General features: G+C 54.5%; 47 protein-coding genes and 1 tRNA gene (2 of these 48 running past the window's edge). 19 read left to right on the plus strand and 29 right to left on the minus strand.

The window, feature by feature from the left end; genetic code table 11:
* The 6 genes from ACR0BU_RS12960 to ACR0BU_RS12985 form a co-directional block, all read left to right on the plus strand.
* On the plus strand, window positions 1–89 hold the end of the coding sequence (locus ACR0BU_RS12960; protein WP_480737728.1) for an NAD-dependent epimerase/dehydratase family protein. 874 nt of this gene lie to the left of the window's left edge; the window shows 89 of its 963 coding nt (coding positions 875–963); the start codon falls outside the window, past its left edge; its stop codon occupies window positions 87–89.
* Window positions 86–1084 carry a glycosyltransferase family 2 protein gene (locus ACR0BU_RS12965; protein WP_480737729.1) on the plus strand — a complete coding sequence of 333 codons (999 nt, stop codon included), beginning with the start codon at window positions 86–88 and terminating at the stop codon, window positions 1082–1084. The genes ACR0BU_RS12960 and ACR0BU_RS12965 overlap by 4 nt, the downstream gene beginning before the upstream one ends.
* Window positions 1085–1090: 6 nt before the next feature.
* Window positions 1091–2149, plus strand: coding sequence for a glycosyltransferase family 4 protein (locus ACR0BU_RS12970; RefSeq protein WP_480737730.1), 1059 nt, complete (start codon window positions 1091–1093; stop codon window positions 2147–2149).
* A 78-nt stretch (window positions 2150–2227) separates the two neighbouring features.
* The gene (locus tag ACR0BU_RS12975; protein ID WP_480737732.1) at window positions 2228–4009 is read left to right on the plus strand and encodes a GumC family protein; all 1782 of its coding nucleotides are present in this window, start codon (window positions 2228–2230) and stop codon (window positions 4007–4009) included.
* Between the two features lie 13 nt (window positions 4010–4022).
* Window positions 4023–5282, plus strand: coding sequence for an O-antigen ligase family protein (locus ACR0BU_RS12980; RefSeq protein ID WP_298935021.1), 1260 nt, complete (start codon window positions 4023–4025; stop codon window positions 5280–5282).
* A 109-nt stretch (window positions 5283–5391) separates the two neighbouring features.
* Window positions 5392–6594, plus strand: a complete 1203-nt coding sequence (locus tag ACR0BU_RS12985; RefSeq protein ID WP_480737733.1) for a glycosyltransferase family 4 protein — start codon at window positions 5392–5394, stop codon at window positions 6592–6594.
* Between the two features lie 284 nt (window positions 6595–6878).
* Here ACR0BU_RS12985 and ACR0BU_RS12990 read toward each other — a convergent pair whose 3' ends face one another.
* A complete protein-coding gene (locus ACR0BU_RS12990) occupies window positions 6879–7826 on the minus strand; it encodes a sulfotransferase (RefSeq protein WP_480737734.1) in 948 nt (315 codons plus the stop codon).
* 348 nt (window positions 7827–8174) lie between these two features.
* Here ACR0BU_RS12990 and ACR0BU_RS12995 point away from each other — a divergent pair, with 348 nt between their 5' ends.
* Window positions 8175–9482: a lipopolysaccharide biosynthesis protein gene (locus ACR0BU_RS12995; RefSeq protein ID WP_298935018.1), complete on the plus strand. Its 1308-nt coding sequence runs from the start codon at window positions 8175–8177 to the stop codon at window positions 9480–9482.
* Window positions 9483–9558: 76 nt separating this feature from the next.
* Complete coding sequence (locus ACR0BU_RS13000; RefSeq protein ID WP_299080172.1) at window positions 9559–10719, plus strand: glycosyltransferase family 4 protein; 1161 nt, start codon at window positions 9559–9561, stop codon at window positions 10717–10719.
* A 17-nt stretch (window positions 10720–10736) separates the two neighbouring features.
* Here ACR0BU_RS13000 and ACR0BU_RS13005 read toward each other — a convergent pair whose 3' ends face one another.
* The 3 genes from ACR0BU_RS13005 to ACR0BU_RS13015 form a co-directional block, all read right to left on the minus strand.
* Window positions 10737–11726 carry a glycosyltransferase family 2 protein gene (locus ACR0BU_RS13005; protein ID WP_300070157.1) on the minus strand — a complete coding sequence of 330 codons (990 nt, stop codon included), beginning with the start codon at window positions 11724–11726 and terminating at the stop codon, window positions 10737–10739.
* Window positions 11727–11796: 70 nt separating this feature from the next.
* A complete protein-coding gene (locus ACR0BU_RS13010) occupies window positions 11797–13332 on the minus strand; it encodes an ArnT family glycosyltransferase (protein WP_480737736.1) in 1536 nt (511 codons plus the stop codon).
* Between the two features lie 97 nt (window positions 13333–13429).
* The gene (locus tag ACR0BU_RS13015) at window positions 13430–15001 is read right to left on the minus strand and encodes a carbamoyltransferase C-terminal domain-containing protein (protein WP_480737737.1); all 1572 of its coding nucleotides are present in this window, start codon (window positions 14999–15001) and stop codon (window positions 13430–13432) included.
* A 536-nt stretch (window positions 15002–15537) separates the two neighbouring features.
* Here ACR0BU_RS13015 and ACR0BU_RS13020 point away from each other — a divergent pair.
* Together ACR0BU_RS13020 and ACR0BU_RS13025 are read left to right on the plus strand one after the other, a co-directional pair.
* Complete coding sequence (locus ACR0BU_RS13020; protein ID WP_299080161.1) at window positions 15538–17310, plus strand: carbamoyltransferase family protein; 1773 nt, start codon at window positions 15538–15540, stop codon at window positions 17308–17310.
* 4 nt (window positions 17311–17314) lie between these two features.
* Window positions 17315–18172 carry a polysaccharide deacetylase family protein gene (locus ACR0BU_RS13025; RefSeq protein WP_298935011.1) on the plus strand — a complete coding sequence of 286 codons (858 nt, stop codon included), beginning with the start codon at window positions 17315–17317 and terminating at the stop codon, window positions 18170–18172.
* A 50-nt stretch (window positions 18173–18222) separates the two neighbouring features.
* Here the strand turns inward: ACR0BU_RS13025 and ACR0BU_RS13030 are convergent, their stop codons facing one another.
* From ACR0BU_RS13030 to ACR0BU_RS13085, 12 genes are all read right to left on the minus strand, one after another.
* Entirely contained in the window at window positions 18223–19329 is a 1107-nt protein-coding gene (locus tag ACR0BU_RS13030; RefSeq protein WP_299080155.1) for a transporter substrate-binding domain-containing protein, read from the minus strand.
* A gap of 44 nt (window positions 19330–19373) precedes the next feature.
* Entirely contained in the window at window positions 19374–20636 is a 1263-nt protein-coding gene (locus ACR0BU_RS13035; protein ID WP_480737738.1) for a type 2 periplasmic-binding domain-containing protein, read from the minus strand.
* Between the two features lie 21 nt (window positions 20637–20657).
* The gene (locus ACR0BU_RS13040; protein ID WP_480737739.1) at window positions 20658–21443 is read right to left on the minus strand and encodes a PP2C family protein-serine/threonine phosphatase; all 786 of its coding nucleotides are present in this window, start codon (window positions 21441–21443) and stop codon (window positions 20658–20660) included.
* A gap of 3 nt (window positions 21444–21446) precedes the next feature.
* Window positions 21447–22454, minus strand: a complete 1008-nt coding sequence (locus tag ACR0BU_RS13045) for an FHA domain-containing protein (RefSeq protein ID WP_480737741.1) — start codon at window positions 22452–22454, stop codon at window positions 21447–21449.
* A 207-nt stretch (window positions 22455–22661) separates the two neighbouring features.
* Entirely contained in the window at window positions 22662–24854 is a 2193-nt protein-coding gene (locus ACR0BU_RS13050; protein ID WP_480737742.1) for a protein kinase domain-containing protein, read from the minus strand.
* A 339-nt stretch (window positions 24855–25193) separates the two neighbouring features.
* Window positions 25194–26480 (minus strand): dynamin family protein, encoded by a 1287-nt coding sequence (locus tag ACR0BU_RS13055; protein ID WP_480737743.1) that lies wholly within the window; start codon window positions 26478–26480, stop codon window positions 25194–25196.
* Entirely contained in the window at window positions 26477–28519 is a 2043-nt protein-coding gene (locus ACR0BU_RS13060; RefSeq protein ID WP_298935004.1) for a dynamin family protein, read from the minus strand. Before ACR0BU_RS13060 ends, ACR0BU_RS13055 begins: the two co-directional genes overlap by 4 nt.
* A gap of 67 nt (window positions 28520–28586) precedes the next feature.
* Window positions 28587–29459 carry a hypothetical protein gene (locus ACR0BU_RS13065; RefSeq protein WP_480737744.1) on the minus strand — a complete coding sequence of 291 codons (873 nt, stop codon included), beginning with the start codon at window positions 29457–29459 and terminating at the stop codon, window positions 28587–28589.
* Window positions 29460–29482: 23 nt separating this feature from the next.
* Window positions 29483–29884: a hypothetical protein gene (locus ACR0BU_RS13070; RefSeq protein WP_298935001.1), complete on the minus strand. Its 402-nt coding sequence runs from the start codon at window positions 29882–29884 to the stop codon at window positions 29483–29485.
* 52 nt (window positions 29885–29936) lie between these two features.
* Window positions 29937–31688, minus strand: a complete 1752-nt coding sequence (locus tag ACR0BU_RS13075; RefSeq protein ID WP_480737746.1) for a dynamin family protein — start codon at window positions 31686–31688, stop codon at window positions 29937–29939.
* 8 nt (window positions 31689–31696) lie between these two features.
* Window positions 31697–33709: a dynamin family protein gene (locus tag ACR0BU_RS13080; RefSeq protein ID WP_298934999.1), complete on the minus strand. Its 2013-nt coding sequence runs from the start codon at window positions 33707–33709 to the stop codon at window positions 31697–31699.
* A 2-nt stretch (window positions 33710–33711) separates the two neighbouring features.
* Entirely contained in the window at window positions 33712–34134 is a 423-nt protein-coding gene (locus ACR0BU_RS13085) for a hypothetical protein (RefSeq protein ID WP_298934998.1), read from the minus strand.
* An 866-nt stretch (window positions 34135–35000) separates the two neighbouring features.
* Between ACR0BU_RS13085 and ACR0BU_RS13090 the strand changes: the two genes are divergently transcribed.
* Window positions 35001–35085: transfer RNA gene (locus ACR0BU_RS13090), tRNA-Leu, on the plus strand.
* Window positions 35086–35272: 187 nt separating this feature from the next.
* Here the strand turns inward: ACR0BU_RS13090 and ACR0BU_RS13095 are convergent.
* The 4 genes from ACR0BU_RS13095 to ACR0BU_RS13110 form a co-directional block, all read right to left on the minus strand.
* Window positions 35273–35350, minus strand: coding sequence for a hypothetical protein (locus ACR0BU_RS13095; RefSeq protein WP_480737788.1), 78 nt, complete (start codon window positions 35348–35350; stop codon window positions 35273–35275).
* Window positions 35351–35437: 87 nt separating this feature from the next.
* Complete coding sequence (locus tag ACR0BU_RS13100; protein ID WP_480737748.1) at window positions 35438–35713, minus strand: recombinase family protein; 276 nt, start codon at window positions 35711–35713, stop codon at window positions 35438–35440.
* Between the two features lie 199 nt (window positions 35714–35912).
* Window positions 35913–36872, minus strand: coding sequence for an IS5 family transposase (locus ACR0BU_RS13105; protein WP_480737749.1), 960 nt, complete (start codon window positions 36870–36872; stop codon window positions 35913–35915).
* Window positions 36873–36944: 72 nt separating this feature from the next.
* Window positions 36945–37802, minus strand: coding sequence for a LysR substrate-binding domain-containing protein (locus ACR0BU_RS13110; RefSeq protein WP_480737750.1), 858 nt, complete (start codon window positions 37800–37802; stop codon window positions 36945–36947).
* Window positions 37803–37887: 85 nt separating this feature from the next.
* Between ACR0BU_RS13110 and ACR0BU_RS13115 the strand changes: the two genes are divergently transcribed.
* From ACR0BU_RS13115 to ACR0BU_RS13135, 5 genes are all read left to right on the plus strand, one after another.
* Window positions 37888–38910 carry a permease gene (locus tag ACR0BU_RS13115; protein ID WP_480737751.1) on the plus strand — a complete coding sequence of 341 codons (1023 nt, stop codon included), beginning with the start codon at window positions 37888–37890 and terminating at the stop codon, window positions 38908–38910.
* Between the two features lie 787 nt (window positions 38911–39697).
* The gene (locus tag ACR0BU_RS13120) at window positions 39698–40567 is read left to right on the plus strand and encodes a hypothetical protein (protein ID WP_480737752.1); all 870 of its coding nucleotides are present in this window, start codon (window positions 39698–39700) and stop codon (window positions 40565–40567) included.
* A gap of 2 nt (window positions 40568–40569) precedes the next feature.
* Window positions 40570–41343: a SagB/ThcOx family dehydrogenase gene (locus tag ACR0BU_RS13125; protein ID WP_480737754.1), complete on the plus strand. Its 774-nt coding sequence runs from the start codon at window positions 40570–40572 to the stop codon at window positions 41341–41343.
* Entirely contained in the window at window positions 41340–42473 is a 1134-nt protein-coding gene (locus ACR0BU_RS13130) for a YcaO-like family protein (protein WP_480737755.1), read from the plus strand. Before ACR0BU_RS13125 ends, ACR0BU_RS13130 begins: the two co-directional genes overlap by 4 nt.
* A gap of 9 nt (window positions 42474–42482) precedes the next feature.
* Entirely contained in the window at window positions 42483–44111 is a 1629-nt protein-coding gene (locus tag ACR0BU_RS13135; RefSeq protein ID WP_480737757.1) for an ATP-binding cassette domain-containing protein, read from the plus strand.
* A 3-nt stretch (window positions 44112–44114) separates the two neighbouring features.
* On the opposite strand, the gene ACR0BU_RS13140 is transcribed toward ACR0BU_RS13135, so the two are convergent.
* The 3 genes from ACR0BU_RS13140 to ACR0BU_RS13150 all read right to left on the minus strand — a co-directional run bounded on the left by ACR0BU_RS13140 (window position 44115) and on the right by ACR0BU_RS13150 (window position 47974).
* The gene (locus ACR0BU_RS13140) at window positions 44115–44780 is read right to left on the minus strand and encodes a GntR family transcriptional regulator (protein WP_480737758.1); all 666 of its coding nucleotides are present in this window, start codon (window positions 44778–44780) and stop codon (window positions 44115–44117) included.
* Window positions 44781–45278: 498 nt separating this feature from the next.
* Entirely contained in the window at window positions 45279–46133 is an 855-nt protein-coding gene (locus ACR0BU_RS13145) for a DMT family transporter (protein ID WP_480737760.1), read from the minus strand.
* A 1457-nt stretch (window positions 46134–47590) separates the two neighbouring features.
* Window positions 47591–47974 carry a hypothetical protein gene (locus ACR0BU_RS13150; RefSeq protein WP_480737762.1) on the minus strand — a complete coding sequence of 128 codons (384 nt, stop codon included), beginning with the start codon at window positions 47972–47974 and terminating at the stop codon, window positions 47591–47593.
* A 409-nt stretch (window positions 47975–48383) separates the two neighbouring features.
* On the opposite strand from ACR0BU_RS13150, the gene ACR0BU_RS13155 reads away from it, so the two are divergent.
* Window positions 48384–50309 carry a hypothetical protein gene (locus ACR0BU_RS13155; protein WP_480737764.1) on the plus strand — a complete coding sequence of 642 codons (1926 nt, stop codon included), beginning with the start codon at window positions 48384–48386 and terminating at the stop codon, window positions 50307–50309.
* A 257-nt stretch (window positions 50310–50566) separates the two neighbouring features.
* Here the strand turns inward: ACR0BU_RS13155 and ACR0BU_RS13160 are convergent, their stop codons facing one another.
* From ACR0BU_RS13160 to ACR0BU_RS13175, 4 genes are all read right to left on the minus strand, one after another.
* Complete coding sequence (locus tag ACR0BU_RS13160) at window positions 50567–51424, minus strand: MOSC domain-containing protein (RefSeq protein ID WP_480737765.1); 858 nt, start codon at window positions 51422–51424, stop codon at window positions 50567–50569.
* A gap of 206 nt (window positions 51425–51630) precedes the next feature.
* Window positions 51631–52050 carry a GNAT family N-acetyltransferase gene (locus ACR0BU_RS13165; protein ID WP_480737767.1) on the minus strand — a complete coding sequence of 140 codons (420 nt, stop codon included), beginning with the start codon at window positions 52048–52050 and terminating at the stop codon, window positions 51631–51633.
* Between the two features lie 72 nt (window positions 52051–52122).
* Window positions 52123–52746 (minus strand): hypothetical protein, encoded by a 624-nt coding sequence (locus tag ACR0BU_RS13170; protein ID WP_298938214.1) that lies wholly within the window; start codon window positions 52744–52746, stop codon window positions 52123–52125.
* 114 nt (window positions 52747–52860) lie between these two features.
* Window positions 52861–53796, minus strand: coding sequence for a homocysteine S-methyltransferase family protein (locus tag ACR0BU_RS13175; RefSeq protein ID WP_480737769.1), 936 nt, complete (start codon window positions 53794–53796; stop codon window positions 52861–52863).
* Window positions 53797–53900: 104 nt separating this feature from the next.
* On the opposite strand from ACR0BU_RS13175, the gene ACR0BU_RS13180 reads away from it, so the two are divergent.
* Complete coding sequence (locus ACR0BU_RS13180) at window positions 53901–55511, plus strand: winged helix-turn-helix domain-containing protein (protein WP_480737771.1); 1611 nt, start codon at window positions 53901–53903, stop codon at window positions 55509–55511.
* Here the strand turns inward: ACR0BU_RS13180 and ACR0BU_RS13185 are convergent.
* On the minus strand, window positions 55471–56496 hold the full coding sequence (locus ACR0BU_RS13185) for a hypothetical protein (RefSeq protein ID WP_480737773.1): 1026 nt from the start codon (window positions 56494–56496) through the stop codon (window positions 55471–55473). The two genes, ACR0BU_RS13180 and ACR0BU_RS13185, sit on opposite strands and share 41 nt — an antisense overlap.
* Window positions 56497–56925: 429 nt before the next feature.
* Window positions 56926–57417: a DUF2938 domain-containing protein gene (locus ACR0BU_RS13190; RefSeq protein ID WP_480737775.1), complete on the minus strand. Its 492-nt coding sequence runs from the start codon at window positions 57415–57417 to the stop codon at window positions 56926–56928.
* Window positions 57418–57498: 81 nt separating this feature from the next.
* Between ACR0BU_RS13190 and ACR0BU_RS13195 the strand changes: the two genes are divergently transcribed.
* Window positions 57499–57671: the 5' end (the start) of a helix-turn-helix domain-containing protein gene (locus ACR0BU_RS13195; protein ID WP_480737776.1), read on the plus strand. It continues 259 nt past the right edge of the window; 173 of the gene's 432 nt are visible here — the first part of the coding sequence; the start codon lies at window positions 57499–57501; its stop codon lies beyond the right edge, outside the window.

The raw sequence follows: 57671 nt of genomic DNA on the forward strand, positions 1-57671 counted from the left end.
TAGTGGCCTTAGAAGAAGGTTTGAAGACCACGGTAGATTGGGCCAAGCGGCATACTCCCGGCGTCAAAGTCACAGGACAGGTAACATGACACTCGTTTCAATCCTCATTCCTGCCTACAACGAAGAAGAAAACGTGCAGATGGCCTATGACCGGGTCATCGCGGTGTTCGACGGTTTGGACGGGTACGAGCCCGAGATCATCTTTACCGACAATCATTCCGAAGACCGAACCTATGGGATTCTGTCCGAAATCGCGGCAGCCGATCCGCGCGTCCGGGTCATCCGGTTTGCGCGCAACATGGGATATCAGGCCTCGGTTCTGACAGCATATCGCTCGGCCAATGGAGCTTGTGCTGTTCAATTGGATTGCGACATGCAGGATCCGCCCGAGCTGATCCCTCAGATGCTGGACCTGTGGAGACAGGGGAACCACGTTGTGTATGGCATCCGCCGCAGCCTGCCAGACGGACCGGTTGTGGCGGCCGCGCGCCGTGGTTTCTATGCGCTGATTGACATGATCAGCGACGATGATTTGCCGCGAAACGCGGGTGAGTTTCGTCTGACGGATCGACGCATCCTGGATGAGCTGCGCCGCGTCGATGATCGATCACCCTATGTTCGGGGTCTGATCAGCGGTATGGGGTTCAATCAAGTTGGGTTCGAATATGACCGCGTGGCTCGCACTGCGGGGGAATCGAAGTTCCCTTTCCGCGCGATGCTGTCACTGGCCGTAGATGGGCTGATCAACCATTCGCTTTTGCCTCTGCGTCTGGCCTCGATGATCAGTTTGACGGTTGGGCTTTCAATGTTCCTGCTGATGGTCGGTTATCTGATCGCCAAGGTTGTCTTTGGCCATGACTGGCCTGCTGGTTTTGCGACAACGACCATCCTTTTGCTGCTATCGATGACACTGAACGCCATGTTCTTGGGTATCCTGGGCGAATATATCGGGCGCATCTTCCTGCAGTCCAAGGACCTGAACCGGCCAATCATTGAACATGAGCTTAATCGACCCGGTCCGAATGACCAGACGGCTGCACCGCTGCGCGAGGCTGAAGAGCCGCGCAAGAAGATGTCAGGATAGTCCCGCGTGAAGCTGTTGATCATTCAGGGCGGGTTCGGGGCAGGGGGCGCAGAGAAGATTGTCTCGATATTGGCTGCGCACCGATTAGACCGTGGAGACGAGGTACACGTCGCGGGCCTGACCATGCCCGAGGCTGGATCGTATTTCCCTTATCCAGACGACGTGACCTTGCATGTGGCCGACGCGAATGGCGGGCAGTTGGATCGGTTTCGCCATATTCGCAAGGTGGTTCAGGACGTCTCGCCGGATGTGGTTGTCACCTTTCTGACGAAGATCAATGTTCTGACGCTTCTGGCGACATTGGATCGGCCTACGCCGGTAATTATTTCCGAGCGCAATAACCCGCGTGCGCAATCTGCCCATCCGTTGTGGCGCCACGCCCAAAACCTGCTGGCCCGGCGTGCACGCACGGTGGTCATGCAAACGCAAAGAGCCAGCGAAGACCTGCCACGAGCGATCCAGCGCAAGGCGCGGATCATTTCCAATCCCTGCTCCTTGCCGGCCGGCGCCCGTGAGCATTTGGGCACTGGGACAAGTAACCTGGTTGCGGTGGGGCGACTGGACCGGCAAAAAGGGTTCGATTTGCTGCTTGCGGCGATGCCTAAGATTCTGAAAGGCAATCCGCAGGCGCGGCTGACCATTTATGGTGAGGGGCCAGAGCGAAAAGCGCTGGAAGCTCAGCGAGATCGTCTGGATTTGACGGATGTTGTTTCACTGCCGGGTCCAAGCCCGGCGCCGGGGGAATGGATGGATGGCGCGGATATACTGGTGTTTCCATCCCGCTACGAAGGGTTTCCAAATGTGCTGGCCGAAGCAAGCGTTACGGGCTTGCCCATCGTCTCATTTGACTGCCCCTATGGGCCGCGCGAATTGATCCGGCCAGAAGAGAATGGCCTTTTGGTCCCGTTGGAAGATGTCGACGCATTGGCGCAGGCGGTGCTTCGGTTGTCCAATTCTCCTGAGTTGCTACAGCGAATGCGGGATGCGGATATGGAAAGCCGGGTCTGGCTGGCACCAGACAACATTCTTGCAGAGTGGGACGAAACAATCGACGATGCGGTCTAAGGCCCTGAAAGCGCCGAGAGACAGAGAAGGTCAGACCGGGTGAATATCTCGAACACTATACCGGACAGGACCAGCGAAATGCAGCTGGATGAGGATCAGGTCGAACGTCTTGGTCTGGTCGGCGTTCGTGCAATCGTGCGACGCAATCTGGTCCTGTTTCTGTCGGTGTTTGCGGCGATCATGTTGGTTGCTGTTTTGGTCGTCATGTTCAAGGACAGGCTATATGTGACCGGATCCGTCATTGTTCTGGATGACCGCAGGGTCACGATCCGGGCGGACCTTAGGCCGATCGCGAACCTCGAGGTCGCGCTGTCGGAAATGCAGACCGAGGTGGAAATCATCCGCTCCCGAGATTTTGCTGAGAAAGTCGTCGAGCGATTGGGACTTGATGAAGACCCAACCTATAATCCGCTTTTGATGCGCGGCCTTGCTGACGCATATTCGCCCATTGAAAACTTGACGGAAACAACGTCTAAACTGCTGGAAAGCTATGTTGTTTCGCCTTACCGGAACACGCTGGGGATCGGGATTCAGGTTCACGACACGAACCCAATCCGAGCCGCCCAGATCGCCAACGAGATCGCACGGACTTACATTGATCTGACGCTAGAGATTCAGCAAAGCAGCGCGCATGAGAAAATCGACTTGCTTGTTAATCGAATGGGCGAGTTAGAGGAAGAAATTTCCGGCATCGAAACTGAGTTGTCCTACCTCATCCTGTCCAATCAATTGGATGACACCGTTGAAGGCACCGCCCTGTCTGCCGAGCTTCGAAATGTTTTGGTCCGATTGCGGTTCTTATCCGAAAGCGACGCACCCCAATCCGAGATCGAGCAGCTTGAACAGCGCGCGGAACGCGTGCAAGCGCAGCTTGAGCAACGTTCGAAAGCGGCGCAAGAGCGTATAACGTTGGAACAACGGCTTGAAGATCTATTGGCCCGACGCCAGATTCTGTTTCAACGCAACCGTGATCTGGCGGTTCATGCCGGATTGATGGAACCTTTGGCGCGTCAGATTTCAGTCGCGCAGCCGCCGCTTGAACCTGCGCTTCCAAACCGAAATACCGTTCTGGCCGGCAGCTTTGCCAGCGCGCTGGTCATTGCATTCATTTGCATCCTTCTGCGGGAAATGCTGAACAAGCGGCTGTTCGTCCGCCGGTCCGTTCACCCTGCGCTTGGGCTGCAAGGGGCATTGGCCTTTCCTCAGTTTCCCCGCGCGGCGCGCCACAGCATTTCCGAACTGATCGCATTGTTCGATCAACGCATGCCACCCGACCCTCGGGCCGAAGGCGCCCGGCATGTTTTGTCAGTTCTGATGGATCGGTTGTCGCAGGACGGCTCGGCACGGATGGTGATTACCTCGTCCTCACAAACCGACCAATCCGCCTTTGTCACTCTGTGCCTGTCTGTTTCCGCGGCCAAGGACGGCTTGCGTGTCTTGTTCATAGATATCGATCCGACGGATGACCCCTCGGTCGCGGACCTGTTGCCTCGCGCCAGGTCCCAATACGGCCTGCCGCTGTTGTTGGGCAATGCATTGTTGATGACACAAGAAACAGTCGAAATCGCAGACAAGGTCAAATACGTGAGACCCTCGGTTGATGATCAGGTGCCTGTCGATCTGTTCGATTCACACAACATGTGGTCCGGGACAGCGGCGTTGAGCGATTTGTATGACCAAATAGTTATTCTCGTTCCTCCCATCACCGAAAACGCAGTACTTGGCCGGTTGCTCTCCTTTACGGACAACGTGGTGTTTATCACCCGTGACCAGTCGTCCGGTGTCGAGGAAATTGTCCGCTCATTGGAAAAGCTACGGCAATTGAATCTAGAGCCGACAAAGCTTGTGAATTTCGGATAGGCACGGCCGGATCATGTTTAAATCTGTCAACGAACACGTCATCCGAACGCACACAAAGCCGGAAACACGACTTGAATTTGTACTGGTTGCGATCGCGGTCTTTTTCTCGCCGCTGAACTATTTTCGACCGGGATTCGTGTTCTTTACGCTTGGAGATTTCTTCATTCTCATGGCCTTTTTCGTGGTTTTGTTCAAGGGGCGCCTGCCACTTCGCCCGCTGGGATCGGCCTCTACCCTCTGGTTCGCATCAGTACTGACTTTTCTGGCGGGCTTTGCCGCGGCATCGATCATCAATGGTGATGCGATGGCGGGTGCGCTGGGGCTTATGCAGTACTGTTTTTCCTTTGTGCTTCTGCCCTGGATCATCCTGAGACGATCACGGAAAGAAACAGAGACGCTGATTTTCCTCTTTGTCCTTTCTATTGCGCTGGCGATGATCCATGGCGCTTACTACGTCAACTTCGTCCCTGGTCGAAACGATTTTGTAAGCGGAAATGGGCGTCTCAGCGGCTTGTTCGAGAAAGAAAATGAATCAGGGGTTCTGGCAGCACTATCACTGGTGTTTCTTGTGTGGTTGCGGGGTGTACATCGCGTGACAACTCTGGGTGCAATCTTACTTTTCTTACCAGTGACTTATGGGGTGCTACTGACAGGATCAAATACAGCTTTCTATTTGTGTATCGTAGGTGTCACGCTTTTTGTTTTGCTGACCGGATCGGTGAAAGCGACCGTTGGTCTGACAATCGGTGTCGTCCTCTTCTTCATCGCGGCTGTGCTGTTTGGTGAGTTTTTCCTGCCCGAAGTGTTTCAGGAGCGCGTGTTCTCGGCGGTTCGTAACGCCGACATCAGTGAGTCCGGGACCATTGATGACAGGTTGTTTCTGATACAGGAATCCATGAAGTTCGGAAATGAAACGCTTTGGTTGGGATATGGCATCGACCAATACGAAGAAAAAAGTGCAATCGGCGCACCTGTGCACAATGCTTATTTACTGACTTTGACAGAAGGTGGCGCCGTTTCTCTTGTGGGTTTGGCTGGATTGTTTGCTTCCGGAATCTACGTGATCTGGCGCTACAAGATGATGATGGGTGGGGCGAAAGACACGGCACTGGCTGTTACAATTCTGATGATGCTGATGATGGTTCTGAATACATCGCCCCATTTCTACGCCCGGTTCTGGCTGGTGCCGTGGATGCTTGGCTTGTCAGTTTGTCTGACTGGGCGGGAAATCAAGCTTCCCTTGGTTGGGCGGCCTTTGAGACGGGCTCAGTGACGTGTTGACATTGGTCATCAGCCAGCACAATTTCGGGCGTATTTTGTTTAAGATGTTGATTGATTTCCGACCGTGTGGATTTGATAGCAAGTGACTGGAGTGTGTTGTATTGCAATCACTTGAACCCCGAAAAACCGAACAAACTAAACCTGTTCGCAAGATTGCAGTTGTTGCCAATCTGACATCTTCGCTGGTCAATTTCCGCTATGATCTGTTGCGTGAAATGTCGATGCGGGCCGAGGTAATTGCCTGTGGTCCGGAACGCCACGCGCCCAGCGAGGCCGCGCTTCGCGACATCGGCGTCAAGTTTGTAGAATTTCCAATGTCCCGCACTGGTATGAACCCGATCGAAGACATTGGAACCGTGCGCGCGTTAAAGCGCATATTCCAAGACTTTGAGCCGGATACTGTTTTTGCCTACACAATGAAGCCAATCATCTATGGATGCCTGGCCGCACGACTGGCGCGCGTGCCGCGAAAATATGCGATGTGCACAGGCTTGGGCTATGTGTTCAATGCCCAGAATACCAGCCTGAAGCGACGATTGGTCCGCGCACTTTCATCTAACCTGTATCGGTTTTCACTGAGGGGCGTTGACGAACTGCTGGTCTACAACAAAGCCGATGAGGAAGAGTTTCAGGCCCGTGGGATGGTCAGTGCAGGTACAGAGTTGAGCATCGTGCCGGGGTCTGGGGTGAACCTGACGAAATACGCGCATTCAAGCCCACCCGATGGGCCACCTGTGTTCTTGATGATCTCCAGACTTCTAAAAGAGAAGGGCGTTTTTGACTTTGTCGAAGCGGCGCGTCTGCTAAAGCGCAAACACCCTCAGGCCCGGTTTCAGCTGTTGGGGCCGATGGATGCCAATCCAGACTCGGTCGGTCAGCGTGAGATAGACACCTGGACGCGTGAAGGTGTCGTTGAATATCTGGGCGAGACAACAGATGTTCGCCCCTATTTGAAAGACTGCTCGGTCTTTGTTTTGCCCTCGGCGTATCGAGAAGGAATACCGCGGACAATCCTTGAGGCGATGTCGACCGGACGCGCTGTCGTAACCACCGATGCGCCGGGGTGCTCTGACCCGATCATCGAAGGCGAAACGGGGTTCGTCGTACCGATGCGCAACCCGCAAGCGTTGAGCAAAGCAATGGCAAATTTTTTGGACCAACCCGATTTGGTTTCGCAGATGGGACAAGCCGCACGCATACGCGCAGAAGCTGTATTTGATGTGCGGCGCGTCAACACAATTCTGCTTAGGAAAATGGGGCTGCTGCGGCAGCAAGAGCAGCTGGCGCCAACTAAGATCAGCTGACATATCTTCAGATTTTTCCCACTCGTAGTGAGGTGTGCCGGGTACAGAGCGTTGCCCAGCTCGTATGTAATAATCTCTGTTTTTCAGTATTTTGGCAAAAAACTATAAAACCTACGGGATTCCCCTAATACCCGTCATGCAGATGCTTTGATAAGTTGTGTTCAACCACAGATAAATACCGGTGAAGCCTTAGGGCACTATCACTCACTCGGAAGAAATGACCAGCATTTGGGGTGCTGGTCATTTGCCTTTTTGGGGTGCCGTTTTGAAGAAATGACTGGGTTTCAGCACGTGCCGTCTGGCAATTGGTAGCCGTAGTCTTCAAGTGGCAGACCCGTAAGGTCTTTGAGGATTGCATTGGACTCCGCAAAGGCCCCTTCGAACTGCGCCGCAGCATGCCTTGCCATACGGGTTTCCAATGCCTGATCCAGTGCGTCCGGGAAAACGCGACTTAATGGCCCGCTCAATTTTCCAAACCGTCGTGTGGCGTAAGGAAAAGGGATCACTGCCCCGGTACTGAGCTGATTGTTACTGAAAACGCGGTTCACCCCGCGTTGCAACAGCTGGAAACTTTGCGAGCGTTTCGTGTTTGTCTTAACGAACTTCCGTTTTGGCGCTGCGACACCTAACGAGCTGCACAAGCTGGACACAAATGCATCAGAATCTTGAACGAACTGCTCGTAGGTGAGACCGTGTACGCGATCAGCGCCAAACAGGTTTTGGTAGTATCGGAAAAGCCTATCATATCTATAAAAGTCAGGGGTAAACATCGGGACCCGGCGCATCATGGGTTCGATCTGTGCGATGTAACCTTTGAAAGACTTGTGACCGCCGTCCGTAATGTACTGGCTGTACATAGACAGAATACTGGACAGCTGTTCCCGGAAGACGATGAGGACATGGGCTTCAGGGAAGGTTTGCTTCAGGCGTTGCGCGATCAACGGGCTGTCGAATCCACCCGAAGCTGGGTAGCCCGAGAACCGCTCGTGCGAGAAGACAGAGATTTTTTCCGATTTGTGCGAAGCGTCGAGAAAATCCGCGTATTGTTCGCGAACTGCAAATGAATCAAAGGTCAGCGGCTGCGGCAACACGAATCTGTTTGAAAGGACGAATTTTCGTTCTTCTGGCGGACTTGCAAACGGACCATCAGACGTTGAGAACAACTGTTTCTGCAACGCGGATGTAGCGGTCTTGTGGTACCCAATGTGGAGGAGAACTTTTGCTTGTTCCATATAGCGTTAATTAATACCCAAACTCGATCGACCACCTAGTACCCGCACCCTAGTGGGATAAGCTACCGCGTTCTTCCACCCTGTTTTGGAAGGGCCCCAACTACAATTTCGCATGTTCAAAACCGGTTTCCCAAAACAGGACTGGATTTCCCTATCAAACTGCGCTTTCGTAAAACGATACAAGCGTAAAAAACAAAATGATAGAAGTAGGGGCGGATAGAATCGCCAAAAATTAGAGTTTGACGAGTTATGAAAGGTATTTGACCTGAGACGAGTACCAAGGTTTTTTTGCACCATGTTGTCTTTGGGTGCCCGGGTCAACGCCCGGAATTACCGCAGCCAAGAACTATGACCCAGTTTGATGCCAGATCTCTGATTGGGCGGCTTGCCAAGAACATGTCATGGCTGTTCTTGTCCCAGATACTGATCGCAGTGTTTGGCCTGGCGACCCTGATCATCACCGCGCGTGCGGTGGGTCCTGCTGCGGTGGGGATTTTGGCGTTAGTAGATGCCTATGTACAGGTCTTAGACCGGCTGTGCCGATTGGAGCCTTGGCAGGCGGTGATCAAATACGGCAGCGATGCCCTGACCGAGGATGATACCCATCGTTTTGGTCACCTGATCAAACTGTCGATCGTCATCGACATCATTGGCGGCATTTTGGCGGGAACAGTTGCGATATTGCTAGCGCCAACTGTGGCCCCGATGATTGGTCTGCCCGAGGATATCGGAGCGTCTTATATCGCCTTGGTCGCGATTGGGCTGATTTTCTCTCTGCGCCCAACCGGCATCGCGGTGCTTAGAATTCATGACAGATTCGATTTGTTGGCGATCTCGGATATGGTCGTGGCCGGGCTGCGCCTTGTTGGAACAATCATCGTATTCCTGCTGGATCTCGGCCTTTGGGCGTTCCTGGCTTTGATGTTGATGCATCAGATCCTAACTGGCCTCGTAGCCTTTTTCATCGCCTTACGGGAACTGCAACGACGGGGTGTGCGCGCCTTTATGTCCTTAAAGCTAAGCACCGCCCTGAAGCAAAATCCCGGATTTCTGCGGTTCTTGTGGAACTCGAACTTCAACGTAGTCCTCAGGCAATCGACACAACGGTTGGACGTTTTGGTTGTGGGTGCGCTGCTCGACGTGACATCGGTGGGTTTTTACCAGGTTGGCAAACGGATAATGACCAACATCGTGCGCATTGGCGGCCCCATCCGACAGGTCCTTTACCCCGAAATGACGCGGCTTTGGTCAGCTCAGAAGCATGATCGCTTCTGGAAGCTGGTTCGCTACATCTCGATGCTGATGTTTGGGGTATCTTTGGCCATCTCGATCCCTCTGGCATGGAAGATGTCTGATCTGGCCGTCTTGTTGTTTGGTGCCGAGTTTCAGGGCGCCGCGCCTGTTATGACAATTTTGATGTTTGCGGCGGTGATCTACCTGGGCGGCTTGGCACTGAACCCGGCGCTGTTGAGCATGGGGTTGGATCGGGCACTGGTGCGCACAACCATGATGGCGACAGGTGTTTTTGCGCTTTCTTTTATACCTCTTTTGTTTGTTCTGGGAATCGAAGGCGTCGCCTTTGCCCATGTCATATTTAACATCGTCTGGACGACTGGCTGCATTTTGGCGATCCGGTCCTATCCTGCCCCGAGATAGAGGTCTATAACCCACCCATAGTATCGCGACATAAAGCTCGAAATTTACCAGTGACTTACGATTAACGAGATGAACAATGACCAAACGTATCCTTTTCCCTTTCGAGGGAGACACCGTAATCGGCGGAAGCCATGTCTCGGCCATGAAACTGGCCGCTGGTTTGGACAGATCAAAGTATGAACCCTACATTCTGGTTCACTACAAGGACGGGCTGGCCGGTGAATACGCGCGGTCTCTCGGGTTAGACTATGAGGTGTTGGAGAAACCCGCCCTAATGTCACCGGGACAAATCAGCTATGACGGAGATTGCGGGCCGACGAAGTACCTGCTGTCAAGTGTACCGCAGTTCATTTCGGTCCTGAACCGGATCAAGCCGGACATCGTGCACACCAACGAAGGGCGGATGCATTCGAATTGGGCTTTACCGACGAAACTGTCAGGGCGCAAACATATCTGGCATCATCGGCAGGACCCTACAGCCTTTGGGATCAATAAACTGGCCCCGGTCTTGTCGGACCACATCATCAGCGTCTCTCATTTCTCCAAACCCAGCAAGCCTGTACGGTCGGTGGACAAGAAGTTCACCGTTATCCGCAGCCCGTTTGACTTTAACCCCAATCCACCGGACCCCGCGGCGGCTCGAAAAGAGGTACTCGAAGAAATGGGGTTGCCGGATGATGCCTTGCTGCTGGGGTATTTTGGAAACTTCGTACCCCGCAAGCGACCGGATCATTTTGTAAAGGCTGTGGCCGCGATTCAAAAGCGCATGCCAGATGTTCCAGTCCACGGCTTCCTTTTCGGCAGCGTTGTCGATCGTGGAAACGCTTTGGACCAAGTATGCAAGGACTTGGCCGCCGAGGCGTGGATGGACAAACAAATTCATATGATGGGATTCCGCCAACCGATTGATGGCTATATGGCAGCGATGGATGCAAATCTGGTGACCGCACTGGATGAACCGTTCGGGCGCACCCTGATCGAAACCATGTATCTAGGCACACCAGTTGTTGCGACACGACATGGCGGCAATATCGAAGCGATTGTTGATGGCGAAAACGGCTTTTTAGTCGATCCGTTTGATGCCGAAGGATTTGTGGAACCTGTCATGCGGTTGCACCAAGATGCGGATATCCGGGCCAAGATTATCAACGCCGGGCAACGCCACGCCCGTGAGAATTTTGGCATGGCGATCCATATCGATGGTGTCTGCAGGATCTACGACCAGCTACTAAACTGAGTGTCAACGCAGCCCGACTAGGATTTGGGCGTGTTCGCCGCACCTGGAAACTGCAGATAGGATAGGCGCCTGATTTCACGGCGCCCCCGCGCCAACGAGTCGAGGATCAAGGCGCATACAACCGACAGCATTGACGCGACAAATCCCGAAACAGCAACCAACAGTGACGGTATCCGGTTCACCAGACCGGTTTCCAGAAACTCGCCGAAAACTGAAAGAAAGACCCACAATGAGGGCAGAAAGAAGATGTATGCGAGCGACAGAAAGAAGGCCATTGGCTTTTCTTCTTTGATCAAAAAGCTGATCATCTTGAGGATGCGCCACCCATCTCTGAATGTCGAAAGCTTGGAGCTAGAGTCCGGAAGGCGAGAGAAGTAGTTGGTCTCTACCTCTCCGATCGGCATACGCATTTGCATCGCGTGAACCGTCAACTCGGTTTCGATCTCAAACCCGTTGGAGAGTGCTGGAAAACTCTTGACAAAGCGCCGGCTAAAAACACGATAGCCGGACAAAAGATCGTTGATCTTGTTGCTGAAAAAGAACTTCACCAACCCGCTGAACAAGGCATTGCCAAATTTATGGCCTCGACGATATGCCTCGCTTTCTTTGTTCACGCGTGCGCCGTTCACCATGTCTAAATTCTGAGAAACAAGCAGCTGCACCAACTCAGGTGCGGCGGCACTGTCATACGTTGCATCGCCGTCCGCCATGACGTAAACATCCGCGTCGACATCCGCGAACATCCGGCGTACAACGTTACCCTTGCCTTGCAACGCTTCGGTTCGCACCGTTGCCCCGGCTTGCTGTGCGACACGGATCGTGTCATCGGTCGAGTTGTTGTCGAAGACGTAGATAGTCGCATTCGGCAATGCCTGGCGAAACTGTGCAACCGTTTCTCCGATCGCAACAGCCTCGTTGTAGCAAGGCAGAATAACAGCGATTTCCAACCCTTGCAGGTCTGGCAACGCCGACGCGTTACCTTTGAAATCGACTGTGCTCTGGCTCATGAGCATAGCATGTCCTCAAGTCCTTCATTCAAGGCGATTGTAACTTGAGGGCAAGCCCGCGAGCACGCAGTTAATTCATGTTGGAGCGTAAAAGAGTGCCATCTGTTGTCTGAACAACCTGTTTCAGGTTCAGTTCTTCGGTCAGTTCTTGTTGTGTGGGCAGATAAAACCGCCAGGTCACCTCGTCGAAGTAAGCGACTACAGCTTTGCCTTGCGCAAGACCTTCACGCATCTCGGTTAAGGTTTTGTTGTAGGGGCGTCTGGGGTGTTCTTTACCGGTGCGGCGATCAAACTTCATTGGCAACCATGTCGTCCCTTTGCCCGTCAGTAGGTGCACGACGTCGGGTGCATTGGTGTAGACAAATACGTCGGGCTCCAAATTGTTGATCTCAGACACCAAAGGTGACTGAAACCATTGAGGGCCTGAGAAGAATATGCCTTCGCTGCGGAAGTTGGAAATCAACGTGCCGGTTCTGACAACGTTCGACGCCAGAACCAGCGCTCCAAAAACCAGCAACCCGGTTCCAAGCAGAGCCTGCGCGCGCGTCTTTCCGTCCTCGCGCAACATCACACTGTATTGTGCGCCAATCACGACGATCAACACATACACCGGCGCAAAGTATGAGGGCTTAAGCGGCAGGTTCGGCTCGATCAAGATCGACAGCAACAACAACGCGAAATGGCCAAAAATGTAGACCGCTGATATCAGAGGGAAAGCAACAAGTCTTGCGTTGGGCTGCGAAACATCCATTGCAAATACGTGTCGTTCAGCCCCAAACCATACAACGGCTGCCAGAAGGCTAATCAAAGCAAGCGCGGCTGCGGCTTTCACAAACCCGGGCACTACGCTGGGGAAAAAGGAAACCCAGATCGAATTTGCGCCTTGCATCAAAATGCCAATGGTTGCGTTGCCAAGGAATCCAAATTCACGCCCCAGCCCTGTACCACCAGTTCTGGCTTCGATCACAGACCACAGAAGCAGTGGAGCAGCGACAACGGCAACAAAGGCGAGCGCGTGCAATATGCGGGTTTTCGTATTTCCTGGGCCGAGAAAAAACGCCGTCAAGACCCCCACAACCCAAACTGGTGCGCCATTAAAGCGTGTTAGGAAGACAAGAACCGAGACAAGTCCGGCCAAAAGCAGGAACCGAACCGAGCCTGTTCCCGCGTAGACACTAAGTAAGGTCAACGCGGCAACGAGAAGAAAAATGAACATCGCCTCGGACAGAACAGTGACATGCAGTTCAAACACTAGCGGCGATGTTAAAACCAGAACCGCCGACAAAACGGCGATGAGGCGAGTTGCACCAAACCCACGCACAAGACCATATACTGTGAGGGCGGTCAGGATTAAAAATGCAACGTTCAAAATTGTGGCGGCGGCGATGCTGTCCAGACCAAACGCAGAAACAATATCGATCGCCCAGACATACCCTGGGGAATTGCCCTGCAAAAAGTATGGGAAACTCAGGTAAAATGCGGAATCCGGACGGATACCGATGCCCCACGGGGTCGCTGCGACAAACATGAGTATGGAGACCGCTGCGATGCAGCCGCACCAAAGTACATCCGGTCGGGCCAGGCTGTTCGAACGGACGGTATTCACGACCGACCTCCTTCAATACTCGTCAACAAATAACGCGTTACACTTTTCATGATACTCTTTTTTGTCTGGGTGCCTCAAACAACAAAGCTGTTTGGCTTTAAATTTTACCAATCTCGTAGAATGTATTGCCCGCCACAAACCCGTCCAATCCTACTTGCTGGGCGTAGTGGGCCAAATCACTTGTTGAGTTTATAAAGCCTGAGTTTTTGAAGTTCAGTGAAGTGTTACACAATACGCCGACACCCGAGATTGCTTTAAACTCGGCCAGAAGGTCATAGAAAAAGGCGTTCTGATCGCGTCGCACAGTTTGAACGCGGGCGGAGCCGTCCACATGTGTGACCGCCGCGAGGCTAGGATCGATGACCTGGTGGAAGCTCAGCATATAGGGCGATGACCCTTCCAAATCGAAATGCAGATGCGCATCTTCTTCCAAACATGATGGTGCAACAGGGCTGTTTTCCGCGCGCCCTTTGATCCGGTTCAACCGCGCCCGCGTTTCCGCATTGAAAGGCGCAGCCAATATCGAGCGGTTGCCAAGGGCGCGGGGTCCAATCTCACAGTTTCCGCGGGTCCACCCGATGATTTTTCCGTCGTACAAAGCCTGGGCTACGTGCTTTAGGTTTAGTTCGGTCGCTGTAAGCCCTTCCAGATCGGCCTTGTCGTCACAGAAGGATTGGCCCGAATAGACGGACCAATTCAACTTGGCGCGCCCGGTGAAATGACGCATGGCATCAACAGCGGTACCAATCGCGCAACCAGAATCTCCAGTGGTCGGTGGGACAAACACTTCCCGAAACAGGCCGCTTTTCTCCCACTTGGCGTTCCAGTTTCCATTCAACCCACAACCACCGGCAATGATCAGGGGATACCCTTTTTGCAGATGTGTTTCCGCAAAATCTTGGAACTGCTTGAAAATAGCGTCTGACAGTTTGGTGGCCAGGTTCTTCAACCTCTGGCTGTCGGTTCCGATGTTGAAATACGGCGAATTGACAAACGAGCTTTTGCGCAACGGGTCGGTCGTTGTGTCTATCGACAGAATTTGGCCTATCAACACCTGTTCTTCTTCCTCCGCTGGACCACCTTCGCCGAAAGCGCAGGCAGCCATCAAACGACCTGGATCTGCTGGCCGTAACTCACCACCTGAGATTGGGAAATCCGGATCAGCCAAAGCATATAGAAACGCAAAGCGCGTGCCCGGAGAAGTCATAACCCGACCACGATGGTGAATGTTCAGGTCGCGGTCGATTTCATAAAAGTCGCCAAGTACACCCTCCCAAAGCAGCACGTAACAGGGCTCTCCTTGCACAAATGGCGACAGGGCGTAACTGCACCAAATATGGGCACGCTCATGGGTCGAAGTATAGTAGTCCACCGTTTTGCCAAAAAATGTGCGCTTGCCGACCGTTTCTGACCCGGCGCCAATGCCGAAATATCCAGCTCCTGATGTCGTCACGTGATCAATGCCATTTCTCGACCAGCCACTTAGCGCAAGGACGTCTGGCAAATCTTTGAACCAAAGGCCGGCATCAATAAACGTGTCCGGCGTTACCGGTGTATATCGGGGGAAGCTGTTCTTTTCGGCCTCATAGGAAAACAACAGGCTGTCATCTGCGCTGTCGACGCCTGCAACGGTGCCGTCGTGGCCTGATTTAAAAGACAGAATCTTCATCCCAAACACCTCACCAAACTGATCGGTTTCAGAGTCAGCAGGTCATGCTACCGCTTGCAGCACAATCAGGGCCCAAGCCCTTCCTGAAGAACTGTCTTTGCAACATTCATGCCAATATCCCGCATGCTCTAGCGAGACCAATCTTTGGCGATATGGGAACATATGCAAACCTGAAAATCTTAAACCGAACCAAATGCCAAATTTATCGCCATCAACCTAACAGATGGGGCAGGGGTCTTGTAAACACTCTTTTGCTGCATTCGCTATAGGTCAAATGCAACCACTGTTTTTGTGGACGGATTCGCGAGATCTGTACGATTGTTCGCAAATTAGCGCCAGTTCGGCCCATGTATTTGGCCACCAACTAACTGTCAAAGCTGGTATTTGTATTTGTTTTTCAATCGATCGGACCGTTCAGATCTAATGTGACAAATTTTTAGCCTGCTTTAGTGACCTACGACCTTGCGCCACCAATGCACTCACCGTTACTCTATGCCGGTTATCGGCAGTATATTAGGCCAAAGGTGTTTTAGGTTATGTCAGTGATATTGGGTTTAGCGACGATGAATAACAGCGCAGCGGCGTTGTTTGTAGACGGCAAATTGGTTGCTGCAGTCGAAGAGGAGCGGTTGACGCGGGTCAAGAATGACGGCGCTTTTCCGCATCACGCAATCACCGAAGTTCTGCGAATCGGCGGGTTGAAATTTTCAGATATCGAAGAGGTTGCCGTCTATTGGCAGCCATGGCGCATGGCTGGTCGTGGCGTCGGTACGGTGCGCAAGATCCTGCAAAGCCCTTCTGCGGCAAAAAGTGTGACAACGCGCATTGGCGCATTGTTCTCCTCGGACAGCGGTACTGAAGGCCCGCAGGAGAGTGGCTGGATGGATCTGTTCCGCGTCCGTAAGATTCTGACAGCGGAACATGGCCCCTGCGATTTCAAGTTGCATTACATCAATCACCACCTGACCCATCAACTCTATGCCGAGGCAATGCGGGATTGGGACAGCTTTGTGTCACTTTCCTATGACGGTGGTGGCGAAGAAAGCTCGACCATCGTGACCACCGTCCGCAATGGCAAACGCGAGGGTATAGCGGATCACCGCTGGCCAAACTCTTTGGGACACTTTTATTCCGCGTTCACTGGCTTTCTTGGCTTCAAGATGCTGGAAGGCGAATACAAGATGATGGGTTTAGCGCCATACGGCAAACCCATTTATCGCGATGCAATCCTCAAGGAAATTCTGCTGCTCGAAGACAATGGCGGCTACCGTGTGAATACCACGCTGTGCGACTATCATTCTGCCTTGCGTGGCGTTTTCCATCCTCGCCTTGAGGAGCTGTTCGGAGAGGCGCGCGAGCCCGGAACCGCCCCGAATGAACGGCATATCGACCTTGCTGCGTCGGTTCAGGCGGCATTTGAGGACGCGCTTCATCACATTCTTGGACCGGTTCGCAAAGCAAATCCAGATCTGCGCAAGTTGGTCGTTTCCGGGGGCTGTGCGCTGAACGTGACAGCCAATGGAACCCTGATTTCCAAGGGTACGTTCGACGAAATCATTATCCCACCTGCGCCGCATGATGCGGGATGCGCGGTGGGCGCGGCGCTGGCCTGCGTTCCCCATGACCAAGTCGACCTGACCTCGGTCCGTAGCCCGTATCAAGGGGCCGAATGGGATACCAAATCCATCGCCACGGCCTTAGATAACTGCTGCGCACAGTCACAAACTGCGCTGGCTCAGTCAGACCTGCTAGATCAGGTGACCGATCTGCTGGCAGACGGTAAGATCATTGCGTGGTTTCAGGGCCGAGCGGAATTTGGACCTCGCGCGCTTGGCACGCGATCCTTCCTCGCTGACCCGCGAAAGGACAGCATTCGCGACGACATCAATGCAAAGATCAAGAAACGCGAACACTTCCGCCCCTTCGCACCCAGTGTCGCTGAAGAGGCCGCTTCGGACTTTTTTGAGATTGATCAAACCAGCCCGTATATGAACATCGTTGCCCGCGTTCACGACGAACGCGCCGCAGATATCCCGGCGATCACCCATACAGACCAGACAGCCCGCGTGCATACCGTTTCACAGTCGGCGAACCCGCTATATCACGCGCTGCTGACCACATTCGGCGAAAAAACGGGTGTGCCGGTCTTGTTGAACACCTCATTCAATATTCAGGAACCGATCGTCTACTCTCCTGAACATGCCTGTGCGACCTTTGCAGCCTCGGGTGTTGATGCTTTGGTAATCGGTGACTTTGTCGTGCTTCGCGAGGCGCTGAAAGAGGAAAGCCCCAGCAAAGCCGTGGCATAATCGCGTGTTTCTAAGCATCGACTTCGAAGATTTCTCGCATGATCTGAAGCGAGAACTCGGGGTTTGGGACACAGGGCCGCTTCGGGTTGAGGCGCTTTGGCGCAGTTATGAGACTATTGCTGCGTTTCTTCAGGAACATGGTGGCCCAAGCGGACGCACGGCCACCTTTTTCTGCACGGGCGTCGTCGCCGAAAAAGCCCCGGAACTCGTGGCGCATATCGCAAAACAAGGTCATGAAATTGCCTGCCATTACCACTATCATGACAGCATGGATCGGCAATCGATCGCAACGATTGACCAGATGTTGGCGCGCGCAAAGGACAGTTTACAACAGGCCGCGAATAGTCCCGTTCGCGGGTTTCGCGCCCCAAAATTCCGGCTGAACCGTAAAACGTCCGAGCACTACAAACTGATCGAGCGCTATTTTGACTATGACAGCTCATCATTCTTTGGGACCGCGGATGAATGCCAGCAGTTCTCCAATTCGATGACCTTGTCTGACTTACAGCTGATCCCATTGTTTTCCGGGCGGTACAAAGGCTCGGGCCCGCAAATACGGTTGGGAGGCACCTACCTGAAGCTTGCGCCTGATACGGTTGCGCTGGATTTGATCACCCAGGCCAAAAGTGCGGGAGTCGTTCCGCACGTTTACTTACACCCTTACGAAACGGTTGATCACAGGGAATTTTGGGTGTCCCAGCAAGACTTGAAAAAGCTGGGGATTGGCAAAGCCGCATATTGGGCGGGGCGACAGAACCAGTGGTTGCGGTTTGGCGGTGCGCGCTTACTTCGAAAGTTGACGCGGCTGATCCCTCCCGAGGGGCTGTCCGGTCGTCTGGATCAGCTGATAACGGACAAATAAAAAGGGGGCCAGTCAAAGACCAGCCCCAGTTTATCAGCTGAACCGAGGGATCAGTTCGAAGCTGCGTTCAACTTTTCGTTTTGCTCGCGCAGGGTGTCCGAGATGATCGCGTACCACTCGCCGGATTCGCGCATTTCGATCAGGCCTTTGTTCATCATCGCAATATACTCGCGCGCAAAGGGGTTGGTGCGATGCGCAAGAAAGCTCATCGACGACAGTGTAGAAACGTATGGGTTTTCAACGATGTCAGCAGAAGTCAGACCCATGTCGTTCATCGTTGCTGCGAACAGATCAACTTCAAACGCTGCCACATCCGCGGTGCCAGTCAAAACGGCATCAAGGCATTCGCGGGCCGAGCTGGGATGAACCAAAGTCAGGTTTTCGGAATTTAACCCGACTTCTTCAAGCACAACCATGCTCCAGCCATCCATACGGCAGAGCGTTGCGCCTTCAAGGTCTTCGAAGGCTGTTGCCTGTGCGAATTCGCTTTCCGGCAGAGTGAAAAAACCGCCAACGATGTCGTAGACCGGGACCGTAGCAACAAATTCGTTGCACCGGGATTCAGTAGCTGCGGACCACTCATAAGTGCGGTTCGTACAATCAGGCACTGTCCAGGCGATCGAGATATCGAATGCGCCCAGTGGCAAGAGAGTCTCTAGGTGTGAGGACCAGTCATCCACAAAGCTGACCGAAAAATCACGGCTGTTGCCAGCACGCTGAAGGCTGGTTGTCGCCAGGCGGGTCATGATCCCACCTCCGTTCAGCTTTTCACTGGTGAATGGTTCCCATCCGTTGCCCGACACCATCTTGATTGGGGGAGCGTAGACATTCGAACGTTTGACGCTTGCCGCGCGCTGTTCTTCAGCCGCAATTAGTTCTTGGGCGCTTTGACCGTTGGGCAGGCTGCCGTCTTCACAGGGCAGGGCCAGAACCAAACCTGGCTCAAGCGCGCCTGGGTTGGTGATTACATTCCGGTTGGCGTTAAAGATCGGCTGATAGTTTGATGAGCCATAGGCCGCGATGGCGATGGTCGCCATCGTATCACCATCTGCGACAGTATAGTTCGTACAAGCTTCCTGAGCGGCGGCGGCACCGGCGCTTAGGGCAGTGACGGCGGTGGCCGACATCACAACTTTTTTCAGATTAAATTCAAACATGTCCACTTCCTCCAGACTTTTGGTTTGTCAGGCTTTTTGGAGCCCTATCCATTTTCCATTTGATAACGCAGGGCGGTCGACACGATGTCGCGCCATTCGCCGGATTGCTGCATGATTGCCAGACCCTGATTCAGCGTCTCAAGGATCGCTTCCCCATCAGGATTGTCTTTATGGGTCATGACGTTAAGCGACTTGATCGCCGCGAGATTGGGGTTTTCGATAATGCGGTGTTCGTAACCCAGGCGCCCGATTGTCTCGACAGCAAGATGGGCCTCGATTGCGACGATATCGGCTGTTCCTTCCATCACGGCATGGAAGCAGTCATCCGGTGATACCGGGCGCATCAAAGTCACTGCAGGCTCATAAAGCCCGACCGCATCCATGTGGGACAAAGACCAGCCTTCAGGACGGCAGATCGTCGTACCGGCAAAGTCAGCATAAGTCAGCGTCTGCTCAAAGCCTGAACCGTTTCGTGCAAAGAACGTATCCACAACCTCATAGAACGGGTTCGAGAAGTTGTAGGTCTCGCAACGCGAACGATCCGTTTCAGATAGCGCTTCGGCCGCTTCGCAGTTTGGGCGCGACCACGGGAACGTTCCGTCAAAAGCGAGCGTCGGCATCAGAAGATCCAGATGCGAGGACCAGTCATTGACGAACTGGATTTTGTAAGACTGCTCGGGCGCGGCGCGCAGCATCGCCGTCTCTACCAATTGAGTGTACAGGCCGCGATGCGGTAGCGCCTCGTCCGTGAAAGGCGCGTAGTTCCCACTTGTGATCAACAGTAGCTGACGATCACTAAATTCGGGGCGTGCACCCACACCGGCGTCACGGATCAGAGCAGCGCCTTCGGCACGGGCCGCTTCAATCTCTTTTTTCGCTTCGGCTTTGGCAGCAGCAACGGCATCCTCACTGGCTTGTTGCGCTTCGGCTTCTGCCGCGGCTACACGGGCTTCGGCTTCTGCAATGGCCTTTTCGGCGCGTGCTTCTGCAGCTTTCACCAGTTCCGCTGCCATAGCAGAGGCAAGCCGTTCGGCCTCGGTATCAGCCAGAACCGGCGCGCGCCCAAAGTCTTCCAGACAGGGCATGGTCAGTACGTCACCGACCCGAATGACGTTCGGGTTTGATCCGATGACATCCCGATTGGCGTCATAGAGGATCCGGAAGTCTTCTGTCGCATAAACCTCTATCGATAGATCACGCAGGCTGTCACCGCGCTGAATCTCGTAGGTTGAACACGCCTCCTGGGCCGAGGCCGCGCCAGTAGCGGCGGCAAGGGCCAGACTGGATATGATCAGATGTTTTCTCATTTTTACTGTTGCTTTGCCTTTTTAGGTTCTCTTCAGTTTCACGACGGCAATTGATAGGTTGTCCTGATCCGGATCGTTTTTGACCTGCAGTGCCTTTAACAATGAGTCCGCGATATCCTGGGCCAATGCCTGTGAGTTGTTGCTCAGAATGGTCTGTATCTCTGCGTTACTCAGGTATTGCAGCCCGTCGCTGCCCAGAATGAGAATGTCCTCCGCCGTCAGTATCAGCGGCTCTTCCGGGCAATCGACCTGAGGGATTGCAGCCCCCATAACGACCGAAGTCAGCTGGTTGCGGTCAGGATGAACCTGAGCCTCGGCTTCTGTCAGAAGCCCCTGGGCCGCTTGCGCGTCAATCATCGGGGCCATCGAGTGATCTTCGTTGATCTGCTGCAGATCACCGTTTCGGAAAAGATAAAGTGGGCTATCCCCGATTGAAATCCAGAACACGCGCTGATCCAGCAGCAGGACACCCAGAAGGGTGGACCCCATGTTGAATCCGTCACCTTGTTCTTCGTTGTGAGTTGCAATCGACGCATTGGCCTGTATTGCCGCCAAAGGAAGCGTATCAACCAACGTCGCCTCGACCGGATTGTCTTTTTCAAGCTCGCTATCCAGCGAGTCGCGCCATGCGGCAATCACCATCTCTGAGGCAACCTCACCCGCTTCATGGCCACCCATACCATCAGCAACGACGACATAACCCGAACCTGCTGCGTCAAACACGCGCGAGGCAATCGCGTCTTCCTGAGAATCGCGCCGTCCCTGATCCAGGATCAGCGCAATGTCATATGCCGGGGTCGCCAACATCTATCAGGATTCCCGCCAATCAAAGCCGTCGTCACAGAAGGCGACAAAACGAACAGAGGTTTCGCTGATCCGGATCAGGTCTCCGCTGGCTAACGGAACAGTGCTCAGGACAGGTTTGCCGTTCAGACGCACAAGATTGGCTTTACCGCCATGGCCCAGATAACACTTACGATCTTCGGGATCATACGCAACCACAGCGTGGCTGGACCGCGAGATCCCGGTATCGCCGAAATCCAGCTGAATGGCCTGATCATCATTGCGGCCGATCTGCATCAGACCTTCCGTCAAGCCAATGCTGGCGCCCCGACCGGGACCGCCCGTCACAACCAACCATCCCACAGGGAATGATTCTTGAGCAGTTTCCGTTTTTGCAACAGGCGTCGCCGTTTCAATCAGATCTTGAACATGAGTGTCCGCGCGTTCAAAACCAAGGAAAGTTGTTTTGACGCGGGACCTGCGATCTTCGGTTGGTGCAGGTTCCGGGGCCGCCCGCTCGGTCGCTGGCTGCTCGGCTGGTTCTAGCTCCGCCTCAGGCGACTGGGCTGAGATATCTACTACAACCTCTCCTGTATCCGTCGCGGTCTCTTCCGTGTTGAGCGAAACCGTTTCGTCGCCAACAATCGCATCGTCCTCAGTAAGATGGAGGGTCAGGATCTGATCGTTGTCATGCGACTCTTCTGCAGACTCGACGGCCGGAACTTCAGCCGCGGTTTCCACGTCTTCGACCGAGGTATCAGGAGCGTTCGCTTCATCTGCGGGTTTTTCACCCTCAGCGACCTCAACTTTGGATTCCTCAAAGTCGGGCATCTTTCCTTCGGGGATCAACTCGTCCGCTTCCTCATAAGCTTCGGAGGCCATGTTTCCGCCAGCCAGGGCTGCACGCAGGGCGTTGAAGTCCGCAATCGGCTCCTGTTTGTCTTCGGCAGGTGTTGTGCTTTCTACAACTTCGTCTTCCTGGGCTTTGCCGGCACCTTCGAGAAGCCGGCTGAGAGGGCTTTTATATTTGAACATGGTGTCGACACCTTTAAGTTAGTGGCACGTAACTTGTGCCTTTGGGCTTCTACCTACCCCTGCGCACGATGGCACAGCGGCAACTACAACATTGGAAACGAGAAAACTCTTAACTCTCTGTTGCGGGCCAGCTCCCGCCAGGGTGGCTAAGCTTGGGGTGCCACCCTCAACAAACAAACGCTGGTACATGTTATTGAACCGGACACATCACTCCTGAACCAATCGCATGGCCGCAGCGGCTTCGGTGCCGTTTCGCGAGACACTAAAGCGTGCCTCAGCTTGATTTGCAGAAACAAGCTGCGCCAGCAATGCATCCAAACTTTCTGACCCATCGAAAGTCATTCCGGTCTGCGCTTCACTCAGCAGCACATCGCCTTTTTGAAGGGAGCCTGAATTCTCTGCTGGAACGTCCGAGACCACAGTCTGCCATTCGGCCTCACCCGTTCCGCGAATGGTGAACGCATAGCCATTTTCAAGACCTACCGAGCGGATGGCAGGCAAAGCCAACAGTCCATTGCTGGCCCTGGTCTTGCCCAGAGGACGGTACCGAGCGGCGACGCGGGTATAGCCATCTGGGTCCACCTGGAGGTTGTCCAACACTTGTGCTGCGAATGACGCGTCCGATTGAATTGGCTTGCCATTCAGAGTAAAGATCGCGGCCCCTCGGGTCACCCACTCCCCGATCACTGTCATATCAATAGTGGGGTCAACTCCGGTGACTGCAATCACATTGCCGGTCGATGCGCGACGTCTAGAGACATCGAACGGGATTTCTACATCCCAATGCGCAAACGAGACCTGGGTTTCAGCCAGATTGACCGACCCTTCCGTGGCGGTCTTGTCTCCCGTCGCTACCGCCAGTGCGCCGGCCTGAGGTTCAGCCTCGGTTGCTTTTGGTTCTGCGGAGGCTGCTTCTATGGCAGCTATTTCCGCAGTCTCGGCCTGTTCCTGCTCGACAGGCTGCGCTACAAGTATTTCTGGTTCAGGCGCTGCGTCTTCGACGATCGGTGCCAGCTCTGGTGTCAAAGTCGCCGATGTCTCTGTTTCCGGCTCGGAAGCTGGCGTTTCGGCTTCAGCCTGTGCAGATTGTGTGGCCGGGGCCATCCCTGCAGTCGTCGTCTGTGCGGCTGGCTCGGTATTGTCGCCGGACATCACGAAGAACCCACCCGCAGCCAGCACTACAGCCACAGCAGCAGCGCCAGCAATTAACTTGCCATTGCCGCCCGAACCGCTCTGAACCACTGTATCTACGGCAACTGCGTTGTCGTCTTTGGCAGAGAACCTAGCAGGCTCTTCGTCTTTCTTGTCTTCGTTGCCCAGGGCAATGTCTGCATTGCCTGCGAGTAAGGCCGTAACAACGGCTTCGGCGTTTTCGCTCTCGGCTTTGATCCGAGCCTGTTCTTCTTCCTTGTCCTTCCGATCCATGCCGACGATGACAGACACCGGGCGATAAGCAAACGTGTCAAACATTACGCCCGGACCGCGGAACATACGCAACCAATCCAGCGCTGACTGCAGGCGGTCCGTGGCATGCACCTCCATCGCCTTATCGAGCGCTTCCAGAAACCCCTCTGGATACCCCTCGAAACGACCAGCAAGCGGCTCATAAGGGTCATCGTGACCGTTGTTGAACGCGTTCAGTCGGGTCTGCCCGTCAATTGGGCGTTCGCCACTTATGGCGTGATACAAGGTAGCTGCGAGTACATAAAGATCGCTGCTCGGGCCTTGCTCTGCACCGCGAACGTAGAACTCGTGGGGCGAATACCCGTCCTTGATAACGCGAAGGGTCATAAGTGCCGCTGATTTATTGGCTGCTTGCTCGCGCGCTGCACCAAAGTCGATCAGGACCGGGTCGCCATTCTCGTCTATCAAAATGTTGTCGGGCGATATGTCCCGATGCAACATACCGCTTTGGTGGATGAAAGAGACCGCAGACAGCATCTTTTCGGTGACCTGCACGATAAAGTCAGGTCCGCCGTCATTTTCAAGGTTCTCGACGTAATCCAGAAGATCGCACCCACGGATCAAGTCCATTGCGATGTACGCGGTCTCGTTGTCTTCAAAGACCTGATGCACGTCAACGATGTTGGGATGAACCAACCGTGCGTGGTTGCGGGCTTCAAGAATGAAAAGGTCGATGATTGCGCGAAGGTCGTCCTTGAAGGAGGAATCGGCTGGTTCGACCAAGTCCCCGTTTCGACGACACAAAGCGCCGGGGTAGCATTCTTTGATGACCACATTGCGTTCGAGGCTGTCGCGCGCCAGATAGGTTATTCCAAACCCGCCATTGCTGAGGAAGCTAAGAACTTCGTACTGTCCGCGCAGAAGCTTTGAGCCCGGTTGCAGTCCCTCGATTTTTGGTTCGTCGTGCGATGCACCGACAGCCTGATTGTGGCTCATTTCTTTACGCCCGTTCTACTCGTTTAGCGGCACTTCCAACTGCGTAAATAACCTACGAACTCACAACCAAAACAAACGCAGGACACTTGAGAACGGTTAGACGTTTCAAATTTGACTTTATTGGGGCCGCCTCATGGCTTCACTATGGATCGTTTTTGCCATGTTTCTATATGTCGTATTCCGAATGCTTTCTGACACAATATAGTGACACAAAGTGGGTAAAACACGAAAACTGATGTACCTAATTCGGACTCTTGGTCTACGAATTAGAAACAATCTCGACCCGATTCTAAGCGCCTTCGAATCGCCGCAGTTCGGCTCAATCTAAGCGCGAAAGCGTCAGGTTCCGGTTTTGGTCTGTGATTCTGGCACGGTGCTGCCGGCCCATGCAAGGTTGTCGCTCAGCTGTGCCAGTATGCTGATTGCATCCTTTAACGGGGCATTGCCGCTCTCAAATTGCAGCAGCAGCAACAGATCTGTTGCTTTTTCGAACTCTGCTGGAATCCAATCGGCTTCCGGGTCGATTTCACCACCTTGATCCAAACGCTCGGCGAAATCCTCTACAATTTCCTGACAACTTTGCAGGAAGGCCGCTGGTTCAATATCCGCAGATTCGCGAAGATCCTCATAGATGCTGGCGATGGCTGCCAACCAATCTTCGAGAATGGGGTTGTTTAGCGGTGGCAAAGCAGATCCAAGCGTGACTTTCATCGACGCGCCATCACTTTCGGTCTGCTCGGGTTCGGGCCCTTGTAGCGTTTCAAGAAATGGAATGAAATCCTGCTCTAAGTCCTTACGCGCGGCGTCAAGGTCGCTTTGGCGTCGGTTCGACGCCACCTCGAGCACCTTTTCTGCCAGATTTTGCCCTCCGCAAGTTTCCCAAAGCTTGAAATCAGGCTCGGGCTCTTGTGCCATGGCGCGGACCGCAACTGGCGTACCGATTGGCACTACAGAGCGGAACATCGAACCCTTTTCCTTATTCAAACGAGCCAAAACACGATCCAGCGCGTCATGGACGGGCGGCAAGTCGGAATGGGTGACTGCCAACAGGCTGTTCTCGCGCAATTTTGATGGCACCTGAGCCCAAAGATGGCGTTCAGTCTCGCGCCAGGCATTGGTTCCATTGGTGCACCAGATGGCACAGTCGACGAATTTCAACAGATCCAGGGTCTGTTTATACGTATCATCCAGCGCACCTGAGCCCGGCAAATCAAACAACGAGATTTCCTTCAGGGCAGGAGTGTTAAGACCCACGGAGATGAAATCAGGATTGTCCGCCGCAGCCTTTTCCAGCGCGATCCCGGAATAGGTCTTGGGTTCCTTTTCCCACCAACCCACGGTGGTTTCAGGTGTGTCAGCATAAGCAACAATTACCAGCGGTAACTTCAGGTGCTGAGGTCCGGTTGGTAAGATATCTGCCCCGGCCAACATGTTGGCAAGGCTTGATTTTCCAGCTCCAAACTCCCCGGCAAAACCGATATTTACCGCATTGGACAGACGTTCGGCATGGGCCAACGCCCGTGCTCGCATGTCGTCCAAAGTCGCGTCTGACGGTAGGTCTTCTGACGCGTTCAGAAAGCGCTCCAACTGACGCACTTCCTTTTCGGTTCCGGGAAATTCAATCATTCAGCAGCCTCTGCTTGTCGTTCTTCCGCAATGCTCGTTCCAAAGGCTGTCGCCAGCTTATCAGCAATGCGGCGCGCCCGGTCGAATGCGCCTTGCGCTTCGGCCCGTGCATTCGTTTCATCGGTCCCGGATCTGTGTTCTAGATGCCCGGCCAGCAAAGCCAGATAGTGATCAAGGACCGTATTCAGTCTTTCAGACAGGTCATCCCGCGCAGTGTCAATCAGATCGTCCCCGATCAACTCGAACTCCTGCACGATCATCTTTTCCGCGCGCGACACGACGCTGTTGCGCGAAATCAGGCGCGACAACCAGTTTACACGCAATTCAACAGTAATTCCACGTGTCAGTGCCGTCGTATCCGGGCGGAACCATCGAACTGCGCTGGTGTTCATACGGTTGTCGGCCGGTTCTTGCCAGCCGGGCAGGGCGCGCAACGAAGCGTTGCTTTGCATGTCAATCGCGTAAAGCTCGCTCAGCATGCGCTGCCGAACGACTTGAGATGCGCCTTGAACCAACTCTCTCATCCGCTCGCGTAACGGTGTGAAATTCAATTCGGTCGCACCGCCTTTGGCCAGCAAGGGCGATTGCCCGTCAGGACCCCGAACGACAGCCGAAACAGCCTCGGCCACGGTGTCATCCATAACGCCACGAAGATTGGACAAAACATCATCCATGTCCTGGGTTATACCTTGTGTTTTACCTGCAACAAGACTGCGCAGTTCTGCCAGGGTCTTGTCGTTTTCGTCGGCGCTTGCCAAGTTAGCTGCGTTGTCATCTTCGAGCGCACGCAGGTGGGCCTGAGACCGCTCCAGTTCCCCCCGTGCAAAACTATTGAGATGCTGCCATGCCATGCGCAATTGCTCATCGCGTGGACCATCGGTCAAAGCTTGCGTTACATGACGGCGCAGATCCGGAAGACCCGAGGCGATCATCGCAGCAAACCGCAAAACCGCTTCGCGACTTATCGGGCCGGGGCCTTGTTTGATCTCTTCGACACCGTCCAGATATTGCTTCATCTGTTCGGGATGCGCGCGCAACCAAGCCAGAACCTGATCATGGTTTATACCCGTCTCATCACCGGTCAGTGCAAAATGTGCCCACTGCGCACTGCCCATCAAAACATCGATATCCGCGTTCCCGAGCGCCTTTTCCAAGCCTTCCAGAACGTCAGCGCGCACTTTTGTGGCGTCTTCGGCCCCGTCGCCCAGCTCGTCGACTCGGTTGATGAATACGACAATCTGACCAAGTTCCAATGCCTGCATCAACCTGAACAGTTTCAAGTCAGCGCGCGAAAGCGCCTGATGCGCCGAAAGGACCACAACAAAGAAATCCGATTCTTTCAGATACTGTCGCGAAATCTCTTCGCGGATCAGCAGCGGGTCGTTTACGCCAGGCGTGTCGGTCACTGTCAATGGAAACGGAAAATGGCCGACGTCAAAATAGACCTCGGCCTTGCGAGTAATGTCGCTGTATAAACCCCGGTCGCTGCCCGGATCCAAGACGCTGTCTTCGGTCGGATCGTCGCCTGCACAGACATAGCGCGCAAGATCGTCTGATGTCAGATGCTCCAGATCATGATGTTGGCCGAGCAATTGTTCATAGCTGTCGCCCAATCGCCGCCGCGCTCGGACTTGCATCGCCTCGACCTGTTCCTCGATCATCTCACGCTTGTAGCTGTCCTCGTCATCCGGGAACATGTTACGCAGTTCTTCACCCTCGACGATCAAAGACTGCCACTGGTGATTGTCGAAGAAGTGAAATTCTGCCCCTTCGGTCCGCCCGGATGGGTGTCCGAAATGCATATCCGTGATGACAGTCGTCCAAGGGTTGACGTCTGACGGCAGGTACTCTGCCTGACCCGTAAATCCGTTTATCAAACGGGATTTTCCGGCCTTGATTTGCCCAACAAATGCGATCGAAGGCTTAAGATTGGTAAGATCACCGACAATACGCGAGATAAACTGACGCGTCTCGTCGTTGCTGATCTTGTTCATATCTTCTGCAATGCGAATTAACTCGCGACGACTAGATTCACTCATAACTCTTTACCCTGATACTTGAAACAATGAACTAAATTACTCGAATTTTTGAATATTACAGACGGGGTCATTTTCCCGTCTCCAGAAGCGAACTCCAAAGATTGACAACCGCACCTAATTTGCGCGCTTCATGCAGAGCAACGGCAGTTTTCTCGCCGTCACGTACCACAGCCAGACCGGCACCTTTACCACCCGAAGGGCGCATCACTATCAGCTGGGGGTGGTCCAGTTCTGTCTCTGTATCATTGTCCCAGCCCGCCAGATCTGCAGCGAAACGCGTCAGCAATTTTTGATCTGGATGCATTGTTCCTTCGGGCGCGCACTGCCCTTCGAAACGCAGCGCATCCCCATCCGCACTTTCCATCAAAACGCGGCCAGTCGAGAACCGGTGAACCCCATCAAAAAAGTTCTGAGCCAGGCTTTCCGCCTGCTCGACAACGTCTTCTTCAGATTGTTCGGTAGCGAGCGCTTCTTCGGTCTCCTGTACAACCGACACAATGGGTTCGGAAGGCAGCTCAATCTGCTGACACGCGCTTTCAATTTCGCTGAGCGTGATGCCGACATCATCGGCTTCAAGCGCTGTATCCGGTTTCAGCGACACCAATTCCATCGGGGTAGGGGCGCCGGAGATGTCAGAAACAAGCTGCGCCAATTTACCGACCAAGTCTTCTCGCGCCTCGGTGTTGAAATCGGGAATAGGCCCTGATCGAACCTGGAAGACATCGGTAACCCGCGAGCTGTTAACCTCGATCGCCAAGCAGTCGCCATTTGCTGCCGTGAACTCAAGACGACGCGGCAGAACAGTCCCACGAATGACACGCAGAATTTCGACACGACGTTCCGAAGCGGTGTCACCAGAAACCAAAACGGCCGGCGACAATCTTGCCACCGACGACCGCCCGATATCTTCGAGCATTTCCAGTATGTCAGTATCCATCATGCCGTGACCCCCTCTGGTCCCGCTCAAACTGCGGCCGCAACCGACCCCAAGCTGAGATGTGATTTTGTTAGTGCCAAACCGACATTCGCGCTGTTCCGACAAATGTAGCAAACCACGTGATCCGGATATTCCTGGGTTCGTAAAAAGATGTTCAATCGGTCTTGCGAAAACACCGCGATTTCACCAAACCCCGGGTTTGCCGCCTCTTCCGTTCCTGCCTGCCTTAACAAAGCTTCAAAAGCGGCAACACCGCGTCCCTGAAACAAATTCGCCACAGCAACTGCCAGCGCATCCAAGACATTCGCGCTGTCTGGATCGGTAAGACATGTTCCCAATAGCATGCCCGTTTCCATGTCAACATACCCGCCTGCAATACAGTCGGGTATGGTGTCCATTGCGGATTGAAGTGCGGCTTGGATCGACATATAACTATCTGTTTTCCATTATTAATTATCCACTACCTCGATTCGAGTTCCATTACAACATATGCCATTCTGCGCCGCTGTTTTCGCTGGCGCTCGGGATTGGACGTAAGGACTCCTTTACTTGTCGCGCATTGTGTTCGACGGCGATCTGGTCAAATTCAGCCAGAAAGGCTTTGAAGACGTTCTTCAATCCATCCGCATCCTCAGGAAGGTCTTCTTTGCCGACGATTTCCTGCCACATGGACGAAGCGCTCAACATCGAATCCGCGGATACATCAATCATTTCACCAGCGACGGTTTCTTTGATCTCGCCGACATCCTTGGGCTGCGGCGCGCTTTCGATCTCGATCAACCCGTTGGATTCTGGTTCGGGCTCATAATCGTCAACGCTATCATTCGATTGTTCGGCCATCAGGGCGGTAATGGAAGACACCGAAACTTCAATGCCGTGGTCTTCCGCTGGCTCACCCGATTCAAGTTCTTCACTTTCGATTTCGGGTGTGTCCGCCAGGGATCCGTTGAGAGAAACCAAAAGATCTTCTGAGTTATCTGTCTCCTCAACCTGCAATTGGTCCATGTCAGTTTCGTCGTCGAAGAGGGTTTCTTCCTCGATGTCGTCATCAAAATCCGGGTCATCAAGCAGGTCAAGGTCGTCATCATCCCGGTTGGACTCGGGTATGTTGCTCAAATCAAGCGGACCGTTGGACGTATCCTTGAAGAAGGCACGCAACTCGTCATCGTTGGTGTCAGTAGGTTCCGCGGCCAGCTCTGCTTCGGGCACCATTTCCGCCCGCAGCCGCTCGGCCTCTTCCGAGTCAATTCGCGTCCGTTCCGCATCCTCAGAGCGCCGCTCCACGCGGGCAGGGCGCACCGGGAAGCTGGTCACAACTGAAGATTCTGCCGGATCAATGTCCGTACCGTCTATCAGAGGGTTCACCAGTTTCAATGGCGAGACACCTTCTGTACCCGATCCCGGTTCGGCGGACTTAGATGCTGGGCGCAAAGGTTGAACCTTGGGCGCGTCCGACATGCTTTTGTCGATCTGGTACCGTGCCAACTGATCTGCGCGATTCTCCATGATATGTTCGGTAATCTCAAGGAAACTATCGATCATTTTGCCGCCGCCGCTTCGCGACCACATCTCGGCATCGCCGGTTTTGTCCCGTGCGGTGATCGCGTCCCGTGCAGAGAACAAGATAGAGCGGTTGAACAGATGGCCGGCTTCGCGATTGACGCGGCGCAGAACTTTTTGACGGTCTTTCTGACCCAGTGCATCTGCCCGAGTGACCAGCAACAGAGAGTTGTTTTGCAGCCGTTCGGGCAGCGAGACCCATGTCGCACGCTCCGTTTCTCGCCACGCTTGGGTGGAATGGGTGCACCACAAGACTCCGTTGGCCTGACCAACCGCGCGTTGCCACACATCCGTCGAGATCTTGGGGTCGGAGATTCCGGGAGTATCGATCAGATCAACGGCCTCAAGGATATCAGCCTCAAGGAAGATACGGATGAATTGCGCGTCATTCACGCCGACCGCTTCAAGCTGATCAAGTTCAATGTCTTCTGTGCTGCCGTCCTGCCGCTTAACATAGGCTGATTGATTGCCCCAGCTGAACCACACGGGCGGCAGTTGCGTTGCGGTGACTTGCGTTGGCAACGTCTGCGTACGCAACAGAAAGTTCATAAGCGTCGATTTCCCGGCGCTGAACTCTCCCATCAATGCGAAGACCGGCTTGCGGCGGGACCACTGCTCGATGCGTTCCCACGCTTTGGGCGAAACGAAGCGGGTTTGTGAATCTTTTGCCATTTGTTCGCTCATGCCGCTTCGTTGCTCAGATCTTTAAGGATGTCGCCCAGAATATCGTCCCGAGATTTCTGTGGCTGTAAGCCTGCCATCAGCGCGGGATTCTGGCCTCCGTCTTTTTCTGCAGAAGCCGAGATGCTCAACAGAGTTTCTTTTTGCTCGCGCATGAAATCAGCCAGAATTGCCCGGACGTTTTCCAACACGGCCGCGACCTGATTCTCCTCGATATCCTTGGTGATCGAATTAGCCTCTGAGGCAATCAGGCGTGTATAGTCGGCAGCATACGCCTCGAACCCTTTGCGCTTTTGCCACCAACGTCGCCACCATGTGCTCTGAAGATCAAGAGCGATTGTACGGCCAATGCCAAGTGGTGGCGGAACCCGAGGGACAATGGGCGCTTCGATGCTGAACTCGCCCAAGTGGTTTCCAAGAAGCTTATGATACAGCGTTTCCACATCCGCAGCAGCAGAGGAATACAGCGCACCTGCCTCTTTCCGCATGGATCGCGCAAAGCTAAAATACGCGGCTTTTTGCAGGGTTCGCAGCCCGGCCGGGTCATACTGCCAGGTTCCTTGCTCGCCATTCATCTCCAAATGCGAGATCAGGGAATCCGTCGCGCGTTTGACAAAATTGGCTTCAGCCGAGTTCAGCCGCTCCAGTACCTTGTCGCGCAATGCCGCTGTCAGGTCTGCGACCTTCTTTTCGTACTCGGCGGAAACGGTCGAGATTGCTTCCTCTGGCGAAACACCATCCAAATCACGAACGACACCCTCGCCACTGGACAGATTCTTGGCCACTGCTGTTGCTCGGATCTGACTCGCGATGTTGCGTGCGCGATGTCGGACCCGGTCCAGCAGACGCGTTCCGGCACCTTCGGCGATGCGTTCGCTCATCGCAAGTAATAGATCGGGAAGGCCGGATAGAGCCCAGATCTTGTCGAGCGAGGCCGCCTGATCGCCAAAACCGGCAGCCAGATAGAACGTGTTCAGGGCCGCGCGGGATTCCTCGGTCAGAATATCCGGATTGCCGGTCAAGGCAGCTTCGGCCCACAAAGCACTGCCAAATACAACGCTTGCATTCTTGTCGATATTGTTCTGTTTCAGCGTGTCCTGAATCCTGTCGCGGATTTCGGGCACCTGAGTCACCGGGTCCGACAATTCATCGATGCGGTTCACAAAGAGAATGATCTGACGGTTTTCGAATTGGGAGATGATGCGCATCAGCGCCATGTCCATCGTCGTCAGCGCCTGACTGGCCGCCAAAACAACAATACATACCTCAGATCCGCGGAGGCTACGTAGCGTGATCTGCTCGCGAACCATGAAGGTATCGTTCACACCGGGCGTGTCACACAGCTTCAATGCGACCGGGTATTGCGGAATGTCCATATACAGTTCCGCTGACTTGGTTACATCAGCAAAACGCCCCGTTTTCGGGTCGATATCAGGATCGTCCTCGTCACCTAAACAAACGTAGCGCTGGATTAGCTCTTCATCGAAATACTCATACTGATGGCTCTGGCCCAAAATCAGATCAAAGTGTTTGCCCAACCGTTCCTCGGATTTGGCCTTCATTTCCCCGATTTGACGGCGAATGTCATCCATTTCGTCGTCCGCACCAGCCCGATTGGCCAATTCACCCAAACGACCACCCCCGACCATCAGGTTGTCCCATTCTTCTTGCTCAAAGAATGTAAACTTAGACTTTGTGTCGCCATGCGTACGCGTGTTGATGTTCAAGGTTGTCACAACAGACGTCCATGGGTTCACATCCGATGGCAAAAGTCCGGGACGGCCCGCAAGAATGTTTACAATCGACGATTTGCCAGCCTTGACCTGACCAACCATCGTCACGCTGGCAGTGAAATTTTCCATCCGCGTCTTAAGCGTGGCCAGCCGCGCCGAGGACCGTGCATCGGCCACCTCAGTCAATTGGTCTATCTGTGCGGTCAGCGAGGACATTGCTGACGTCATCGGCGCCAGAGCTTCGTTGCCGACAGACAAAAGGTGGTCGTTGCGCGCCATTATTAGCCTCCGGTTCCCGTTGCTGCCGTCTGGGACTGTTGTGTAACACGACCGGCAGGGATGCTGGTCAGTGTGTCGATACGTGCAATCAGTTCTATCGCGTTCCCCAAAATCGCAGCTTCTGCCCGAGGCGAAATAGTTTCGTAAGCCAGGGAATCAGCCATAACTTCTATGGAGCTAAAGCGATCTCCGTTTTCCAGGCACGCGACGCGGCGTCCAGTTGGAAACCCGTCAGATTTTGCCGCTGGTAGCGGCATGCTTGCATTGGCCAGCAAGTAGTGCTCGCCGGAATGGGTGCGCAGCGAGATTCCAAAGCCCGTTTCCGGATAATCCCGGTTCAGGGTTTTGAGCTCTCCAAGAAAACTTTCGCGAGCAAAGAAAACGGCGTCTTGCTCGGAAGCGGTAGAGTGGTTCAAATCGGTCACAGCAAACACCTTGTTGTGGAGTTGGGCGGAAAACTCGTACGGGTACCAGAGCGGCGAAAGGACTCTTTAAGTCGTTACGACCAACAAGAACCTTCAAGGCGGTGTTATTTTGACGCCAATGAGATTTTTTGGCGTTTGAATTGTGGCGCAAATGTGGTGTCGTGGCTTGGGAGTGTCTCAACCCTTGCGGGTGTCAGTGTTAGTGGCCCGGCGGCGACCACTCCGAATGACAGCTGGTGGCAGGCAAGTTTGCTGAGGTCATGGCTGCCAAACGCGCCCTCGGCTCCTGACAACAATCTTAGACCGAGGCAATCTCTCGATCAGACGTTTTGAAGCCAACAGGCTCGTCCTTCGTACGTTATTTTGTTGGTGTTTAAAATGCTGTCAAACAGCAAGGCGCAATTGTGGCAGTGAATACAGACTGATCAATTTAGCATATGTTTCTTGCTGATAGAGAGTGATCTTGAAGTGATGACATTGAGTGGCGCTGGAAAGATTTCCTTGAGCTCTCGTAAAAGGAGCATAAAGGTGATCTCGGCAAAGACACTCAACGTAAACGAGATTTTCCAGGTAGCTAGTATCATGCTGGCAAAACCCGATCTCTGAACAGCATCGAAAAAAGGCAAATCGCTGCATTTTCAAGGCCTCAGTATGAGAGATTCGGACGACCTGGCAAAACTCGATCAACCAAAAAAACCGAACGGATTATTCGCAACGTTTGCTTTTTTCAGTCCAGCACCCATTTGATCCGCAGTTATACATCGATCCCAGCTTCAACAATCTTAACGACGGTCTAATTTTACCTCTCGCACTTGGATGCAAGCTTTGCTATTGAGCGCCTCATTCCGGCACTTCGGTGCCAGGTTGCGGGTGTGGCGAAATTGGTAGACGCACCAGATTTAGGTTCTGGCGCCGCAAGGCGTGGGGGTTCAAGTCCCTCCACCCGCACCAAAAATATATTTACCATAATCATTATTCTCCGAATCAGCGCCGTACTCAGGGTACATTGTCGGAGTACGTAGATAATGAGACCGAGTTATTGAGACTCAACGTCCACAGGTCTCAATCACTTAGGTTTTTTGCGTACCTACAGAGCTCGAAGACAACCGATTGCTTGGCAACGCTTGAGCCCTACAGATCAGAGCAGCCTTGAGATCGTCGTGTGCGCAACACCGAGATCCAATGCGATGGCCCGGCAGGTATCACCGTTGGCCATGCGCTCGCGGGCAAGTTTCTGCTGATGTTCAGTTAACTTGGGTTTCCGGCCAAATTTGACGCCCTGTCGCGCAGCGATGGCTCGGCCCTAGTTCGCGCGCCGAGTGATACGCTCCCGTTCGTCTTCTGCCAAAGCGGAAAGGAAAGCGAGGATGCCTTTGCCCATCGGAGTGGTCAGATCGAGCCAGGGTTTATCAAGCACCTTCACATAGGCCCCACGATCTGCGATCCGTTGAATAATATTGATGCTGTCGATCATGGATCGTGTGGCTCTGTCCCACTCTGCGATCACAAACACACCCCCTGCCCCGAGCCTTGCCCCGAGTGCGTCTATCGCACGTTCGAGCTGAGGCCGTCCCTTCACGGTTTGCCCGGAAACTTTCTCTCGGAAAATCTTATCAACGATGGCGGCGTTTGTGCACCGATCTGTCGATCAAGGGATTGTCCGTGACTGGACACTCGGGCGTAACCAATAAGCATGACCTCATCGTATATGAACGCCTTTCAATAGACGGCGTTGCACGAATAGCGGTTGGGCCGCATTTGCCCCTTTCCCCGGTCCGTTATGCGACACGTTCATAGGTCGCGCGACCGAGATGGGTCATGCGGTTGAGAGTTTTGACAGCGATCTTGGTTTCGGTTGTCTGAGTCTCCAATTTGCAGCTGCGCAGTTCCGGTCCGATGACTTGTTTGTAGCGTCCGATCTGGGCCTCGCCGCGTGATCTTTTGCCATAGCCAGTGGCCTTCTGCCAGGCCATTCGACCTCTCTTGGCGATCATGTCGATATGGGCGTCGCGTGTTTTGCAGTCACCTGGGACGGCATTCTTCGGCGGCGGGACGATCAGTTCGACATCTGATCCCAACACCTGCCGGATAGTCGCTGTAGTTGGCGCACCATCATAGGCGCCGTCGCCGATGAAACGATGAACAGGGCCTGCCAAATCGGCCAGCAGTTCGGGCAGTGCGCCGGCGTCTCCGACGTGCTCGTTTGTCAAGCAGGAGGCCACAAGCTCCCCACTCTCGGGATCGAAGCCAATGTGCAGCTTGCGCCATGTTTTACGGGCCTTCGGTAATCCGTGTTTCTCCTGCATCCAGTCTCGACCGCCGTGAACGCGCAGCCCTGTGCTATCTGCGATCAGTGTCACTGGGCCGCTCGTGGACCAGGTCTTCGGTGCGATCCGAAGCAATTGTGCGCGGCGGCAGATCGTGGAAAAATCCGGAACGGGAACGTCGATCTGCATGAGCCGCAGCAAACTGCGGGCAAAGCCCTGCGTTTGGCGAAGGGGTAAGCCGAACACGACGCGCAGGGTCAGACAGGTTTCAATTGCCAGATCAGAGTATTGTCGCTGACCACCACGTTTCCCTGACCTTGGGGCGCACCACCCGGATACCGCATCCTCGCTGAACCAGACCGTAACATCACCACGCTGGCGAAGCGCCTCGTTGTACTCAGGCCAATTCATGACCCGGTACTTGGCCTTCTCAAACTTATCCCGGCGCGTCGCGTTGTGTTTGAAAGGCATCCCGCCATCCCGTCGTTAAATCAAGCAACTGGCTACGCTGATGAAACGATCCGTGCAACACAGTCGGTTTTTTCATGGTTTGGCCATAAATGCGGCTCGGATCGCGGCCTTCATAGCGTCCTGAGGCCCTTGTACTTTCGGCTTGCCGGATGCCATCACCAGCTTGGAGGTGGGCGTGTTTCCGAGGTCCAATGCATCGTTCACCACCGATAGACCGCCGTGCAGCGAGGAGCGACCGAGCAGACCCACTGCGATCCCGGCTTCTACTGCTGCAATCACACCAGAGACGCTTTGGCTGGAGTAGACAACGCGATATGGCTTTCCACGGGCTTGCAATGAAATGACCGCCGCGTCGCGCCACCAGCACGCATGATCGAACAAGGCCACCGGAAGGCTTTCATCGGCCCGAAAGTGCCGGTGCGCCGACGACACCCAACATGTCGGGTCTTCATAAACAACCTCCTCGTGACTGGACGGGCTTTCGACCTCATAGACCGCAAGTTCCAGCGACCCCTTATCGAGGGCTTCTGGAAAACTCGTGCTCAAGGCGCAGGTGACATCCAGTTCGACTTTCGGATGTTGACGGGCAAAGGTCGCAATGATCGCCGCAAGTCTGGCGCGCCCGTGATCGTCGGGTATGCCCAAACGCAGTTTGCCGCTTACCGTGTTCTGTGAAATCTCCCGTAGTGCCGCGTCGAGACGGGCCGTCACCTCCTGCGCGACTGGAAAGAGCTTTCGTCCCGTGTCGCTCAGGACCACCCCGCGACCATGCCTGTCAAAGACCGGCTGACCCAGGATCGCTTCGAGGCGCTTGATTTGAAGACTCGTTGCAGACTGCGACCGGTGGATGCGGGCAGCACCGTCCGTGACGCTTCCGGCATCAGCCACGGCGACGAAGGTTCGCAAAAGATCGCTATCCAGATTTTCCATTTGTTTTTCCAATATCGGAAATTGAAACTATGCGTTTCACAGATGCTTTGTGCTGCACTATTTTTCAAGGTCAGAGGAGTATCCCATGTCAGATCAGACAGTTGTCAATCGACCATCCAACCGGAAACCCCTGGTGTGGGGCGTGTCTTTGCTGCTGCTGGCAGGCGTCTGTCTTGCCTGGCCGGAACACGCCGCAACCGCAGCAAAGTTTGTCCTATGGGGCCTGATTGTCGTGGCCCCCATCGTCATTCCGGGCATCGTGCTTGCAGCCTGGATCATCGCAAGCGGCGCGGATACCCACATCGCGGGTGCCTTCGAGGGCAGGACACTGAGAACGGTTCTGGCGGCCTCGCTCATTGGAGCCATCACGCCCGTATGCGGGGTGACCATGCTGCCTTTGATGGCCGGATTGCTGGCAGCGGGCGTGCCACTCGCTCCGATCATGGCATTCTGGCTGTCCTCCCCAATAACTGATCCGGCGATGCTCGCGACAACAGCGGCAACCCTTGGTCTGAGCTTTGCGATTGGCAAGACGCTTGCCGCCTTCGGATTGGGTCTATTCGGCGGCGCGATCACCGGCCTGTTCGCCAAGACGCCCTGGGCCATGAATGCGCTTCGGGACAATGGCCTGGCGCGCCAGCTAAGTGCTGCACGATGCGGGGAAGAGCAGCCCTTTGATCCTTGGGTCTGGCGGTCTGAGGCGCGACGTCATTCTTTCGGCAAACAGGCATGGGCAACTACGCGGCTTATCCTGATTTGCCTGATCCCGGCATTTGCCGCGGAGTATGCCTTGAACGCGGCCCTTACACCGGGCGCACTGGCAGCATATGTTGGAGAAGACAAATGGTGGGCCATACCCGCCGCTGTCTTCGTCGGTGCCCCGGCCTATATCGACGGTTACGCTGCGCTCCCGCTGACACGCGGGTTGATCGACAACGGCATGTCCGATGGCGCAGCGATGGCGTTCCTTGTTTCGGGCGGCGCGGTCAGCATCTGGGGTGCTATGGCCATCGCACCGGTGCTCAAATTGCAACCATTCATGCTATATCTGTTGCTTGCAGTTCTGGGGTCGCTCGGGGCGGGGTATGTCTTTGGGTGGATCGTCTGAGATTCAGCGTTAACAGGACGCAGACGTTCAGCAACCGGCAGCGAAGTCCCGCGACTTGTGAGTTGCCATCGAAATTTTCGCTGCGCGGTGAACAAATGGCAGCGATCTCCGCCGCCGCGCAGCGTCCTAGATTGAGCATCTGCGGCATTTTCCGCGCGGTGTGCGCTCGCAGCATGAAAACACAATGACCGGGTCGGGGCTCTCCTAGCACCTTCGCCGCGCAGATCATGCATGGCAGGTTCGGGAAACATCGCCATTCGCGGCACGTCGCTCGTACTGGTAAGATGTGGGACAGACCCGCCTTTTGCTAGGGCCACGAATGCTGGCGCAGCATTGGCTTGCGAGCGCTGCATATCCTTCTTGTTGACGCCGCATACGTCACTGCTCCAGTCATTCGCTGGCATCTGTCTTGTCGGAACGGAGACGGCACTTTCGTGGCATAGTTTCTGGACACTTAGGACGTGGTACAAGCCCGCCGTTCACACCTGGAAACCGGGTGCCAGCATTACCGCTAAATCAACCGTCGGAGCTTTGGGGCCGACAAAATAAAATCGGCGGCGGGCCGGTACACAACGCGGAAAATATATCATTCATATATGGGTTAGGCTGCCTCTAGGGTCGGAGACAGTCGGTGCAATAGCGCATCGGCAGTAACCTTCAGAGGAGACTATCATGAACAATCGTTTTGGGACTCAACTGACCAAAAAGCCAGCGAACCAGCTCAGCATTGCTGACAGCAACCAATCTCCTGACAACTGCGCCGCCTGCAATAACTCGGCAGGATAGGTTGACTTATGTCATCCGAAATTTCGGCTACACCGCCCTAAAGGACGGTGTAGCCATCGATACAGAAAACGGGTTTTTTCTGATTACGGACCCTTTCATGTCACGACTTGTCCAGAAACTTTCCGATCAACAGACGCTCAGCGCCGCCGACCTCGACGACAAGGTCGCCATGTTGTCCAAAGCCGATGCAGAGGATGTTCGCGAATATCTGACCGATGTGACGGGCCTGCTATCGCAAAGCACACTGCCCCTTGCCCAGATAGTCTGGCATATTGAAGATCCGCAGGTCCGAATGCTGTGTGATACCCTGTATGGCCAAAACGATCCGGTGCATGCAGGTGCCCCCGTCAGCGTTCATATCGGTGTGTTCCTGACCGATGATTTCCCCGATCAGGTCGAAAGCCAGCTAAGTCGCTTTTTAGAGCACCAGCAAGGGGCACAAGACAACACGGAACGGCGCATCATCTGTGTCTTTCGAAGCAGCACCGACATTATCATCACGCCTCCTTACGAGCCAGAAAGTGGCCATCCTTGCCCGCTTTGCCACTTTGATTTCGCGTGGGAACGCGTCGCCTTTGCCCGAGGCGACACTTTGATGGGGTTGTCGGACGTCGCTGCCCAACTCAAGGCGGGCGGGGCCGCACAGATGCCGTTCATCCATCTACCCAAAGACACACTTGCGACTGCATTGTGCCACGCACATCGCGTGGCACAAAGGGTGGGCGCGAGTGGTGCGCGCCTGACCGGTCCGGTGCAGGCGCATTCCGGACTTTCAATAACGATTTTAACGCTGGATGCTCGCCCTATCCTCGTACCCCTTTCACCCCAATGTGATTGTTTGCGCACACCTCATGGAACCGGGGAAGACTAAGGATGCAGGATCTTCGCATTGCTATCGCCAATGACACCCTGCGCGAAGACGTGTTCGACACTACACGACAGTTTCACAGCGTTTCGTACAACCGTGGCGACAGATTGCTCAATGGTACCCCCGGTTTCCCCACCCTTACGTCCAAACAACTCTCGGCAAGTGCGTTTGCCGAACTGACTTTTGGAGGGAAACAGATGGTCTTAGGATCCCCGGATGATCCAGGGGAGCGTCTGGCCTCTGCACCGCCCTTTGAAGCTTCGGCACCACTTGGGTTGGCAACGTTCAGGCGGATATTGGGGGGCAGTTACATGGAACACGAACGTGATGGACGTGTCATTCGCCCCTATGGCAGCGGTGGGGCGCTTTATTCCGTGCAAGTCGTTATACATGTTCGGAATGTTGATGGTGTTCCATCCGGTATCTACCATGTTTTACCCAAGGCACAGGCCCTTGAAGCCATGGTCCTTGGGGCTGACGATATTCATACACCCCTGTTCGGAGAGGGGGGTAGCGACTGGGCCGACTATGATTTCACCATTCTTTATGTTGCTCTACCGAACATTCCATTTGCCAAGTACGGCGCTCGCGCCTATCGGCTGATGTTGCTTGAAGCGGGTGCAATGGTTCATGCCGCGACCTTATCTGCCGAAGCCGTTGGTTTGCGTCAACGCACATGGGGCGGTTTTGACGATGAAAGGCTTAGCGTTGCGATGGGGGTCGACCCCAGGGCAGCATGGCCTCTGATCGCCCAGTTGTTCGGACGGGTAAACCCATGATCGGAGCCGTTTTCCCCCGCCGGAACCATGACATATCGCCAAATCTTGCATTGCCCGCCATGTCTCGCATCCGTGTTGGACAGACGCTGATCAGCTGCAGCACGGGATTTGATCGCGCGACCATGATCCGCGCGGCGGGTGAGGCTTTGGAGCGGCAGCTAGCTTTTGCTGACCGCGCGGGCAGCGCCGAACAGCCCATGGCGATCGACCAGTTTGATCCCGACGTGCTTGAATGGATCAATCTGCACTCTGCCGATCAACCTGATCCCCCAACCGAATTGGTGGCCAGTTTTGTCAAGGAACTTGGAACCGGTCGCACCCGCCGTTTCCCATCAGTTGCCTTTGCTCTCGGTCCGCATATTGATACAGAGCATTTTCCCAAACGAGATAGTTCTGGTAGCGCCTTTCACCAATCCGCTGAAATGGCTCGCAGCGCGGCATTGGCTGAACTATGTGAACGCCAAGCACTGACCGCGTTCTGGTACGGAGGATATGTGCGCAAGTCCTTTGAGATTGGGCCAGATGCACCTATCGGCGTGCAGCTTTCGCGGTGCTGCGCTATAATGCGCAATGCCGGTCAATTGCTGGTAGTCGATATCAGCCTAATTCGGCCTTATAGCGTATACCTCGCTTTTATTCTCAATCGAGATGGACCTGTTTATCTTGCCTCCGGCGCATCAGCACATCAGGACGGATCACGCGCGATGGAAAAGGCGCTATTGGAGTTGTGGCAGGCGTATGTGCTGATGCAGCAACTGCACACCGGGCGGACGGTTTTCGAGCTAAAGAGTGAAAAAAGTCTGGGTGTAACGGATGACTACTTCAGTCACAACACCGCAGATACAGTCGCGCGTCTGTATGACATGCTGCCAGCGGTGGCGGAATTCAGCACCGATGCATTTGCGGAACCGATGGCCTCATTTACCTTAGAGGATTTGAAGGTGCTTTTGTCAGAACAACGTCTAGATTTTCCTGGGCTTTCGATGTCTTTGCATCTTTGTCAGACCGTAGCGCTCAATGGCTTTCTGACCATGTCGTCCTATGATAGCTATCCCACAGCGACACGCTCGGTGCTACGCAGTTTCAATCTTGCCAAGGTCGTCAATACCGAGCCTGTGCCTTTTGGTTAGAGTGGGCCCGTGAGACGAACATTCAGTGTGCTTTTGGGAAAAGACCTGTTGTTGCCCAGACGCGGCTGGGTTGCCCTGTCCTTCGCCGTAGCGCTGTTTATGCTAGTAACTGCTGCCCGCATCGCCACCCCCTTCATCTTCGCTGAAGTCGTGACTAGGATTCAGGCGGGGTCAGTTGCGATCTTCGGCCTTCTAGCCCTTTATGGCGCTGTCTTTTTTGGCCTGCGGGTGTTCGAAGAACTGCGATTTGCCGTCTATGTGTATTTCGAACAGGAGTTGCAAAAAGCCCTGTCCCTGAAAATTTTGCGTCAGTACTTTATCCTGTCGTTCCCACATGTCCGAGGTAAAACCGCCAGCGAATTTGCTATCGTCATCCAACGGGGGCTTGGGGGGATCCGATCGATGCTGTACAATCTCCTGTTCTCTATTGCACCGCTTACCCTAGAATTCACTGCGCTCGTGGTGATCGTTGGCCTCAAGGTCAACTGGTCGCTCGCAGCGCTGGCTGGGGGTACACTGGCACTATTCGCTTTTGTGACCTACCGTTTTTCAGAGCGGATCGACGCGTTGCAAAGAAAGTGGTTCCAGACCGCTTCGGTGAACTTCAAGATTTTGCGTGAGAACATTCATGGGTTTGAGACGCTACGGTCGTTCGGACGCACTGATTGGGCCATTGATCGGTATCGCGTGGCGACCGACCGGTTCATTCGAGAGGTGTTGCATTCGTTACGCCCAGGGATCCTGATGGGAATTATCCAAGGCGCGTTAATCGGATCGCTCGTTTATCTCGCATGTCGCTTGGTTTTGAATTCCGCGGGGACCTTGTCTGAAGCTCTGCCTCTTCTTGTTCTGGTGAACGGTTTGCTTTTGCAGATCGTGCAGCCGATGTTGAATTTCGCCGGGGCGTACAGAATCTTCGTCCAGGGTCTGTCCAGTGCAGCAGAATTGTTTGAGATGTTGACCGGACCAACCGCGCAGATACGTGTTCCACTTTCTAAGGAGCCGAACGCCGAGGTTGGGTTTGAGCTAGAGAATGTCACGATATCTTATGATGCAGTACCAGTGATTGAGGCGCTGTCGCTGACCATCGGGCGTACAGGGGTAACTACGATTGTAGGCCCGAGTGGGTCTGGCAAATCAACCCTTGGGCGCGCTTTGGCCGGTTTGCAGGAATATGAGGGGCGGATCATCAGCGGGTATGACCCGGAAAAGATATTCTATGTGACTCAAGTTCCCGACATCTTTGATAGCTCGCTGCTCGAAAACATAACGCTTGATACAACGGGAATGTCCAAATCCGACATTGATCATATCCTGCGCCAAGCAGGTTTTTCGGAAAGTGAACTGAGGACCATTGAAGACCGCGATCTTGGGGAGGGTGGCCAGCATCTCTCGGGCGGTCAACGTGGCCGGGTCGGTTTTGCCCGGGCCCTTTGGAGCCGTGCCGAAGTGCTAATACTTGACGAACCTACCTCCGCATTGGACCCCAAAGGAGCAGATGCCCTGTGCGAGCAGGTGAAGGCATTGTCAGAGCACTTCAAGATCATCGTTATCACCCATGACGATGTTTTTGCATCCATCGCAGCCCAGACCATACGCATCGAACGGGCACAAGTCCAAGACACCAAGGCGAGCTGAACATCACACAACACTTACGAATTGCGGGGCGTCAGCATTCATTATAATCACGACCTCGTCAAGCAATCTTTCCTTTCGGTAGGCCCGGTACGTCTTTAAGTGTCGGCGAATACCATCAGGGTTGGCCCCCTGCATTGCCGTTTCGATCCGGTCCAACATATCCATTGACTCGACCACGTCGGAGCGATGCAAGAGCGAACTGCGCCGGAACCGTTCTGTCCTGTCAAAGAGAATACCCAGAACTTCCTGATTGGCCTGATTGCAGACCAATTGGGAAAGGGTCCTGATACGATGCTCATAGCTATCCGCAACGCTTTTTCCTGATTCTGAGGTTTCATGGCCTCCATCCAACACCCGCGCCTTTTTTGCCATCAGCGCCAGTTCGAAATCGCCCTGTTGGTCGACCGCATCTAGAATGATCGCGAAGATTGTGTTGTAGGCGCTGATCAGATCAGTGTGGTTGATCTGCTGTACGGAAAAACCACGATTTTGGTGAAATGTTATGATGCCGCGCGCCGCAAGTTGAAACAACGCCTCACGGATTGGGATTGGGCTGATCTGCAGATTTCTCGCCAACGTGTTTATACTGAGGATTTGATCTTCAAAGGGCGATGTATTCAGGATGATTGTCTTAACGTCACGATAGGTTTTGCTTCCTGAATATGTCATTTGCATCTTTGTCCTTCGGGAGTTGTGCCGAAGGATCAGAGGAACCATGCCAAACTTCAACAAGGCCAGCAGGCTGGCGGGAATTTAGCAGATTCTCGCTGGTTGAGTTAGTTGGTCAGTGTGCAATCTTGCCTTGCAGCTCATGCCTTATTTGGGTGGTAGCAAGATTTCGATCTATCTGTGTCGGTTTGTTCAGCAGAGCCACATGATGAAGCAGTTCAAGGGCGTATGCTTGAATTGAGCCTGCGCATGATGGTCTAGGGCGCTCCTTCGTGGCACGCAGCCCGGTTTTGCGGCGCTGGCTACACAAATGACCGGTTTTGCTGCCGCTCAACGGCACCTCAACTGCTGCACCTGCAGCGAATTTTGCGCTGCAAGTGCACATGGCGAGAATATCGAATTCACAGGATGGGCTCAGAGCCGACATGAGCCGCAATGTGTGCCGAGGTCGGCAAGGCGGGACTCTACGACCATTGGGTCTGATCGCACGAATGTCTGCTATTGCAATGCTCCGCGCTTCTCCTGCCGAAAATCTAATGCCGCGTGCCACAAGACCGCAGATATGATCACCAACCCGCCAAGAACAGCCACCGTAGGCGGAAATTCATTCAAAATGACCCATGCAAGCAGTGTTGCGCAGGGTATCTCGACAGTCCCAAGAAGCGCCGATTGCGCGGAGGGGATGAGCCGTGTGCCTTCTGTCCAAAGTATTACCGCCGAGGCGAAGGTCACTCCGAAAAGGATTAACAACGCTGCATCCTGCGCTGAGACATCAAAAGGCGACCCGATCAGTACACCGACAAGGAAGAGTTGCATTGCCGATGCTCCACCTGCCCAGACGACCGGCACATCTGCAAACTTGCGTATCAGAACGATGTAGGCGGCATTTCCCAGAGTCATCGCAACGGCCAGCAAATCGCCAGGCAGCTTTCCGGCGCCCAGTCCACCGGACACGATGATCGCGACACCAAGTAGTGAAAGAGCACCTGCAACCAGGGTGCGGCCCTTAGATACTTCACGCATTGCCAGCCAAGCCAAACCAGCTGCAAAAAACGGTGCAGTGGCATAGATCACGGCAACGTTCGCCACGTAGGTCAGTTTGAACGCATAGATAAACGTGATACTTGCTGCGCTGCCAACACTCGCCAGTATCCAGCCTCGCAGACCCAATCGAAACGCGTGACTTCGTGGCGTATCGCCTCTGCAGTATTCGACATAAGCAATGACCGCCAGTCCGCCTATTAGTCCGCGCCAGCAAGCTATGGTCCAGCCATCCGCCTCGATCATCTTTGTCAGGACGCCAGAGACACTAAAAACGACCGCAGAAAGCGCAACGAGGACGATTCCCGTCATATGTTGTGAATGCCGCACTCTCTCAACTTTCGACCGTTGTTGGCTTATACCAAGACACTGTTGCCAACTAGATGTCAGCAGTCTTTGTTCGGACTATTCGAAAAGCGGCCTTTCATCGTATCCGCAGCATTTGGAACTTTGGGCTCATTGCAGTCGTTCTCTGCGCGTTGAATGAAGGACTGCTTGTTATTGTTCGGTTAGAAAATCGTGGATTCTGGAGTCTCAAAAATTCAAAACTCTAAGTAGCTGATTTTGTTGGAATCGCAGTCTCACCATTAAGGTGATCCGACAACATTTGTCGGAGTACGTAAATAATGGGACCGAATTATTGATACTCGCTTCCCAATGAATTCAACACCTTGAGATTTTTGCGCTATTCGAGTGTTTCGATCGTTCAAGCACTTCAAGTCGACGTAAAATAGAAAGCTAATGAGCCTCTTCGCAACCTGGAAACCGGCACAGTGTGTCTTACTTGGGCTTGATTGATCAGCAGAATACCCTGCCCCAGCGCTCGGCCCAAAGCAGACATCCAGCATTTGCTTCCATTGCTGCAGCAAAACCTAAGACGTGGACGCGTCGATCCAGATTTCGCGCGCAATCGTGCTTCTCAATAGACCATCCCGGTCACAAATGCGGGGCGTATGACACGCCCCGCACCAGTTTCCAACGACCGCCTGCCTTTCCGGGTATGCACATCCGCTTGGCCGCACGCGGTGGCGTTTTCACCCGCAGGTCGCGCGGCGGCTTGGCTTTGGCTCTCACTAATTTAGCGGATTTTGGGGTGTCCGCCACAGCAGGAAGGGTCCGACCGAAGGTGGTTTTTGGTGGCTTGAAGGGCATGGTGCACCTCATGACAAAAGAAAGCTGAAGTCGCGCTGATGCACGACTGCGAACGCCCGCAAGGGGCTAGCGTCGATTGTCCATTGTCAGAGTCCTCCGCAGGAGTGTTTCAATGCGCAATCTGTCAATCGAGGTCAGAGCGCGGAGGGATCAGAAAGTATACTGGTCCACAGTTAGATTCTCCTTTGCGAATGGTAGGAAGGTCTCAAACTGTGGAGCATCTGTCAAACTTGCACAATGAACGGGTGCAATTGTTGTCAGATAGTTGGGTGCGGCCCTTTCCGTCCGGCTGGTCCGGCCCTTACCATTCATTGATTGACCCTCGACCATACTGCGGTCGCAGCTCGCATTGCTGACATTCGCCGCAACCGCAAGACCAGTTGGTGAGCGAATTCACAGTCTGCGGGACAGAGCTGACCTTCAGGTCAAGTGCAGAAGCACCATGCTTGAAGGCACTTAGCTGTTGTAGTTGCATAGACTCCAAGGACCATAGAACATCAATGTATGTCCGGGCATGGCGTCAATAAGCGTTTCCCCAGACGCCTCATCGCCTTCCTCGGTTTCACGAACAACAAGACCGAAAGTATGGCCATAGAACGAGACAGAGAACGGCTTCACTAGTATTTCTGTAACGTCCTTGGCATCAATTTTTTCTTCAATTTCCCTATAGTTTCTTCTAGGGTCTGAGCCGAGTTGTCAGTACGAAGCCCCCGGTCAACCACTTCAGAAGAATTCAGATTTCCTTCCCCATCAAAGACGTAAGCAGCAACGAAATCACGCGTGCCTACTTCTTCAGTAGCGAGTTGAACATCGATCCAATAGCCATTCCCCTGCACAGTTTTGCCGACGTGCTGGAGGTGATAGTCATCGGGAACTAGAGGGAAACCGGAGGTTCTCACATCCCCGTCCTCGGATGTGGAAGCCGTTATGTCATTCGCTTCGTTGAGATCATTTCTGTATTTTCCTTGCTTCCTAAGAAAGCGATCTAGAACTGATTTCAAAGCGACTCTTTCTCTCGCGCAGGCATACTACCATCAACCCGTGAGCGGAGCATAACGGTCCGTCAAATCCGGTCAATGGGGCTCCTTGCGGACTTCAGGGTCAGCGCGGTCTGTAGATATCGGCCACCTGCTCTACCTGCTCGGACGGCCCTACCCGGACACTGACCAATCGTGCAGTCGCTGCGGCGCGGCGTCTGCTTAGCTGCCGTTCGAAACTTACACAGATTTGCGGAACCTAGGTCCGGCATGTGCGTGACCGGCAGTTTAGATCAGAGCGGCTAAAGCAGATTCTTGTAGCAACTAATTATAAGGAATTCCGCATAGTGCATCGACCATTATATGATAGAATCGAACCCAACTCTCTCACTCACAGTCGTCCACGCGAACAGAAGTACAGAAAGACAAATATTTGCTGTCACTTCGGACCAAAGATATCGAGACTGCCTACAATGCGCTCGCTCTTTGCGCAGCGTTTTTGGTTGCACCGTCAGTTGGCGGCGCGGTTAAGCTCGGGTTTGAGATCAACGACGTCAGGGCTTCGCTGACAAGGGCCGACAAAACAACGCTCAAAAACTTTACGGACAAGATGATCTCAAGTGCGGAAAGCGCTTTGGAAGGATTTGCAGCTGACGCGCCACCTGACGCAGCGGTCCTATATGCCCAGATGCTCGAGCTTTCCGCTCCGAAAGCTACGGATATCTCTGGCAGCGCCCTTAACGCCGATACTCTAGCCTTGCACATGGTCGAGCAACTTGAGGATCCCGAACACAAATCCATGCGCGATCTCTTTGTTCTGCTAACCTCGGCAGCGTTAAAACCACTTCTCGCCGATTCGGATTTCGTCGAACAGATTAAACCCGCGATCTATGCACAAATGTTGTCAGGCACACTAGCCATTCAGCGCGACCTGGCTGAGCTTGTTCGGAAACACGGCAGCCTCGACGCTGTCGTCGACACAGTCAAAAATGCCGCCGACGCCGAATTTCGAATTCTGGCAGCGGCTTTCAAGCTGCCCGACGCGAACACCGCCCCGCGCAGTAAGCTTATCGCGGATATCATCCACAAAGCCCAGGAGTACGAGCAGGTTAAGGCGGCACTAGACGACGTCGATGACACCGATCCGGTCGTGCAATCCTATCTGGAACACGCCCAGACCGCATTGAGTCAGATGAATCTTTCCGCAGCGCTTTTTCTTTTGAGAGAGGCAAGGAAAGCGCTTGAAGACAACTCTCTGCGCAAAAACCTGGAATTCCGCGCCAACATTGCGGAGCCCGAGGCGATGGTGCATCTCCTGAACTCTCAACCGCAAGAGGCGTTCCGGCTTTTTGAAAGCACCGCAAATGGCATTGCGATGGTTGATGAACATGACGCCGCTATGAGGCGCTCGAACTATGCACTTGCGCTTATGGCTTATGGCGATCGTTACGGCACCGACGGGTACCTCTACGGGACGCGCATCATCGACCCTTTGCTAAGTGAAGCGGCAGCGGAACTTCCAGCCGATGTTACCGCCCGTCTCTTTCTGCATCGGGGCACAATACACGCTAAATTCTACGCGGCCCTGGGGCATTTGGACGGGCAAGGTCACTTCGAAGCAGCAGAAGAAGACCTGATTGCCGCTCAGATCATTGCTGCGGACATGTTGTCCGATTTTCACGGCGCGGCAACGGCGCGGGCGACGGCGGGATGGCTCAATCTACAGGCCGCTCAGTTCACCCTTGATGCCGACGCCGATCCCTTTCTGCAACAGGCCGAAGAACTCCTCACGATAGCCGGCAAACTCTATGAACAGTTGGATGCCCAATTTGAGTTGGCGCTGGTGAAACTGGACCTTGCCGATCTGCTGGACCGAAAGTCCGTTCGCGTTGGCCAGACAGAACGGACGACGATATGCCAGAGAGCGATCGACTTGGTCGCTGAAAGTGAAGAACAACTCGCAATGGGCGATCATCCCGCCGAACTGGCCCGCGCGCGCTATCTCGCTGCAAAGCTCTTCTGGAACGAAGCGGTTTACAGGCTTGGCGCGGGGGGCGCTGAACTGCTCAATTCAGCGATGGCCTTTGCGAGCAGCGTGCTTGAATTGCGCGCTGTAAAAGCGGATCCCCTGGGATGGGCCGAGGCAACACTACTGATCGGCGAAATCCGAGCGGATCAGGTGATCCACGATAGAGAGGAAGATCGAATCGGCGGTTTCAAAGAGGCCGCACAAACCATGCAAACCGCGATCAGGATCTACGAGGAGATGGGAACTGAAGAACAGATCGCAAAAGCACGGCGCACGTTCCAACGTTTGAGCTGGCAGATCGAGGAGGAAGGCAACGTTGACACTGTATGAAACCCTGGACCGGGCCTCTTGCGCCGTCAGTGGGCCAAACTGATGAGCCCCTTCGTTAATACTCGTATTCCGTTCCGGCCCATTCCTGCCGTTGGCCATGACATTGAAATGCTGCAGTCGCAGCCCGCGTTGCCGACATTCGCTGCCTGCGCGAAATGTGGTACCGTTCACAATTAGGGAATTGCGAGGCTTTGCCGCCGCTGCTGTCATAGGCTAGAATGACTGCTTGATGTGCACTGTGTCAGAACGGACGCACGTCAAGCGCGATCTCTCTTAGATGATGCTGCATGAGGTAGGATCACGTCTCCTGTTGCTATCTCCCCGTCCTCCAGAATATCTGCACGCAAACCCCCACGATGCACCAGGCCGCGCAGCATACCCTTGGGTGTTGTCTTTTGAAGCCATGCGCAGGGTTCGGCCAGCCGCGACCCCTGACACAGCACGGAGCCAATACGAAATCGTTCTCCCATGAGTGCGTTGAGATCAATCCCACGCGTCACGACATTCCGTCGCGCATCAACGGGTGCCATCACAACGCCATGCTCGGACGCCAGCATCTCTATTGCTTCCGCTTCAACAAGCGTAAGGGCCTGACCCCAGCGACCCTCACTTTGGAAGTGTCCTTTGCCCAAAGCATAGCGATCCCCTTCCATACCAACGCCAGAAATGAGGCGTGCGCGTTTCAACGCTTCGCCGGGCGCGCCTGTGTCTGCGAACCGGTAGATGGCCTCGACAGCCCCTTGATTGGCACCTCGTGCACGCAGGGACAGCGCAGGAGGGGCAATGACCCAACCTTCGATGACCTCCCCCGATCCACAGGTCACGCCTTCCGGCACCCAGGCGACGCCCGAAGGCGTTCCGGCCATCACGACGTATCCGTCACCGCCGTCCAGCCGACCGATCCACCAGCCAGCCCACTGGAATCCGGCAGGCTCATGAACCGGGATCAGGGCAAGGTTCTGCGCTGCCAGCCAGTATCCGATATGCTCCAAGCCCAAACCCGAGGACGTGCTGGGGATGTCATTTACTTCCGCCCGGAGGATTTCCGCCAGACAGATCGAAAACGTTTCGTTTTCAGAGGATCGAACCGTTGGTTGTTTTGGTGTTGCTGACATTGTTGTCCTCATTTGTCTTGGCACGTCCCTCAGAAAATCTGCTTCTTCAGCAGGAGGACGTCACCGGTATAGTATGGCTGGCAGGGATGGTCTCGCACAGGGCTGCTTGCGGTTTCAACATACCCTGATCTGGCATAAAGTCGCGTCGCACCGATGTTTTGTGCATAAACCTGAATGCTCATCTGCGTGTACCCTGCCGTCTGCGCCTATGTCTCGGCTGCGCGAAGCAATTCCGTGCCAAGTCCGTGGCCGCGAAAGTGAGGAAAGACCGCGAGGGCATTTACGTACCAAGTACCGACCAAACGGCGCTCCAACGCCACAAAGGGCGCGGGGGCTGCGGGCAATTCATCGAGATTGCCCTCCGGGGCCTTGTCGATGGGATAGCTTAGCACCATCCCGAGCGTGGCAGAATTTGAGTAAGCGACGCGCGCGTTTCGATAGGAGAACCCGCCGCTTTCTCGCATGGCGCGTTCGCGACCGACCTCAAGCACCGATTTGGAGTCTCCTGTCGACTCGGACCAGAGCCATGTGGGAATGCCTTCCCCGGCGATGTCGATCAGCTTGGTAGGGTTTTCCGCGTCATCGACGGACGCTTCGGTGATTTTGGAGTGCTGTGAAATTTGCACTTTTCGTTCCTCTGATCTCAGGAACGACCCGGACCCACTCCAGAGTTCGGGCCGTCTTGGTTCTGGGTGGGATCAACCCTGATTGAGGGGGCCAACTGGAAAACCGGAATCCCATTCAATGTGATCGGTTTCGTCCACATAAGGCTCGTCACTTGCCGCCTGTTCATTGGATGGGATGTCGACGGAAAGGCGCACGCCATACCCATCGGTCATGCCAAGCAACACCTGGGTCATTTCGCCAGTGATCTCGGCAAAGCTGCCAGTCCCGCCCGTGATAGCGCGAGGGGCGTCGACCCCAATGTCTGCCAGTTCGGCGCCCTGATTGATCAGGATGTCGCCGTTGTCAAATTCAAACACCTGCCGCGTGATGACCATCGCGCCGGTTGTGGTCCGCGCGCCGGCGCCGACAAAATAACCATCGCATGTCCACCGGCCGATCACCTTTTTGGGAAAGGCAGGGCTGCCATCTGCCAGCGTACCTTCAGCGCCACCATCGAGTGTGCCATCTTCATAGATGTAACCTTGCGTGACGAAGGCATTGCCGAAGGCGGGCACGCCGTCTTCGAACACCGGCTCAGAGGCGAAGATGAATCGGCTGAGGTCTTCGGCAACATCAAAAGACATAGGCGCGCCGTCGGCAGTGGCCATGCTGGTTGTGGTCAACAGGGCCAGAGTGGTTAGGGTAGATTTCAACATTTTAGAATTCCATTTTTTAGATATGCGTTTGAAGTCAGGGTTACAGAACGCGTGCGGTTGGGACCGCAAACGGCTGTTGATATGTGCACGCCATGGCGTCCTACGTTTCCGGATTCAGGTGGCGGTTGTGGCCGCGCAGATAGCGGCGACGTGGCGGTGATCCGTCCCACAACAGCCGCCCATGACCGTCAGGTTGGGCAACTGTGGCAGAAGACCGGCATAAAGTGCGCCAAGTTCGTTCGGGTCTCCGTCATCAAGCGTGTCTGATGCGTCAAGCTCCGCGTGGCTCATGCGAGACGCGTTGGCACGGAGCCCCATGATCCGGGATGTCCAATCGCCTTCAAGAACATGCGCGAAGTGGTCCGGGTGCGCACAATTGATCATGAAGTAGGCCGGATACGCATCCGTTGCCTCATCAACCGCGTGGATCGCCTCAGCCAGTGTTTCGCCCGATGGCAGCTGCCCGTTCGTCTCAACAGTGAAAGCAATTGAAACTGGTATACCTAGTGTCTTCGCGGCGCTAGCTATGCCGATGGCCTCATCAACATATGTCATGGTAATCGCAGACACCATGTCAGCGCCGAATTCATCAAACCAGTCGACCTGTGCAGCGTGATAGGTCTCCGCTTGTGCGGCAGACATGACCCTTGTCGGCGCATACCCGTCATCTTGCGGCCCGATTACACCGTTGATGACGAACGGGCACTGCGCAGTCTCATATTGATCCCGCAACCCTGTCAGAGAACAGATCACCTCACGATGAACTGCCCGCAGGTCGGCCTGAGTCATTCCCAATTCCGCAGCCCATCGCGCGCTTGCCCGCCATGTCGGCGTATCCATGATGAAACCACGCATTGCATCGACGGCAATTCTGGCGAAGCGGGCCATGTAAGCATCCATGGCGGCGATCCCGGCATCGGTCTCTAGCGCCTTGAACGCGGCAAAAAGGGGTAAGTCGATCCCGTCATGAAAGATGAGCGAAGTCTCAAGACCACCGTCCGTGATCATCTGCTTGCCAGCCATCTGCGGGAGTGCATTGCGGTACTTCATGGTCTGTCCTTTCGGTCTGTGGCCTCGAATGCGGCGGGTTGTGCAGAGACCTAAGGGACGGCGCTAGGCGTCGCTTGAGATAATCCTGAGAAGAGTCTGAGATTTTGCGGAGCTTTTCCCCGGTTGCGCATTTGGGTATCCTTTGGTCGATGAGGATTGAGATTTCAGATGCCCGGATCGACTTTGATCGGATGACCGCAGAGTGTGGCGATGAACCGCGCCGTCTGACCCGGCAGACGGCTGGAATCCTGCGCGCCCTAGTGGATGCCAACGATCAGATCGTGAGTAAGGATGACCTAATCGACCGGGTCTGGAACGGTCGGATCGTCACCGACGCGACATTGTCTACGGCCATCAAGGAGGCGCGGCACGCGGTCGGCGATACAGGCGCCGAACAACGGATTATCGAAACTGTGCACGGCGTCGGGTTCCGTCTGAGAAAGGCTGCCCGGCACCTTGAAACGCACCCAAGTATCGAGCAAGACGCGCCCTGCCTGCTGGTTCTGCCGTTTCGCATTACGAGCGCCGATCCCGATGCCCGGTTCATCTCTGAAGGGCTCACGGATGAGGTCATCACCAGCCTGTCCCGATTTCGGGACCTAAAGGTTCTTTCACGGGCCACATCCGATGCGGCTCATACGGCAGCGCTCGACCCCTCACAGATGAAACACAAATACCAGGCCGACTATATCGTGGAAGGCAGTGTCCGGCGAACCGAGACGCGCCTGCGGGTCAGCGTTCAGCTTGCCTCGACACAATCTGGTTCTGTTCTTTTGTCCGAACAAATTGACCATGAGGCGACGGTTCACTCGATCTTCGATGCGCAGGATCGTATTGCACAAATCTGTGCCGCACGAATAGCCGGTCCCCACGGGCCGGTAGCACAAGGCAAAGGAGGTTTCACGACAGAACGAATTCATCACGAAAGTTGGACCCTCTTTCGCCTGGTCGCTGATTTCCGCAAGTACTATCGCACCTATGACTTTCAACTGCATGCCGCGTTGCGCGACGCATTTCCACCCGCTCTGGCGCGCCATCCGGATGCGTCTGATGGCTGGGCCGCCTTTGCAGTCCTGTTGCTTGAAGAGTTTCGATACCATGTCAATGAACGCGCTGATTTCGATGCGTTGGCCCCTGCAACCGCGGCTGCCGAAAAGGCGGTCTCTGCTGATCCGCGCAATGCTTTTGCACAGACGGCGCTTGCGATGTGCCGCCTCTATGCCATGGATATCGCGGGGTTCGACGAAGCCTCAGAGAAGGCTCTGGCTCTTAATCCTGGCAACTCGGATGTGCTCTCCGAGATCGGGCATTGTTATGCGTTCATCGGACGAGAGGCAGAGGCTATCGCGCTTCTCGACCAGGCAATCGATTTGTCCCCCGAACATCCGGGCTGGTATCACTTTGCCAAAACGTGGCGCTATACGCGCCTCGATATGTTTGACGCAGCTTTGTTGGAACTACAGCGCCACCCCATGCCCGGCTTCTATTGGTACCACGCGCATCTTGTGTGGCTCTGTTCAGCCGCTGGCGATCTTGCCACCGCCCAGACCGAAGTGGAGATTTTGCGCACCGTTTTCCCAGCATTCGAGGCCCGCGTTATGGACGAGCTTGCGATGTGGGACGCGAACCGCGATCTTGTGGCTTCCGCGCTTGAGCATTGGGCTCAAGCTGGCCTCAAGATCGTCGCGACGGCAGACCCTGCCTCGGCAATATAGCGACAAGGCCAGAGGCCAGAATCGTCAGACCGAGACCCGGGTAGCCTGAGATCTGCAGAATGAACGCGCCAGCGAGGCCGCCAAAGGCAAACCCCAGCAAGTAAATCGCCACGGCCACAGGCGCCCGATCTTGATGAGTGGAAATGTAGAGCGGGAAGAACAAAAATAGAAAAAACCCGTTGGCCAGAATACTCAGGCCGAGCAAATTTAGGTTCGGCGAGATGTAGCTGGCAGCACCCGTAATGGCTGCCGCCAGCAAAGCAAACGTCCGCAACCCCGGCCAATGACAAGATGGAAACCACCCCGCTACTAACGATCCGATTGCTCCTGCAACTAGGCTGAACAGTAGCCATAGTGCCAAGCCGTCCTTGGCACCGATTGATTGGCCGTATAGCTCCAGAAAGCTCCAATAAGCGCCCATCATAACGAAGAACGGAACATACCCAAGCGGTAGACTAGAAGAGGAAATGTGTTTTTGTCGGCGGTCCGCCACAAGCGGATTATCGGCCATGACCATCAGCAGGATCAGGGACGTGGCTGCAAGTATCCACATAACGTTCGGGGAAAATGAGAACAGCACAAGATAGATCGCAAATGAGACGCCAAGACCGAATGTGAGCGCCGCACTTACGAGTTTCAAAGGGTCTTCCACCTGTCGCAGGCCATACAGAGCCCGGTTCGTCGCAAGACCGAGCGCTACGCCCAGCAGGATACAACACAAACCAAGGCCAATCACCGGGAGCCGTTCGCCGAGTGCGAGGATCGCAAACGACGCCGGGATAAATAGTCGAGCGGCGTGAGCAAATTTCCCCCAAATCGGACCCACGCACGCCACTGCCGCGGCGAGAAGGACCAAACTTCCAAACCCGCCCGCTAGGGGCTCTGACACCTGCTGATGGCCTGCCAGCTCAGCCAGCCAGACTGGCATTGTGTTGATGACAATAACGCCAAGACTTAGAGGCATCAGGATTGGTACGTGCTTCATGTTTGGCACTTTCTTTCGGAAGTGGGCCTTCCATCATCGGGTTTTTGCGCCGCCAGCTTATCCTAAAATGAGCCACGCTGACGACCGATGATTTCTTGCAATACGCTGTGCAGGCGGACTTCTAACCTCGGTGTAATTTGGCTAAGACCGCTTTCAATCAGAACGTTAGGTTGGCTCGGTTACAAACCAGCGGAACGCAATGCAGCATGTGCCGCAGTGGCCTCTTCGCGGTCACAGCTTGCCTTGACGAGGATCGGCCCTGAACCGCCGCTGGACGACGAGTGCCGTCGCTGCGGTGCGGCCCGTCAGAAGAGACATTCGCTGCAGTAGCAAAATATGGTGGCTGCCGAATTCACAGCCTGCGCAACAAGGCAGTCATAAGCGCCCCGTGGCGCTTCTGACAGTTTTCGGTACGCTAGTCGCGAAATGTTAGAATGAAATGGATATGCAGTTTGTCGCGATCCAAAGCCCAATTCCAAAGCTGAGATGTGCAAAGACGCTCTTGAGCCGCGCAGCTCGTGGGTCGGGCGTTAACCGTGCCGCCAGCCCCGCTCCCATGCCCGGTTGAAGGATCAGAAAAGGCGCGAGCACTGTAAGAACTCCAAATGCAATCGCAGGCAGCAGGCTTGGCGCTTCAAGCCAGTCCCGACCGACTACGGCCAAAAAAACCAGCGCAAACACGACGCCCGTCAGATAGTGTGCACTCCAGCCTAACAAACGCTCTGCCGGAACAGGGTCGCTGGCCGTGATGTGCCTGTGAACAATCTGCCCCTGCGCGACATGGCCGAGCCAACGGCCCACCATCGCGTAGTTAAGCGATTGCTGAGAGAAGATCAGCTTCTGGGAAAGGGCGACCATATCCATGAAGGCTGTCGCGCCAAGGCCGATCAGAACCGCGCTGAAGAAAATTTCTGTTGTCATGGAGGCATCGACCTTAGTTTCTGTTGATGTTTTGCAGTGGAGGGGCAACATGCAACCTCAAGCCCACTTGAGGTCAAGGCCATGCTCGACATTTCTGAACTTTCTCGCGCAAGCGGATTTTCACCGTCAAAACTCCGCTATTATGAAGAGGTTGGCCTGATCCGGTCGGTGGGTCGACGGGGATTGAAACGTCTCTATGAGGACGAGGTGAAGACAAGAATTTCCCTCATTTCGCTGGCGCAAACCGCCGGGTT

The sequence above is a fragment of the Ruegeria sp. CK2 genome, assembly GCF_056536585.1.

Coding starts and splice junctions, on each gene's coding strand:
- ACR0BU_RS12965 (WP_480737729.1), top strand. CDS start 86: ATGACACTCGTTTCAATCCTCATTCCTGCCTACAACGAAGAAGAAAAC.
- ACR0BU_RS12975 (WP_480737732.1), top strand. CDS start 2,228: ATGCAGCTGGATGAGGATCAGGTCGAACGTCTTGGTCTGGTCGGCGTT.
- ACR0BU_RS12980 (WP_298935021.1), top strand. CDS start 4,023: ATGTTTAAATCTGTCAACGAACACGTCATCCGAACGCACACAAAGCCG.
- ACR0BU_RS12990 (WP_480737734.1), bottom strand. CDS start 7,826: ATGGAACAAGCAAAAGTTCTCCTCCACATTGGGTACCACAAGACCGCT.
- ACR0BU_RS12995 (WP_298935018.1), top strand. CDS start 8,175: ATGACCCAGTTTGATGCCAGATCTCTGATTGGGCGGCTTGCCAAGAAC.
- ACR0BU_RS13000 (WP_299080172.1), top strand. CDS start 9,559: ATGACCAAACGTATCCTTTTCCCTTTCGAGGGAGACACCGTAATCGGC.
- ACR0BU_RS13005 (WP_300070157.1), bottom strand. CDS start 11,726: ATGAGCCAGAGCACAGTCGATTTCAAAGGTAACGCGTCGGCGTTGCCA.
- ACR0BU_RS13015 (WP_480737737.1), bottom strand. CDS start 15,001: ATGAAGATTCTGTCTTTTAAATCAGGCCACGACGGCACCGTTGCAGGC.
- ACR0BU_RS13020 (WP_299080161.1), top strand. CDS start 15,538: ATGTCAGTGATATTGGGTTTAGCGACGATGAATAACAGCGCAGCGGCG.
- ACR0BU_RS13030 (WP_299080155.1), bottom strand. CDS start 19,329: ATGTTTGAATTTAATCTGAAAAAAGTTGTGATGTCGGCCACCGCCGTC.
- ACR0BU_RS13035 (WP_480737738.1), bottom strand. CDS start 20,636: ATGAGAAAACATCTGATCATATCCAGTCTGGCCCTTGCCGCCGCTACT.
- ACR0BU_RS13040 (WP_480737739.1), bottom strand. CDS start 21,443: ATGTTGGCGACCCCGGCATATGACATTGCGCTGATCCTGGATCAGGGA.
- ACR0BU_RS13045 (WP_480737741.1), bottom strand. CDS start 22,454: ATGTTCAAATATAAAAGCCCTCTCAGCCGGCTTCTCGAAGGTGCCGGC.
- ACR0BU_RS13050 (WP_480737742.1), bottom strand. CDS start 24,854: ATGAGCCACAATCAGGCTGTCGGTGCATCGCACGACGAACCAAAAATC.
- ACR0BU_RS13055 (WP_480737743.1), bottom strand. CDS start 26,480: ATGATTGAATTTCCCGGAACCGAAAAGGAAGTGCGTCAGTTGGAGCGC.
- ACR0BU_RS13060 (WP_298935004.1), bottom strand. CDS start 28,519: ATGAGTGAATCTAGTCGTCGCGAGTTAATTCGCATTGCAGAAGATATG.
- ACR0BU_RS13065 (WP_480737744.1), bottom strand. CDS start 29,459: ATGATGGATACTGACATACTGGAAATGCTCGAAGATATCGGGCGGTCG.
- ACR0BU_RS13070 (WP_298935001.1), bottom strand. CDS start 29,884: ATGTCGATCCAAGCCGCACTTCAATCCGCAATGGACACCATACCCGAC.
- ACR0BU_RS13075 (WP_480737746.1), bottom strand. CDS start 31,688: ATGGCAAAAGATTCACAAACCCGCTTCGTTTCGCCCAAAGCGTGGGAA.
- ACR0BU_RS13080 (WP_298934999.1), bottom strand. CDS start 33,709: ATGGCGCGCAACGACCACCTTTTGTCTGTCGGCAACGAAGCTCTGGCG.
- ACR0BU_RS13095 (WP_480737788.1), bottom strand. CDS start 35,350: ATGGCCAACGGTGATACCTGCCGGGCCATCGCATTGGATCTCGGTGTT.
- ACR0BU_RS13105 (WP_480737749.1), bottom strand. CDS start 36,872: ATGCCTTTCAAACACAACGCGACGCGCCGGGATAAGTTTGAGAAGGCC.
- ACR0BU_RS13110 (WP_480737750.1), bottom strand. CDS start 37,802: ATGGAAAATCTGGATAGCGATCTTTTGCGAACCTTCGTCGCCGTGGCT.
- ACR0BU_RS13115 (WP_480737751.1), top strand. CDS start 37,888: ATGTCAGATCAGACAGTTGTCAATCGACCATCCAACCGGAAACCCCTG.
- ACR0BU_RS13125 (WP_480737754.1), top strand. CDS start 40,570: ATGCAGGATCTTCGCATTGCTATCGCCAATGACACCCTGCGCGAAGAC.
- ACR0BU_RS13130 (WP_480737755.1), top strand. CDS start 41,340: ATGATCGGAGCCGTTTTCCCCCGCCGGAACCATGACATATCGCCAAAT.
- ACR0BU_RS13140 (WP_480737758.1), bottom strand. CDS start 44,780: ATGACATATTCAGGAAGCAAAACCTATCGTGACGTTAAGACAATCATC.
- ACR0BU_RS13145 (WP_480737760.1), bottom strand. CDS start 46,133: ATGACGGGAATCGTCCTCGTTGCGCTTTCTGCGGTCGTTTTTAGTGTC.
- ACR0BU_RS13160 (WP_480737765.1), bottom strand. CDS start 51,424: ATGTCAGCAACACCAAAACAACCAACGGTTCGATCCTCTGAAAACGAA.
- ACR0BU_RS13170 (WP_298938214.1), bottom strand. CDS start 52,746: ATGTTGAAATCTACCCTAACCACTCTGGCCCTGTTGACCACAACCAGC.
- ACR0BU_RS13175 (WP_480737769.1), bottom strand. CDS start 53,796: ATGAAGTACCGCAATGCACTCCCGCAGATGGCTGGCAAGCAGATGATC.
- ACR0BU_RS13185 (WP_480737773.1), bottom strand. CDS start 56,496: ATGAAGCACGTACCAATCCTGATGCCTCTAAGTCTTGGCGTTATTGTC.
- ACR0BU_RS13190 (WP_480737775.1), bottom strand. CDS start 57,417: ATGACAACAGAAATTTTCTTCAGCGCGGTTCTGATCGGCCTTGGCGCG.